42 protein-coding genes, 3 rRNA genes and 1 riboswitch (2 of these 46 cut by a window edge) are annotated in these 57,671 nt (G+C 46.6%); of the genes, 25 read left to right on the top strand and 20 right to left on the bottom strand.

Annotation, left to right across the window (positions count from 1 at the left end; translation table 11 throughout):
• Positions 1 to 890: the 5' portion of a hypothetical protein gene (locus RA178_RS04225; protein ID WP_306684677.1), read on the bottom strand. 538 nt of this gene lie to the left of the window's left edge; 890 of the gene's 1,428 nt are visible here — the first part of the coding sequence; the start codon lies at positions 888 to 890; its stop codon lies beyond the left edge, outside the window.
• Between the two features lie 124 nt (positions 891 to 1,014).
• Positions 1,015 to 1,479, bottom strand: coding sequence for a DUF6985 domain-containing protein (locus RA178_RS04220; RefSeq protein ID WP_259585183.1), 465 nt, complete (start codon positions 1,477 to 1,479; stop codon positions 1,015 to 1,017).
• Between the two features lie 436 nt (positions 1,480 to 1,915).
• On the opposite strand from RA178_RS04220, the gene RA178_RS04215 reads away from it, so the two are divergent.
• Positions 1,916 to 2,041, top strand: a complete 126-nt coding sequence (locus RA178_RS04215) for a hypothetical protein (protein ID WP_306684674.1) — start codon at positions 1,916 to 1,918, stop codon at positions 2,039 to 2,041.
• Between the two features lie 239 nt (positions 2,042 to 2,280).
• Here RA178_RS04215 and RA178_RS04210 read toward each other — a convergent pair whose 3' ends face one another.
• Entirely contained in the window at positions 2,281 to 2,484 is a 204-nt protein-coding gene (locus RA178_RS04210; protein ID WP_012088350.1) for a YheV family putative zinc ribbon protein, read from the bottom strand.
• 253 nt (positions 2,485 to 2,737) lie between these two features.
• Between RA178_RS04210 and RA178_RS04205 the strand changes: the two genes are divergently transcribed.
• Together RA178_RS04205 and RA178_RS04200 are read left to right on the top strand one after the other, a co-directional pair.
• Positions 2,738 to 4,651 (top strand): ABC transporter ATP-binding protein, encoded by a 1,914-nt coding sequence (locus RA178_RS04205; RefSeq protein ID WP_306684672.1) that lies wholly within the window; start codon positions 2,738 to 2,740, stop codon positions 4,649 to 4,651.
• 54 nt (positions 4,652 to 4,705) lie between these two features.
• Positions 4,706 to 5,167: a TIGR02444 family protein gene (locus RA178_RS04200; RefSeq protein ID WP_263168353.1), complete on the top strand. Its 462-nt coding sequence runs from the start codon at positions 4,706 to 4,708 to the stop codon at positions 5,165 to 5,167.
• Positions 5,168 to 5,246: 79 nt separating this feature from the next.
• Here the strand turns inward: RA178_RS04200 and RA178_RS04195 are convergent, their stop codons facing one another.
• The 3 genes from RA178_RS04195 to RA178_RS04185 form a co-directional block, all read right to left on the bottom strand.
• Positions 5,247 to 5,657 carry a GFA family protein gene (locus tag RA178_RS04195; protein ID WP_306684670.1) on the bottom strand — a complete coding sequence of 137 codons (411 nt, stop codon included), beginning with the start codon at positions 5,655 to 5,657 and terminating at the stop codon, positions 5,247 to 5,249.
• A 51-nt stretch (positions 5,658 to 5,708) separates the two neighbouring features.
• Complete coding sequence (locus RA178_RS04190) at positions 5,709 to 7,304, bottom strand: GMC family oxidoreductase (protein ID WP_263201775.1); 1,596 nt, start codon at positions 7,302 to 7,304, stop codon at positions 5,709 to 5,711.
• Positions 7,305 to 7,373: 69 nt separating this feature from the next.
• Complete coding sequence (locus RA178_RS04185; RefSeq protein WP_105251529.1) at positions 7,374 to 7,880, bottom strand: TAT leader-containing periplasmic protein; 507 nt, start codon at positions 7,878 to 7,880, stop codon at positions 7,374 to 7,376.
• A 188-nt stretch (positions 7,881 to 8,068) separates the two neighbouring features.
• On the opposite strand from RA178_RS04185, the gene RA178_RS04180 reads away from it, so the two are divergent.
• From RA178_RS04180 to RA178_RS04170, 3 genes are all read left to right on the top strand, one after another.
• On the top strand, positions 8,069 to 9,112 hold the full coding sequence (locus RA178_RS04180; RefSeq protein ID WP_306684667.1) for a hydrolase: 1,044 nt from the start codon (positions 8,069 to 8,071) through the stop codon (positions 9,110 to 9,112).
• Complete coding sequence (locus tag RA178_RS04175; RefSeq protein WP_173246707.1) at positions 9,096 to 9,341, top strand: YheU family protein; 246 nt, start codon at positions 9,096 to 9,098, stop codon at positions 9,339 to 9,341. The genes RA178_RS04180 and RA178_RS04175 overlap by 17 nt, the downstream gene beginning before the upstream one ends.
• A gap of 90 nt (positions 9,342 to 9,431) precedes the next feature.
• Complete coding sequence (locus RA178_RS04170) at positions 9,432 to 10,319, top strand: phosphoribulokinase (protein WP_011847692.1); 888 nt, start codon at positions 9,432 to 9,434, stop codon at positions 10,317 to 10,319.
• Between the two features lie 729 nt (positions 10,320 to 11,048).
• Here RA178_RS04170 and RA178_RS04165 read toward each other — a convergent pair.
• On the bottom strand, positions 11,049 to 11,558 hold the full coding sequence (locus RA178_RS04165; protein ID WP_219252224.1) for a GNAT family N-acetyltransferase: 510 nt from the start codon (positions 11,556 to 11,558) through the stop codon (positions 11,049 to 11,051).
• A 205-nt stretch (positions 11,559 to 11,763) separates the two neighbouring features.
• Positions 11,764 to 13,056 (bottom strand): aminopeptidase PepB, encoded by a 1,293-nt coding sequence (gene pepB / locus RA178_RS04160; RefSeq protein WP_306684663.1) that lies wholly within the window; start codon positions 13,054 to 13,056, stop codon positions 11,764 to 11,766.
• Between the two features lie 188 nt (positions 13,057 to 13,244).
• Here pepB and sfsA point away from each other — a divergent pair, with 188 nt between their 5' ends.
• From sfsA to RA178_RS04110, 10 genes are all read left to right on the top strand, one after another.
• Positions 13,245 to 13,949: a DNA/RNA nuclease SfsA gene (sfsA, locus tag RA178_RS04155; RefSeq protein ID WP_306684662.1), complete on the top strand. Its 705-nt coding sequence runs from the start codon at positions 13,245 to 13,247 to the stop codon at positions 13,947 to 13,949.
• Positions 13,950 to 14,112: 163 nt separating this feature from the next.
• The gene (gene dksA / locus RA178_RS04150) at positions 14,113 to 14,556 is read left to right on the top strand and encodes an RNA polymerase-binding protein DksA (RefSeq protein WP_006082967.1); all 444 of its coding nucleotides are present in this window, start codon (positions 14,113 to 14,115) and stop codon (positions 14,554 to 14,556) included.
• Between the two features lie 169 nt (positions 14,557 to 14,725).
• Positions 14,726 to 15,640 carry a tRNA glutamyl-Q(34) synthetase GluQRS gene (gluQRS, locus tag RA178_RS04145; protein WP_306684655.1) on the top strand — a complete coding sequence of 305 codons (915 nt, stop codon included), beginning with the start codon at positions 14,726 to 14,728 and terminating at the stop codon, positions 15,638 to 15,640.
• A 19-nt stretch (positions 15,641 to 15,659) separates the two neighbouring features.
• Positions 15,660 to 17,201: a polynucleotide adenylyltransferase PcnB gene (locus RA178_RS04140; protein ID WP_212600463.1), complete on the top strand. Its 1,542-nt coding sequence runs from the start codon at positions 15,660 to 15,662 to the stop codon at positions 17,199 to 17,201.
• A complete protein-coding gene (gene folK, locus RA178_RS04135) occupies positions 17,201 to 17,689 on the top strand; it encodes a 2-amino-4-hydroxy-6-hydroxymethyldihydropteridine diphosphokinase (RefSeq protein WP_306684653.1) in 489 nt (162 codons plus the stop codon). The genes RA178_RS04140 and folK overlap by 1 nt, the downstream gene beginning before the upstream one ends.
• Positions 17,690 to 17,745: 56 nt before the next feature.
• Positions 17,746 to 18,543 (top strand): 3-methyl-2-oxobutanoate hydroxymethyltransferase, encoded by a 798-nt coding sequence (gene panB / locus RA178_RS04130; protein ID WP_028761774.1) that lies wholly within the window; start codon positions 17,746 to 17,748, stop codon positions 18,541 to 18,543.
• Between the two features lie 24 nt (positions 18,544 to 18,567).
• Positions 18,568 to 19,413 (top strand): pantoate--beta-alanine ligase, encoded by an 846-nt coding sequence (panC, locus tag RA178_RS04125; protein WP_306684650.1) that lies wholly within the window; start codon positions 18,568 to 18,570, stop codon positions 19,411 to 19,413.
• 389 nt (positions 19,414 to 19,802) lie between these two features.
• Positions 19,803 to 20,330: a DUF4124 domain-containing protein gene (locus tag RA178_RS04120; RefSeq protein ID WP_131525367.1), complete on the top strand. Its 528-nt coding sequence runs from the start codon at positions 19,803 to 19,805 to the stop codon at positions 20,328 to 20,330.
• Between the two features lie 553 nt (positions 20,331 to 20,883).
• Positions 20,884 to 21,303 carry a curlin gene (locus tag RA178_RS04115; RefSeq protein ID WP_105251518.1) on the top strand — a complete coding sequence of 140 codons (420 nt, stop codon included), beginning with the start codon at positions 20,884 to 20,886 and terminating at the stop codon, positions 21,301 to 21,303.
• Between the two features lie 14 nt (positions 21,304 to 21,317).
• The gene (locus RA178_RS04110) at positions 21,318 to 22,823 is read left to right on the top strand and encodes a curlin (protein WP_173497276.1); all 1,506 of its coding nucleotides are present in this window, start codon (positions 21,318 to 21,320) and stop codon (positions 22,821 to 22,823) included.
• Positions 22,824 to 22,994: 171 nt separating this feature from the next.
• Here RA178_RS04110 and RA178_RS04105 read toward each other — a convergent pair whose 3' ends face one another.
• Together RA178_RS04105 and RA178_RS04100 are read right to left on the bottom strand one after the other, a co-directional pair.
• A complete protein-coding gene (locus RA178_RS04105; RefSeq protein ID WP_014611267.1) occupies positions 22,995 to 23,660 on the bottom strand; it encodes a helix-turn-helix transcriptional regulator in 666 nt (221 codons plus the stop codon).
• A 394-nt stretch (positions 23,661 to 24,054) separates the two neighbouring features.
• Positions 24,055 to 24,663: a DUF2238 domain-containing protein gene (locus RA178_RS04100; RefSeq protein ID WP_306684647.1), complete on the bottom strand. Its 609-nt coding sequence runs from the start codon at positions 24,661 to 24,663 to the stop codon at positions 24,055 to 24,057.
• A gap of 154 nt (positions 24,664 to 24,817) precedes the next feature.
• Between RA178_RS04100 and serA the strand changes: the two genes are divergently transcribed.
• Entirely contained in the window at positions 24,818 to 26,047 is a 1,230-nt protein-coding gene (gene serA / locus RA178_RS04095; protein WP_306684646.1) for a phosphoglycerate dehydrogenase, read from the top strand.
• Between the two features lie 154 nt (positions 26,048 to 26,201).
• Positions 26,202 to 27,164, top strand: coding sequence for a tRNA-modifying protein YgfZ (ygfZ, locus tag RA178_RS04090; protein ID WP_131525370.1), 963 nt, complete (start codon positions 26,202 to 26,204; stop codon positions 27,162 to 27,164).
• 88 nt (positions 27,165 to 27,252) lie between these two features.
• Here ygfZ and RA178_RS04085 read toward each other — a convergent pair whose 3' ends face one another.
• The 3 genes from RA178_RS04085 to RA178_RS04075 form a co-directional block, all read right to left on the bottom strand.
• Positions 27,253 to 28,269, bottom strand: coding sequence for a response regulator (locus RA178_RS04085; protein ID WP_028759378.1), 1,017 nt, complete (start codon positions 28,267 to 28,269; stop codon positions 27,253 to 27,255).
• Positions 28,270 to 28,317: 48 nt separating this feature from the next.
• Complete coding sequence (locus RA178_RS04080; RefSeq protein WP_306684644.1) at positions 28,318 to 33,651, bottom strand: PAS domain S-box protein; 5,334 nt, start codon at positions 33,649 to 33,651, stop codon at positions 28,318 to 28,320.
• Positions 33,652 to 33,795: 144 nt separating this feature from the next.
• Entirely contained in the window at positions 33,796 to 35,154 is a 1,359-nt protein-coding gene (locus RA178_RS04075) for an alanine/glycine:cation symporter family protein (protein WP_263170192.1), read from the bottom strand.
• 250 nt (positions 35,155 to 35,404) lie between these two features.
• Positions 35,405 to 35,534: riboswitch (glycine riboswitch) on the bottom strand.
• A gap of 447 nt (positions 35,535 to 35,981) precedes the next feature.
• On the opposite strand from RA178_RS04075, the gene RA178_RS04070 reads away from it, so the two are divergent.
• From RA178_RS04070 to napB, 6 genes are all read left to right on the top strand, one after another.
• A complete protein-coding gene (locus tag RA178_RS04070; protein WP_306684643.1) occupies positions 35,982 to 36,656 on the top strand; it encodes an ABC transporter ATP-binding protein in 675 nt (224 codons plus the stop codon).
• Entirely contained in the window at positions 36,646 to 39,255 is a 2,610-nt protein-coding gene (locus RA178_RS04065; RefSeq protein WP_306684641.1) for an ABC transporter permease, read from the top strand. The genes RA178_RS04070 and RA178_RS04065 overlap by 11 nt, the downstream gene beginning before the upstream one ends.
• Positions 39,252 to 40,454 (top strand): lipocalin-like domain-containing protein, encoded by a 1,203-nt coding sequence (locus RA178_RS04060; protein ID WP_306684640.1) that lies wholly within the window; start codon positions 39,252 to 39,254, stop codon positions 40,452 to 40,454. The genes RA178_RS04065 and RA178_RS04060 overlap by 4 nt, the downstream gene beginning before the upstream one ends.
• A gap of 303 nt (positions 40,455 to 40,757) precedes the next feature.
• On the top strand, positions 40,758 to 41,027 hold the full coding sequence (locus RA178_RS04055; RefSeq protein ID WP_168822470.1) for a chaperone NapD: 270 nt from the start codon (positions 40,758 to 40,760) through the stop codon (positions 41,025 to 41,027).
• A complete protein-coding gene (gene napA / locus RA178_RS04050) occupies positions 41,024 to 43,519 on the top strand; it encodes a nitrate reductase catalytic subunit NapA (RefSeq protein WP_113939719.1) in 2,496 nt (831 codons plus the stop codon). The genes RA178_RS04055 and napA overlap by 4 nt, the downstream gene beginning before the upstream one ends.
• A complete protein-coding gene (gene napB, locus RA178_RS04045) occupies positions 43,516 to 43,947 on the top strand; it encodes a nitrate reductase cytochrome c-type subunit NapB (protein WP_306684638.1) in 432 nt (143 codons plus the stop codon). Before napA ends, napB begins: the two co-directional genes overlap by 4 nt.
• Before the next feature lie 267 nt (positions 43,948 to 44,214).
• On the opposite strand, the gene RA178_RS04040 is transcribed toward napB, so the two are convergent.
• The gene (locus RA178_RS04040) at positions 44,215 to 44,367 is read right to left on the bottom strand and encodes a hypothetical protein (protein ID WP_081729124.1); all 153 of its coding nucleotides are present in this window, start codon (positions 44,365 to 44,367) and stop codon (positions 44,215 to 44,217) included.
• A gap of 93 nt (positions 44,368 to 44,460) precedes the next feature.
• On the opposite strand from RA178_RS04040, the gene RA178_RS04035 reads away from it, so the two are divergent.
• Positions 44,461 to 45,348 (top strand): LysR family transcriptional regulator, encoded by an 888-nt coding sequence (locus RA178_RS04035; protein ID WP_105251505.1) that lies wholly within the window; start codon positions 44,461 to 44,463, stop codon positions 45,346 to 45,348.
• Positions 45,349 to 45,535: 187 nt separating this feature from the next.
• On the opposite strand, the gene fusA is transcribed toward RA178_RS04035, so the two are convergent.
• From fusA to RA178_RS04005, 6 genes are all read right to left on the bottom strand, one after another.
• Positions 45,536 to 47,629 carry an elongation factor G gene (gene fusA, locus RA178_RS04030; protein ID WP_105251504.1) on the bottom strand — a complete coding sequence of 698 codons (2,094 nt, stop codon included), beginning with the start codon at positions 47,627 to 47,629 and terminating at the stop codon, positions 45,536 to 45,538.
• 440 nt (positions 47,630 to 48,069) lie between these two features.
• Complete coding sequence (locus tag RA178_RS04025) at positions 48,070 to 49,524, bottom strand: diguanylate cyclase (RefSeq protein WP_306684635.1); 1,455 nt, start codon at positions 49,522 to 49,524, stop codon at positions 48,070 to 48,072.
• 954 nt (positions 49,525 to 50,478) lie between these two features.
• Positions 50,479 to 50,594: ribosomal RNA gene (gene rrf / locus RA178_RS04020) — 5S ribosomal RNA — on the bottom strand.
• A 190-nt stretch (positions 50,595 to 50,784) separates the two neighbouring features.
• A 23S ribosomal RNA gene (locus RA178_RS04015) occupies positions 50,785 to 53,686 on the bottom strand.
• A 362-nt stretch (positions 53,687 to 54,048) separates the two neighbouring features.
• Positions 54,049 to 55,591: ribosomal RNA gene (locus RA178_RS04010) — 16S ribosomal RNA — on the bottom strand.
• Together the 16S, 23S and 5S rRNA genes form the textbook arrangement of a ribosomal RNA operon.
• Positions 55,592 to 56,518: 927 nt before the next feature.
• Positions 56,519 to 57,671: the final stretch of an ATP-binding protein gene (locus RA178_RS04005; RefSeq protein ID WP_105251502.1), read on the bottom strand. Its footprint extends 3,401 nt past the window's final position; the window shows 1,153 of its 4,554 coding nt (coding positions 3,402-4,554); its start codon lies beyond the right edge, outside the window; the stop codon is at positions 56,519 to 56,521.

Genomic DNA, 57,671 nt, shown 5'->3' with positions numbered 1-57,671 from the left:
CTAATCAATTCTTTTTCTTCTGCGACAGACTCTAAACCACAGTTAGTGTACTTAATTACCACATGATGGTTGCTAATAAACAGAAGCTGATTTTCTTGTGATATAACCTTTAAATCTGATACATCCCCTAACTCTACAAGAAGATCTTTAGCAAATTCCTCATCTTTAAATGAAATGGTTGTGCGTATGTCATTTATGATTTCAACATTTGAGGTAACTCCGATTATCGTCTCCGCAGTATCATTTTTAGCAGCAATCTCCTTAAGTAATCCAGATATATGTGTACTTTTAAACACTGAAAACTCGCCAGAAAAGCTGCGAAAAAATAGCCAGTCAGGATTCATACGGATATTGGCTACGTAAGATTCATCCTCACCAATAAAATCTCTTATTTTGTCTACCCAAACACTGAGTTCAGGAGAGTCAAAAGAGAAATCATCTGGGCAATAGCTAACAGCACCCAAGATATTTCCTTGATACATATGGAACATATAGAGAGCCATTAAGATATTGAAGAAACACTCAAAGTCTTGTTTACTGTTTTTTCTGATTCGTTCATTTAAAGGTTGAGCTGGAAACCAATACATCCCATATAATTCGTCTTCGATTTCACTGAAATCATTATGTTCACCTAGAAATCGAAATGAACTCAGTCCTCTAGATTTTGCAATAGCGGTAAAGACTGTTGGCACAATTGCATGTAGATCAGTAACTTCTTCTATTCGTTGCTGTCGATAGTAGAAAACTGGAAACAGTTTTTCATCATCAATATCCTCAAGGAATATTCTCCATTGAGGACAACAATCTAACCCTATGAAAATTTGATTTTTATTGCGCCTTGTAACGCTAAAGCCAACTTCTTCAATTCGCTCTAAAAATTCTTCTATCATAATTATCCAATATCAGCAGAACTATAAGATTCACCTAACGCCTCAAACACCGGCTTGGTGAAGTTGGCGACTTTTTTGGAACAAAAAAGGTGACAGCTTTACCAAGTCCGCGTGCTTTGATTTGTTAGGCATAGTTCCAAGTTTCCTTTTGACTAAAGTCAGACCACGGATCTTCGCCATTGAAAGCACCTACATAAAGCACTTTATTACCTCGAATAACCCATTCCATGCCATGCTCTGGCTCCCACTCACAATTTAGTTCCATATGAATTACGGGCTCACTCTCATTTTCCGGGTATGGCACCAACAAAACACTTGGATAAATTAAACCCAGGACATCTGATGGTTTATCAAAGGCTTTTGGTAATTCACCAATTGCTTCAAGGAAACTATTGCAATACCTGATAGAAGCCTCACATACACTATCAACGACATCATCCGATAGCTCATTCAAGTAATTTGCACACTTTTCGGCAAAATCGATATTGTCATCTTCAATTGATAACGCAATAAATTTATCGAAGCGACGAAAGAAGACCTCGCCCTCTATTCCAAACTCACCCGACTCGATATTTCTGATTATTTCCACGTACTATCCTTGGTGCCTAATATTTTATTAGTGCGCATGCGCGTTTACCTCATTAGACCAGTGAAACGCGCACAGTTAACTACCTGTATACAAAGAATTTATCAGCTTTTTATCAAATACACTATCCGGAAAAACGCGCATGCGCGTTTTTCAAACCTATTAACTAATTTTGGAAAAGTATATGCAAATGATTTTAAAGGGTTTTATTAATTTTAGGATGGATAAACGCGCAAACTTATGAGTTTAAAAACACTCAAAAGCATCTAAATTTAAATACGACTGTACACCCATACATTGTTAGTCGCTTTACGGTAGGGCCAAACACTAGGTAAATGGATGAGATTTTGTAGGGCAATTCATTCGTCAGTTTTCGCTTCACTAAATAAATGCTAGCAAGCTTTGGGGCAATAGCTTTTTAGCTAATCGAACAGCAGAAGTGTTAATTAAGATTGGCATTGTTGAAACTGTGACCGTTGGCGGCATGGATGCCGTCGTCGAGCCCTCAGGGACGAGTTTATGGCGAGTCACAGGGGAAACAATGACAATTTATGCTGCAAACTGACAACAAAGTTATCTTGCTTTGGGGCCATAGCTTTTTCGCAGAACGGGCAGCGAGAGGGTTGGTTAGGATTGGCATTATTACGGAAGTGACCGTAGGTGGCATGAATGCCACCGTTGAGCCCTCAGGGAAGCTTATTTTAAAAACAATAGGCGGCATGTCACTGGAGCAATATTGCCAATCGACACTGCACATGTTGTGAATCTTTTACGAAACTAACTTTGATGAATTAAATCTTCAACCTAATCCGGTTTAAACACGCCGATCACTGCGCCGGTGGCTTTTTCAGTGACCTTTTCATCGGTTTGCTGTTCACGGTAGTCACACTCTGTGCATTCAACGGTTTCGATGCCGTTTTCCTTGTAGAGTAAAATGCTGTCTTTGGCGCTGCATTTTGGGCACTTAGCACCGGCTACGAAACGCTTTTTGATTTTAGTGTTTGTCATAATAGATAAAGGACCAGATAGCAGGGCCAAGGGACTCGGCCGAAGAAATTGCCGCTATTTTGCCACACTGATGATTGAATGCCAGTGTTACCTGAAAGTATGAGGCCTTAAGCCAATGTGATGCGATTCGCTCAAGATCGTCCTGAAAAGTCGAATAATTGTCCGAGTTATCGGGTCAGGCTGTGGTTTGAAACTGGGTTGTACGCTATTATCTGTGCCCTGACGAATTCACGTTCTAACCAAGTTGTAGTCAATGATCAGCATCAACCAAGCGCAATTAATCCGTGGTAGCAAAACCCTGCTAGATGAGACCTCTCTCACGATTTATCCCGGCCATAAGGTCGGTTTAGTCGGTGCTAACGGCACAGGCAAATCCTCACTGCTCGCATTAATTTTAGGTCACTTAAGCCTAGATAAAGGTGAATTTAGTCTGCCTTCTGGCTGGCAAATTGCCACTGTGGCCCAAGAAACCCCTGCGCTCGACGTCTCGGCACTGGAATATGTGATCGATGGCGATAGCGAATATCGCCAATTAGAAGCCCTATTACACAAGGCCCAAGAAGAGAACGACGGCAATGCCATCGCGCTGTTACACGGCAAAATCGACGCTATCGGCGGTTATGCGATTCATTCGCGCGCGGGTTCATTGTTAGCGGGTCTGGGCTTTAGTGAAGCCGAGCAAAGCAATCCAGTAAAAAGCTTTTCGGGTGGTTGGCGTATGCGCCTCAACTTAGCCCAAGCGCTGCTGTGCCGCTCTGACTTATTGCTCCTCGACGAACCAACCAACCACTTGGACTTAGATACCATGTACTGGCTCGAAGGTTGGATTAAGTCCTATCAAGGCACGCTGATTTTAATCAGCCATGATAGGGACTTTATCGATGAAATCGTTGATGAAATCGTCCACGTTGAAAATCAAAAACTCAATTTCTACAAAGGCAATTACAGTGCCTTTGAGCGCATTCGTGCCGAACGTATGTCGCAACAACAGGTTGCCTTCGAACGCCAACAAAAAGAACGTGCGCACATGCAGTCCTTCGTTGACCGTTTCCGTTATAAGGCGAGTAAAGCCAAACAAGCGCAGAGCCGCTTAAAGGCGCTAGAGCGCATGACTGAGTTGTTGCCGTCTCAAGCCGATAGCCCCTTTTATATGGAGTTTCGTGCTCCAGAAGCCCTACCCAATCCGCTGATTAAGATGGAGCAAGTCGCTATCGGTTATAGCGATAAGCCAATCCTGAGCAAGGTGCATTTAAACTTAGTACCGGGTGCGCGTATTGGTTTGCTTGGCCGTAACGGCGCGGGTAAATCGACATTAATCAAGCTGTTATCGGGTCAATTATCGCCAATGACAGGTTTGTATGAACCTAACCCTGGCGTCAATATCGGTTACTTTGCCCAGCATCAAATCGAATTTTTGCGCCTCGACGATACGCCGATGCAGCATTTAGTGCGTCTTGCACCCAATGCCAGAGAGCAAGAGTTGCGCAACTTCTTAGGCGGTTTTGGTTTTAACGGCGATATGGCGCTCTCACCTGTACGCCCCTTTTCTGGCGGCGAGAAAGCCCGTTTAGTGTTAGCACTATTAGTTTGGCAACGCCCAAACCTATTGCTGCTCGATGAACCCACCAACCATTTAGACTTAGAGATGCGCCACGCCCTAACAATGGCACTGCAAACCTTTGAAGGTGCTATGGTTGTCGTCTCGCACGATAGGCATTTACTGCGTTTAACCTGTAGCGATTACTATCTGGTCGATCAAGGTGAAGTGCGCGCCTTCGACGGTGACTTAGACGATTATCACCAATGGTTGCTCGATGCGGCGAAAGCCAACTCGAATCAAAACAGCACCAGCGACGAGATCAAACCTGCCGCCGATAAAAAACAGCAAAAACGCCTCGAGGCCGAAATCCGCCAAAAGGTATCGCCGCTCAAGCGCAAACAAACTAAGTTAGAAACCGAGCAACAAAAGCTGAGCGAACGCCTCGCCGAGCTAGAACACTTGCTGGCCGATAGCGAATTGTATGATCAAGATAACAAAGCCAAGCTAACCTCGGTATTAACCGAGCGAACGAGCTTGACGCAAACCTTAGAAGACAGTGAAATGCAATGGCTCGAGTTGCAAGAAGAGATAGATGCAATGGAGCAAGAGGTCATGGAGCAACAATAACTCCAGCGTTCTTTTACATAAAAGTCAGTAGCAGCGGCAATACAAGGAAATAGTATGGCGGTTTTAACCCAGTTCGACAGTCAACTCTGGCAATGGTGTGATATGAGCTATGCGCAAAACAAAGCGCTCTGTCTCGAATTGCAAAATAGCTGTCAGGTGAACGTCAATCTACTGCTACTGGCACAATATTTAGATATCACTATGGATGTGTCTGGGCCGCAGCAATACAGCACGGACCAATGGCAAACACTGATGACTGCTGTGGGTGAATGGGATGAAAGGTTTCTCATGCCCTACCGCAAATTACGCAAACTGGCTAAGTCCAGCCTGAATGAGCAAGAGTATCAGCAGATGCTCGCCGTTGAGCTGATGATGGAACGTAAAGCGCAGCGAACCATCTTGAATAAACTCAATGAACTCAGCCCAAGCGGCCAAGCGACAAATCTAGTGAGCTACTTAAGCCTGTTTGGACTCAGTGACATTGACGCCAACGAAATCGGCCTCATTGCGCCCTGATCTAAGTTAATCAAGTTAAAACAAGCTCAACCATGTTAGCTCAAACTCAATCAAATTAACGCTATGATCATCTGAGCCGCTAACGGCTGCGGCCTTGCGGATAGCGTTCACAGTCATCCTTGATCACCAACCAGTTCAGCTGACTCTCAGTATAAATATGGTACTTAGGCTGAACTTGGTTAGCATCGTCCAGACTCGCTATGCTCAAGGTCAAATAATCGGGATATTGAGTATGTCGGTAAGTTAACGATGTACCGCATTGGTCACAAAATCCACGGCGAATAAACTCGGACGATGCAAACTCAGTCACCTGACCTTTAAGCCAAATCACTTGGCTGAGTTTAAAATCCATCCAAGCCCCAAATGCAGATCCCGTGCTTTTTTGGCATGAACGGCAGTGGCAATAATCCGCATCAAAGGGTTCACCTTCAATCTGATAACGAATCGCGCCGCATAAGCAACCACCTTCCCGTAATATGTTTTCAGACATTCACACCCCATCAAGCTTTATCAAGCTAAGCTGCATTTTGATAAGATAACATCAGGCTTTACCGTCAGTGAGCTTCTGTGCGAGTGCGGTAGCATTACGTGCCGTGATGCCATAAATTGACAGCTGCGGGTTAGCGCCAAGGCTGGTCGGGAAGATAGAGCCATCCATTACAGATAAATTCTCTAAATAGTGCGACTGACCATAACTGTTGACCATAGAAAGCTTTTCATCTTCGCCGAAGGGACAACCACCCATTACGTGCGCCGATGCGACGATAGTGCGCAGTGGCGCGAGTGACATCTGCGCAATGCTCTCTTTGGCGTCTTTCCACGAGGACAAGTAAGGCATACCATCGCTGATCGGCAACACTTTTAAGGCGCCCGCCGAGAATTGTAACTCCGCCATACTGGCAAAAGCGCGTCTCGCGGCCCGCCAAAAGGCATCGGTCAGCGGATAATCTAAAGCAAAACCCTTATCCGTTAAGTGTACTTCACCGCCTTGACTGTCGGGATGATAGCCATCGCGGATCAAAGCGATAGTCACTTGCAACTGATTGAATTGTGACATTAACTCAGCATGACTTGTACCATATCCTAAGGTTTTAGAGGCAATTAAAATCGGATGCACCGGCGGCACTTCGAGTTTATAACCCAGCTCACCATCGGCGCCATTGTTCCACACAAATTCATCGGAATAGATAGATTGCGGCGCACCGCTATGGCCATTGATCGAATCGGCAAATACGCCGCCGGATAACAAAGTAGGATGTAAAAAGGTGCGTTTACCCAAAAGTTGGTGGGGATCGGGCACTTGCGAACGCATCAAAATCGTCGGTGTATGGATAGCACCCGCACTCAAAATATAATGTTTAGCCTTAAATAACAGCTCAACGTCAGTGGGTCGTAAATTCACATCCAGCGCCTGCGCCTTTAACGCAAACACTTGACCATTATGGTGCTCAATCTTAGTCACTTTAGCGCGACTGATCAGCTGCGCGCCTTTCTCAAGTGCCGCGGGAATCGTAGTGACTAACATAGATTGCTTCGCATTGACCGGACAACCCATTCCGCAATAGCCGGTATTCCAGCAACCCGCCACATTGCGTTTAATCACAGTGTATTCCCAGCCAAGATTGATACAACCTTGCTTCAGGGCGGCATTATTGCGATTAGGCTCATAATTCCATTCATGAATGTTGAGCCGTTGTTCCATTTGCTCAAACCAAGGATCTAAACTCTCGCGATTAAGCCCAGCAACCGACTTATGTTGCGCCCAAAAAGCTAACGCCTCGGTCGGAGTGCGAATAGAAGTGGTCCAGTTAACTGTGGTTGAGCCACCGACTGCGCGGCCTTGAAAAATCCCGATCGCCTTATCGGCGGTTTTCATCGCCGCAGCTTGTTGATACAAGTTGGGGTAAGCGACCCGCTCTTCCATATTAAAATCGCTGGAGGATTTTAGCGGTCCCGCCTCAATCATGATCACGCTCAACCCAGCTTGGGTGAGGATTTCAGCCGCCACACCGCCGCCAGCACCTGTGCCGACAATAATCACATCAGCTTCAAACTGCTGGTTTTCTTGCAATTGGCTCGCATCAGTGTGCAACCAACCAGAGTTTAAACCATTCACTATAGGATCTATGATTGCCAACTTGAGTGCTCCACTGTCGCGGGTAAGATGCTTATTATTCGGCGTTTGATTAGGTTAAAAATGGACTCGCTATTTGAACAGTTCAGGCTTGGCATAATGCAGGCGGCTCCAGTGCTCAGGACAAGCGTAGTAACTTGCCATCACTAATTCCCGCAATCCAAGATAAGCCGTTTGTAACAAAGCAAAATAACTGTGGCGCCAGGTTTCTAACATATCAGTTAACTCGGCGGGAGAGCGCATCAATAGCGGCGTCATGCTCGAGGTGAGTACCAGTAAACCAAGACGATTTTCGAGCATATCGAGCAGTTCAAATAACTCGGTTTGCTGCTCATCGGGTAACACAGCAATCGACTGTTTGATGGCATCTAAAGTGCGGTTTTGCGCCGCCAACTTATGGATGGCCACATCAGGCAAGGCGCCGTCGAGCATCACAGGCAAAAGCACGCTAAACAACAAACGATAATCTTTGCCTTCGCTATCCTCGGGCAAACTAAACTCAGGAGAATAGAGATTAACCCCTAAGGCTAACGCCGCCGTACCGGCAAACGCACCCATTATAAAGGTTCGTCGCTTCATCTCTATCTCCTAATTATCAACCTAAATGTCGGCCTAAATATCAGCATAAAAAACAATTGTGCTACAATGGCCGCGAGTTTATACCCAAGCGACCTCAAAATACGAATTTCAGCATTTTGAGTTGGTTTGGGTATAAATTAAACACACGTTTTAATTTTCAGCAATAGCCGATACCAAGATAAACATCTATGCCAAATTCCTTTATGCCACCTTGGTGGGCCAAGAGTCCCCATATACAAACGATTTTACCCGTATTCACTAAAGTGGCCAAACCAGCATTACAGCGGCAGAGCTTAGAGTTACCCGATGGCGATTTTATCGATTTAGATTGGCAGGATGTTCCACAGTCTGGCAAACCGATCATGGTGATCATCCACGGTTTAGAAGGGAGTGCTCAGTCCCATTATGCGAGGCGGATACTGCAAGCCTGTAAAGAACAGCAACTCGCAGCCGTCGTGCACCATCACAGAAGTTGTTCGGGTGAGGCCAATCGCCTCGCGCGCAGTTATCACAGTGGTGACACGGACGATTTACAGTTTAGTCTATCGACACTGAAAAGCGCGTATCCGCAATCGCCCTTATTAGCCGTAGGTTACAGTTTAGGCGGCAATGTACTGACTAAGTATCAGGGCGAATATCAGGATGACAGTTTATTAGCTCGCGCAGTGGTTGTCTCGGCGCCGCTGCAATTGTCCGCCTGCGCAAAACGTTTAGAAAATGGTTTTTCGAAGGTATATCAAAGCTATTTAATCAAACAGTTGCAGCAAAAAATCAGCCATAAGCTGAACGATCCCGACTTAGCCATCTCTATGCCGCTGAGCCAGTTGCAGGTCGACCGTTTAAATACCTTCTATGATTTTGACGATAAAGTCACAGCGCCATTGCACGGCTTTGACGGCGTCGACGATTACTATACGCGTGCCAGTGGCTTACCCTTTGTCAGCCGCATTACTAAACCGACGCTTATCATCCATGCCAAGGACGATCCCTTTATGACCGATGAAGTGATCCCCCAGACAAACCAATTATCGGGTTATGTAGAATACGAACTGCATCCCTATGGCGGTCATGTTGGCTTTATCGAGGGCGGTACACCTTGGAAACCGCGCTTTTATCTTGAGCGACGGATTTTACACTTTTTACTCGGCGATCAAAGTGTTGGCAAACTTAGCGTAGACCCCATCAACAGCGACAATATTCCCCAAGGAAGCACCGATGCTCATTCCCTATGAAACCCTGTTACAACTCCCCAAGGAAACGCTCGCCAATGTGATCCGCGAATATCTCTTCGGTCAAGTGGAGGATGGCAGCTTTGCCAGTCTCGATGAACAGGAGCTTGCTCAGGCGATAGTCCAATGTCAACAAGCACTTAAGCAAGGTAAGCTGAAATTAGAGTACAGTGAAGACGATGAATCCTTCGCCATACGTTCAGCGGAACAAATAGCACAGCAGCAAGATTGACCAGTCCTACCTCTGTACCGTATAAATAGTACTCGCATTTTTATCGCTTCCCCATAAGCGGCTCTTTTGGTTCCTAGCTAGGTAGAAAAAATGTCAGCAAAACATCCCATTATTGCAGTTACAGGCTCATCAGGCGCGGGAACCACCACCACGACGACTGCCTTTAGCCATATTTTTCGCCAACTCGGGATCAACGCCGCCTTTGTCGAAGGCGACAGTTTTCATCATTTTACCCGCGCCGAAATGGAAGTCATGATCCGCAAATCCCAAGCTGAAAACCGCAATCTTAGCTATTTTGGCCCAGAGGCTAATAACTTTGCTCGTTTAGAGCAATGTTTTCGCGATTACAGCACCACAGGCCAAGGTGAGACCCGCAGCTATTTACACACCTTCGATGAGGCAGTGCCTTTTAACCAGATGCCTGGCACTTTTACCCAATGGCGACCACTACCTGAAAATACCGATATGCTCTACTACGAAGGCTTACATGGCGGTGTGGTTACTGGTGATGCCAATGTCGCCCAGCATGTGGACTTGCTGATCGGCATGGTGCCCATAGTCAACTTAGAATGGATCCAAAAAATTATCCGCGATACTTCGGAACGTGGCCACAGCCGTGAAAAAGTCATGGGATCAATTGTGCGCAGTATGGACGACTATATTAAGCACATGACGCCACAGTTCTCCCGTACTCACATTAACTTTCAGCGAGTACCGACGGTCGATACCTCTAACCCATTTAGTGCCAAAGATATTCCGAGCTTAGACGAGAGCTTTGTGGTGATCCGCTTCCGCGGTATCAATAATGTCGACTTCCCCTATTACCTCAATATGATCCAAGGTTCATTTATGTCACGGGTCAACACACTCGTCGTCCCCGGCGGCAAAATGTCGCTGGCGATGGAGCTGATCCTCACGCCTTTGATTAAAGATTTGATGGAAAAACGTCAACAACTTAATACCCCAGAAGCGAACTGAAACCTTGAGGATTTGTGGGCAAGTTTGACTAAAGGCTAAGGAAATAAAGTCTTTTTTGGCAATGGATTAAGTTTTATTTAAGCCACTAGCGCTAATCTTGTCGGCATCGGGATTTCAGGCGAAAGAACGATAGTTGGCATACTCTTGGGAGTTAATTCCCCCATCTTGATCTGTTGATTTCCTTGAGTATGTCAGCAACCTTTTAACGTAACTTTAAGTCTTCAGAGTTAATTCCACATCCATACTTGATCTGTTGATTTCCTTGAGTATGTCAGCAACCTTTTAACGTAACTTTAAGTCTTCAGAGTTAATTCCACATCCATACTTGATCTGTTGATTTCCTTGAGTATGTCAGCAACCTTTTATGAAGAATGAATTCCACATCTATGCTTGATCTGTTGATTCCCTCGAATATGTCAGCAACCTTAGCTTAAACTCTAAATCTCAGAGTTAATTCCACATTCATACTTGCTCTGTCGATTTCCTTGAGTATGTCAACAACCTCTCAGAAAATAGGTTCTAGGCTTTAGATTCTAGGAAAACAGAACGTTCGTAAACTCACAGAACGCTGCGCTCACCGTAAGAGCAAAGTCCGTTGCATAAATCGTAAGTCAAAAAGTGACGTTCTGTAGCAGTTTGCTGCGTGCCGTTATCCGTAGCCGCAACGCGGCGTTCTAGCAGCTGCAAAGCAACGCCCTAGATTCTAGCAGCAGCGTTTTTTGCTGCGCCCTAGCAGGCCAAAGACCGCCCTAGATTTTTATACATCACCATGCACTCTAAGGCTATTCCTCTGGGCGAACAGTAGATAGATTCCTCCTCTAAACCCTCACCACCAAAACCACAGTGGCGATAGAAATCCACCGCATTTAAAGTTGATTCTAATCTGAGCTGGGCAATCCCCTGATTAAAAGCCATAGTTTCAATAAATTGCAGCAGCACTTTACCAACTCCTAACCCCATAGCATCGGGGGAAACAAACAAGGCTTCTAACTGGGCATAGGGTTCATCCAACATGGCAGTGCCGACCACAGTCTTAAGCTGCGACTCGTTAGAGGACAACTCTGCCACATAAAAATGTGCATCGACGATACGACTAAATTGCTCGGTCAGTTCGCCCTCGGTCCAAATCACCAGATCGCCCGCATCATAAAATCCGGCGCAACCTTTATTGATGGCCGCATTGCGGATATCCCAGCAGGCCTGAGCATCCGCTTTCGTCGCTTTTCGTATCGTTATCATCATGTTTCCCGATTAAAAATGCTCAGCCATAACATGCCATGAAGCCGCTAAAACGCCAAGTAAACGAGTGTTCTAATCTTTCAACCAATAAAAAACCGCCCGTAGGCGGTTTAATCAAAGCTACAGAACCTTAATGGATCTTAGCTAACATATCTGACTTAGTCTTAGCGCTAGGCTTAGCCTTTAACCAATTCACTAGCTAGGCTTAGCCTTTAATCAATTCACTAATAGTCAATACGCCATGGGTCGTTGCACCCGCGCCCCACATGGCAGAAGCTGAATCTTCAAAAGCGCCTGCTAAATCCACGTGTAACCATTTAGCTTCGGGTGACACGAAACGCCATAAGAAACCAGCTGCATTAGAAGCACCACCTGCACCGCCGCCTTTCATTGCGCGGCTGTTGGCTGTGTCAGCATAGGCAGATGGACACATTTCTTTGTGCCAAGGATCCAGCGGCAGCGGCCATACGCGCTCGGCAACGCTAGTGGCTTTTTGCTGGGCCAGTTGCAACACATCCGCCTGTGGCGAGAAAATCGCGTTGTAGTTAGAACCCACCGCCATCACAGCGGCGCCTGTAAGGGTCGCTGCATCGATAATAAAAGGTGCGCCTGTAGCAGAAGCGGCTTGTAGGCCATCGGCCAACACTAAACGCCCTTCCGCATCTGTGTTCACCACTTCAACTGTTACACCATTTTTGTAGGTCAGAATATCACCTAACTTATAGGCGCGGCCGCTGATCAAGTTTTCAGCACAACATAAGAAGAGTTTAACGCGTTTGTTGAGGCCAGATTTGATCGCTAAACCAAGTGCTGCAGTCACAGTCGCCGCGCCGCCCATATCGCATTTCATGCCTAACATGCCTTCAGAAGCCTTGATGCTGTAACCGCCAGAATCAAAGGTAATCCCTTTACCCACAAGCGCCACAGACACGGGTGCATCGGCGGCTAATGGGTTGAAGTCTAACTCTAACATTGCCGGTGGACGCTCACTGCCGCGACCGACGGCATGGATACCAATCCACTGTTCTTCAAGCAGCGCTTCGCCTTCGATAATCCGATAACTTACCTTGTCGCCACCAACGTCAGCCAACCATTTTGCTGCTTGTTGGGCAAGCTTCACTGGCGACAGGTTTTCAGGCGTATCGTTGATCAGTTGACGGGCAAAGGTTGCCACATCGAGTCGACGTTGCAATTCTGCTTGCACAGCTTCATCACCACACCAATGGATTTGATAACCAGGTTTTGCCGTCGCGAAACCTTGGGCAAACACCCATTGGCTATTGAGATCCCAAAACTGCCCAGCTAATTCCACACTGCTAATACCTTGACTGCGCAGTTTACGGGCCGCCATTTGAATTTGACGCAGCTCATCGCCACCCGCTAAATGAATTTGCGCACCATCGGCAATATAAGTCACATCAGCCTTGCCCCAGTGCGCGGCGGGTGCTTCTTTAGTTAATTGCACTTTCATCAATTCAGTTACTTTTAGTTCACTCATTAGGGATCCTTATTTTTCGATTCGTTTTAGAACAATCAATCAGCAATCAGAACAAACTTTATGGCGGCAGTTTACTGCTAGCAGGCGATGACGCAAAGCGATTGGCTGAAGTTACTCAGGTAAAATCTGTAAACATTTGCGAAATTTGCTAGGCTTTGCGACCTAGAACAGCCGAGATAGGTCTACCTATGGAATTTACTCCGCCACTACAACAGGGCATTTTACTGCGCCGCTATAAACGTTTTCTGGCCGATGTGCAGTTAAGCGACGGCAGTGAGATCACTCTGCATTGCCCCAATACGGGTTCTATGCGTAATTGCCTGTATCCCGGTGAAACAGTGTGGTTTTCTACCTCTGATAACCCTAAACGTAAATATGCCCATACGTGGGAACTGATGACCACGCCAGATGCAGGCTTAATCGGTATCCACTCGGGTCAGGCGAACACCTTAGCCGAAGAAGCCATCAATAAAGGTATCATCAAGGAGCTCACGGGTTATGACAGCCTCAGCCGTGAAGTTAAATACGGTGATGAAAATAGTCGCATCGATATCCTGCTACAGGGTGCTCAAAAACCCGCCTGTTATATAGAAGTCAAAAGTTGTACTTTGCTCGAAGATGGCCAAGGTTATTTTCCCGATGCTGTGAGCCTACGCGGTCAAAAACATTTACGTGAATTGATGCACATGGTGAGCCAAGGCCATAGAGCCGTATTGCTATTTGTGGTGCAGCACAGTGAAATATTCAGTGTTGCCCCCGCAGCACATATCGACCCTGAATATGCTAAGTTACTGAAAATGGCTGTATTATCCGGCGTTGAAGTGCTAGCCTATCGCTGTAAAATCTCCCCTACAGAGATTCACCTAGCCCAAGCCTGCGATGTACGAGTATGATGTTAAGGCTGAGTTAAATTTGATTTCATTTGAATTAGCGAACATAGTCAAAAAATTCAATCAAAGCAGAATGAAAAGTTTGCCTCGATGTGAAGATTCTGCTATAGATAGCGGCCGTTCTTAAGGACGCCCTACAAACGCAAATGATTACAGGAGATGCGTTATGCCTGAAGGCACCAAAAAACTTGGCGTACTCGCTATCGCAGGTGTAAATCCTTACCAGGAAAAGCCGGGTGAGGAGTATATGAACGCTAAGCAACTGGGTCACTTCAAGACAATTCTTGAAGCTTGGCGCAATCAGTTGCGTGAAGAGGTCGACCGTACTCTTAGCCACATGCAGGACGAAGCCGCAAACTTTCCCGATCCTGTTGACCGTGCAGCACAAGAAGAAGAGTTCAGCCTCGAACTTCGTGCTCGCGATAGAGAACGTAAGCTGATCAAAAAAATCGAAAAAACACTGCAAAAAATTGAAGAAGACGATTTCGGCTTCTGTGATTCTTGCGGTATCGAAATCGGCATCCGCCGTCTCGAAGCGCGTCCAACAGCCGATCAATGCATCGACTGTAAAACGCTTGCAGAGATCAAAGAGAAACAAATGGCTGGTTAATCATGCATACTGGGCGGGGATTTCCCCGCCTATTTGTTTCTAGCAACTCGTAAACTCGACGAGCTTAAGCCAAGCTCACTCCAATTTACCCCGATTCGCTTTTCTCTTAGCATCCCTCTAAAATACATCCACTTTTACCGTCGCGACTTTAAAACGCCATCTAGTTGTTATGTCAAAGCCATTACATTCCGATTTATCCAGCCAGCCCTATGTCGGCCGCTTTGCGCCTTCGCCTTCGGGTGCCTTGCACTTTGGCTCGCTTATCGCCGCCCTTGGCAGCTATCTGCGCGCCCGCTCGCTAAAGGGTAAATGGCTAATTCGCATCGAAGATATAGACCCACCGCGGGAAGTCAAAGGCGCCGCCGATGATATCTTACGCACCTTAGAAGCCTATGGATTTGAGTGGGATGATATGCCTCTGTATCAAAGCCAGCGCACAGCGGCTTATCAAGCGCAAATTGACTTGCTGCTCGCCCAAGATAAAGCCTATTTCTGCCAATGTAGTCGCAAGCAAATTCAAGCCATGGGCGGCGTCTACGATGGCCGCTGCCACCGATTGCCACAAACCCAGTCTGCAAATCTTGTTAGGTCGGGTGCGGTGCGAATCGTCAACACGGCGCAAGTGCAAGAATTTGATGACAATCTAATGGGCCATATTTGCGTAGATAGCCATTTTGCCGCAGAGGATTTCATTATCAAACGCAGTGATGGTCTGTACGCCTATCAACTAGCCGTGGTACTCGACGATGCTTATCAAGGGGTCACCGAAGTGGTTCGAGGCTGCGACTTAATCGAGGCCAGTTGTCGCCAACTGAGTTTGTATCAAAGCTTTGGTTTAGCCGCACCGCAATGGCTGCACTTGCCGCTCGCCTGCATAAGTAAAGGCTTTAAGCTCTCAAAACAGAATCATGCACAGGCAATTGATACGCTTAATCCACAGTCGAGCCTTAATGCGGCACTGGCATTTTTAGGCCAAACACCCGTCGAAACCCGCGGCTCTGTGGCACAAATGCTCGCTCAAGCCGTGGATCAGTTTCAATTATCCACTATACCGCAACAATCTGAGATACTGATCGAGCCCTGATATACTCATTAGGCCGCATTTGGTATATGATAGCCGCCAGATTTTTAATCAAATAACAGATCATATTTCGAGGTGTCCCATTTTTCGCCGTATCAGCCAATTCTGCAAACAGCTATTTGAAGACGCGCCTAAAACGACCGCTCCGACTCCAGCTCAGATTGAACCAACAACGCCAGAACAAAATTCCGGTGCTTTGAGTTTAGAGTTAGTACCAAGAGATGCCCATACCATCTCGCGCAAACAAATCAGCGAGAATGCCCTTAAGGTATTATACAGACTGAATAAATCTGGCTTTAAAGCCTATTTAGTCGGCGGCGGTGTACGCGATTTACTCTTAGGGATTGAACCGAAAGATTTCGACATAGTGACCAATGCAACACCGGAAGAAATCAAAAAATTATTCCGTAATTGCCGTGTTGTCGGTCGCCGTTTCCGCTTAGCGCACATTGTTTTCGGCCGCGATGTGATTGAAGTCGCCACCTTCCGCGGTCACCACGGCGAGAGTAATGAGAAAGTCTCTAAAGCCAATGCCGAAGGGCGTTTGCTGCGCGATAACGTCTATGGCGAAATCGATGAAGATGCCGAGCGCCGCGACTTTACTGTCAATGCCCTCTATTACGATATCAGCGATTACTCGATTCGCAGCTATGGCGGCGGTATGGCCGATCTAAAAGCGGGCACCCTAAGATTAATCGGCGATCCTGAAACCCGTTACCGTGAAGATCCTGTGCGTATGTTAAGGGCGGTGCGTTTCGCCACTAAACTCAACATGGGTATCGAAACAGTAACAGCTGCGCCGATTAAACAATTAGCGCCACTGCTCAAAGATATTCCGGCAGCACGCATGTACGAAGAAGTGTTAAAACTCTTCTTTGCAGGCAAAGCCTTAGCCAACTTCGAACTGATGCAAGAATACAAGCTATTCGCGCCGCTGTTTCCGCAAGTGGCCGCTCTGCTAAAAGATGATCCTAAAGGCACGACCATGAAAATGGTGCAAGCCATCATGAAGAGCACAGATCAAAGAGTTAACGAAGATAAGCCGGTGACACCTTCATTCTTCTATGCTGCGCTTCTCTGGTATCCACTGCGTCAACGCGCCGAAGATATTGCCGTTGAAAGTGGCCTGACGTTATATGATGCCTTCTTTGCCGCCATGGGCGATGTGATGGAGCAACAATGCCAAACCATTAGCATTCCGCGCCGTTTTAGCACGCCGGCAAAAGACATTTGGCAGTTACAGTTACGCTTTGATCGTAGCCAAGGCACCCGCGCCTTTAAACTAATGGAACACCCTAAGTTTAGAGCCGCATACGATTTACTCTTACTCAGGGGCGAAGTCGAAGCGGGTAATGTCGCTAAAAGTGCCGCTTGGTGGCAACAATTTGTCGAAGCCGATGAAACAGAACGTTTAGCCATAGCGCGTAGCGGCAGTAAATCGCCAAACCGCAACCGTAATGCCACCCAACGTCGTCGCCGTCCTCGTGCACCGAATGCCGATGGTTCAGCGCCGACGAGCGCACCTAAAGCGAGTGGCACACCTAAAGTTAAAACGGCTGAATAATGCCCCGCGTCTACGTCGCATTAGGCGCAAATCTTGAAGATCCCAAGGCGCAATTGGACAATGCCGTGACGGCATTGTCCGCCTTAGCCTTAGCGAATAGTCTCGTCGTTTCTCCCTATTACCATTCGATGCCCATGGGCGATGTCGTGCAACCCGATTATGTGAATGCGGTAGCGAGTTTCGATACTGATCTTGCGCCATTAGCCTTACTCGATGCACTGCAGCATATTGAAAACACCCAAGGACGAGTCCGCCTAGAGCGTTGGGGACCTAGAACCTTAGATCTCGATATACTCTTGTATGGTAATGAGAACATTGACACTCCTAGACTCAAAGTGCCCCACTACGGCATGAAAACGCGCAGCTTTGTGCTCGTGCCTTTAGCCGCAATTGCACCGGATCTGATTCTGCCCTGCAACACTGCCATCGACAGTCTTATCAATACAAAAATGTTGGCCGAGTTACAACAACTGGGCATTGATCATTGAAGTCCGTCCTCAGTTAGCTTATAACACCACTTCTATTTGGTTTGAAGATCATCCATATGTCTAAAATTACTAGCTCAACCCTGTTGAAATACAAACAGGAAGGTAGAAAATTCACGGCACTGACAGCCTATGATGCCAGTTTTGCCAGCGCGTTCGATAGCGAAGGTGTCGATGTGCTGCTGGTCGGCGATTCTTTGGGAATGGTTCTCCAAGGCCATGACGATACCCTGCCCGTCACTACAGCGGAAATCGCTTACCATACTCGCTGTGTCCGTCGCGGTATCGAACGTGCCCTGCTGATCGCCGACATGCCCTTTATGAGTTACGCCACGCCAGAACAAGCTATGGTCAACGCCACTGAGTTAATGCAAGCTGGCGCGAACATGGTCAAGGTCGAAGGCGGCCACTGGTTACTCGAAACCGTCACTAAGCTTACCGAACGCGGTATTCCTGTGTGTGCCCACTTAGGCTTGACGCCTCAGTCGGTTCATGTGTTTGGTGGTTTTAAAGTGCAAGGCCGCGATGCCGAAAATGCCCAGCGCATCCTCGACGAAGCTAAGGCTTTAGAAGCCGCGGGTGCTCAACTATTAGTCGTAGAATGTATCCCTGCGCCTCTCGCTGCGGCGATCACTCAAGCCTTAACGATTCCTGTCATTGGAATTGGCGCAGGCGCATCGACCGACGGTCAAATCTTGGTGATGCATGATGTGTTAGGTATTTCAAGTGGTTACATTCCACGTTTCTCGAAAAACTACCTAAAACAAACGGGTGAAATTCGTTCTGCGGTACGTGCTTATATCGACGAAGTTGCCCAAGGAACTTTTCCTGGCGAAGAACACACTTTTAACAAATAACAGATTTATGCAAGGTAAGGCTCAATGATCACTAGCGCCCATATTGATGATATTCGCACTCAAGTGCGTGCATGGCGTGCCAAGGGCGAAACTGTCGCCTTCGTGCCGACCATGGGCAATCTCCATCGGGGACACATCACCTTAGTGAAAGAAGCGGCTAAACGTTGTGATCATGTGGTGGTATCGATTTTCGTCAATCCAATGCAATTTGGCCAGAATGAAGATCTCGATGCCTACCCACGCACACTTGCCGCCGACAGTGAAGCCCTCACCGCCGCTGGCGCTGAGTTGCTGTTTACCCCAACACCAGCCGTGATGTATCCCAAGGGCTTAGCGCAACAAACCTATGTTGAAGTGCCAGGTATTTCAGGGCTGCTCTGCGGCGCTAGCCGTCCGGGGCATTTTCGAGGCGTTGCGACTATCGTCTGTAAACTATTCAACATAGTACAGCCCGATGTGGCACTCTTTGGCAATAAAGACTATCAACAGCTATTAGTCATTGAAACTATGGTTGAAGACTTGTCATTACCGATTGAGATTATCGGTGTTGATACCATACGTGAGGACTCAGGTTTAGCCATGAGTTCGCGCAATGGTTATCTCACCGCCGCAGAAAAAGCCGCTGCACCAGCATTAAAACAGGCGATAGATGCTATGGCTGCAGGGATCAAACAAGGTCAGAGTGTTGATGCTGTCACCGAGCAAGCGAAAATCAGTTTAGTGGCTGCGGGCTTTACGCCGGATTATCTGGAAATTCGTCATGCCCACACGCTTGAGAAAGCGCAGAGCCAAGACCAAACCTTAGTCATTTTGGCCGCCGCCTATATAGGTAAAGCGCGACTTATCGACAACTTAAGGTTCGATCGCTAATCTCTTAAGCGTTATCAATAAATAAAAAGGAGCACTCGCTCCTTTTTATTTACCCAATGCTCGACCAGAAGCTATTTTCTTCTTTAGAATCAATCCAAGCGCCAAAAATTTGAAGCGTCAAAAAACTGGTTTTATCCCTAAATTTACGCCATAGTATGATGCATATGTTAATTTAAGGTAAATGATTAGCGGCAGACATTGACGAGTGAATTTGACCTTATAATGATGTATGGCTAATCCTTTAATTTATTGGGCTTAACAGCCCGTCGACCTAACAATAAACGGTTAAAAAGGCATAATAATATAAACATCATAATCACTATTTATCATGCTTAATCAAACAATTAAATCATAATAGCTATGCAAGTGTACAAAGGATTTGTGGCCTCATGGCAAGACTGATACTCACCCTAATTTGTGTTATTTTGCCCACTGCAATACAGGCAAATACCATTTATAAATGCCGTAAAGATGACAAAATTGTCTTTAGCCAAACCGCTTGTCCGCAGGAATTTAGCCAACATAAAATCGAATACCAGTTAGGGATAACGACTGAAGTAGACTCTGATAAAAGGGACATTCCTGTCGATCCCTTACACACTCTACTGAATAGTCGAACCATTTCTAAAGAAAAATTATTGCAGTTACTCGACGGCGAGATATATCGTCTTAAGCAGGAAAATAGCTATTTTGAAATTCTGCGCGCCAGTGAATTGCAGAAATTAGAACGTAAGCGTTATTGGCAAAATAAAGAGAAAACCGATCCTGAATACATTAACGAAATGGACGATATCAATACTCGCTTCAATGCGTTAACTGTGAGTAATAACAGTGCGATGCAGCAACTAGAAGACCGTAAAAGCCAAATCAGTACCGAAGCATTCCATGAAGAGTTAAAAGAACCAGAAAAGCACTGATCTCGCATAAAACAGTAGTATTAATCTTCTCTCTACCCCATTAAGGAATTTAATCATAATAATGATTACTCTTCCGCTCACAGTAATGTCCCTTTGTTTAACCTAGAATTCATTACTGCAAGGACAAGAAGCCTGTTGTTGCACACAGGGTAAATGACATAGGTTGCTACAGTTAATTAAACTCCACAGCAGTTTCTCACTGGCACAAACGCGTGCTTTTTTATCAAGAAAATGCAAACGCGATAGTCGATGTATTTCCCTTCACTTGTTATTGCATTGTTTAAAAATCAAATACTCGCTTCACAACAAATACGACTTAACTACTAGGACAACTAGACTAGACCCCTTAAATAAAAACACGTCAATAAACATATAAAATCTATTTAATCAATACGATATAAATACAGCTATCATTTACCTTCCGTTAATCCTTTCTAGAATAAATACCCGTTTGGCCAATTGCGACATATTAACGGGACTCGTATCTTCAGGTCTGAATTTGGGATGCAAGTTGCTTTAAGCAGCCCAAGATATTTGATGCAAGGAGTCACCCGTGCCAAATACCTCTATACGCTTTTTGGTGCCGCTGATCTTGCTCTGTAGTTGTATGACTTCAGCACAAGAGCTGAATGTCAACGAGTTACCCGTAACCCTTCAGGCATTACTGGAACGTTCCGGTCGCGATAACCTTATCGAGCTGGTTCAACAAGGCACTGCCAACCAAGGATTACTGTTCCAGTCTGGCAGCGATAACAAGGCCGATGTAACACAAGTGGGCAATGATAACGATGCGCTAATCACACAGATTGGTTCAAACAATGAAGTCCAACTACTGCAAGTCGGCAGTCAAAATACGGCTTCAGTGACACAAATTGGCAATGACAATCTCGTGCAACTGAACCAACTAGGAAGCGGCAACTTTTCGATTCAACAGATTGCGGACGGTGCTGCAATCTCAATAACTCAATATTAAACAGGGAGCGTCACATGAAATCACAAGCTAAAAAATCACTTATTGCTTTGGCCATTGCAACAGGTTTAAGCGGTCAAGCTTTTGCTGCCAGTACAGTGAGCGAAATTAGCGTAGTACAGTCAGGCCAAGCCCAAGACACTTTAGTCTCACAAACGGGTGGCCTTAACGCTGCTGCGGTTGTGCAAACAGGTACAGATCAAACCGCAACTGTCATCCAAGACGGTGTGTGGCATGAAGCGGCTATTAATTCAACGGGTGATGATAACAAGGTCCAAATAACGCAACAAGTTGACTGGCATGTGGCAAGTGCAAATGTTGTAGGTGACAACAACAATGTAAATGTGTCGCAAGATGGTTTCTTTAACCAAAGCAGTAGCGATGTTACTGGCAACGATAACACGGTATTCGTTAACCAATTAGGCGAAGTCAACGAAAGCCAAGTTGAAATCTCTGGCGCTGAAAACAGCGTGTTTGTTGAGCAAGAAGGCGACGCAAACTTTGCAGTTTTTCGCGTTGAAGGCAGCAACAACGACGGTAAAATCACACAAATCGGTGACAACAACCAAGCAGGTTTAATCGCTCTCGACTTAACCGCTAACGTGGGTAACAACAACGACGTTTCTGTTAATCAAGCGGGTAACAATAACTTTGGCGCAGCGAAAGGTATTGCAGGTAATGACAACACAGTAGACATGGTCCAAAAAGGTGATAACCATGTTGGCTTCGTTTACGCACTGGCCGGCAGCGACAACGATATTTCAATGGATCAAAAAGGTAACGGCAACACGGCTTATCTTGCGATGACTACGGGTGATGACAACAGTGTCGATATTACCCAAAATGGCAGCGGCAACACTATCGGTGATACTTTAGTGGCAGATATCCAAGGTGATGATAACGATATTACTATCACTCAAAAAGGCGATGTCAACGGTGCGGAGTTCCAAGTATGGGGCGATAGCAACGATGTTGACTTGAAACAAAAAGGCGATGCGAACTTCGCGACCTTTGGTGCATACGGCACAGATAACGACTTCGATTTATCTTCTAAAGGCGATAACAATGAAATCATTGCCTTCGCTGATGGTGAAGATAACAGTATTGAAGTTAGCCAAGAAGGCGATGAGAACTTTGCTTATGTAGATGCCGTGGGTAGCGATAACGAAGTTGATGTTGAGCAAGATGGCGCTGAGAACGAAACATTGATTTCTGTTGCTGGCAACAACAATGCCGATGTCAGCGCACTTCAAAGTGGCGATCTTAACGTTATTGACCTGATTATTGAAGGTGATGAAAACACCGCGCAAATTACTCAATCAGGTAACGGTAACTGGGTAGGCGGCGATAGCGACACTTCATTTGCTTCAAATTCATTTGGCGTTAGCGGTGACAATAACAGCCTGTCAATCACTCAAACGGGTAATGACAACTTAGTGTTAGGTTCTCAAGCGGGCACTAACAACAGCATCAACGTGAACCAATCAGGCAATATGAACGTTGCCACTGTAGTGCAATACTAGTCAATACTGTTAAACCACCACAGCTAAACTCTTTGGTGGTTTATAAAAAGGGTGTTAAACAAAAAGCGGGAATGTTTAAATAAACATTCCCGCTTTTCTATGTTGATATGCTAGTAATCATTAACATTAACCACTCACAGCGAAAAGCTAACGACCAATATCTTTAACTGACTAACTGCACAGCTCAAAGTGAGTTTGATAGGTTTGCGCCCAACGTAAAAGCTCAACCCGATTACGAGACTGGGTCTTGCGGAAAATAGAAGAAATATGTGCCTTCACTGTATGTTCGCTGATACATAACCTATGAGCGATTTCTTTATTTCTCGCACCACTCGATACGAATTGAATGATAGTGCGTTCACGGGATGTCAGCATCTGCAGCATAGCTACAGTATCAGAGGGCATTTCATTATTACCTTCTAACTTTTGTACAACACGGCGGAACATTTTGCTTAGTAAAGTTCTATCGTACCAAAGTTCCTCTGCCACCATTTTACGTAAACCCGTTAACATCAGATCCATACGTTGATCGGCAAATAAAATACCTCGAATGCCGAGTAACATTGCAGATTCTTGGTCTAAGGAGTCACGCTCAACTTGATACAGCGCCACAGGAAAATGTGACACTAATCGCGAAGCTAACAGAGGTATCCCTTTGTTATCTAATGCTGAACCTTTTTGGGTGATCAGATAAAAACTACGGCGACTCTTGTCTAAATCCAGTTCAGCCGCATGCTTTACTATACGCGTTTTCAAACCTATGGATTCAGCGAGTAACGCTAAATGACATGGCGCGGCCATTTGGTGTAAAAAAACCAATTCATTAATTGTGCTCAATGACTCTCCTCCCTGAAAAGTATTCTCGATTACAAAATGGTATGTTTGACTCGTCTTTTTAGTTAGATTTCTCAACATTCCATTAACCTAGTTAATTCTGACTAGTTAACGATTGAAAAACATCACCCAAATGTACTATTCCCTGTTTAATGCTAGTAGGTTCGACTAACTCACCACAATAAAATGGAATAACAGTCAAAAATACCGTTTTACTTGGCCAACGCCCAGCACCTAATACTTTCTAACTATGACGTTATCAATCCAAAGTTGCAACACAAAGAAAACACAATAACAACACTAAAGTATGACAACTCAATGTCATCACACTCACACCATATATTTCAGGGAAGAAAGTCTTACAACTCAAACAGAGAGCATCACCCACTTTTAGCCGCTAAATCCTCTGCTTGAGTCTCGCGATTTGTTTATCTTGAAAACGAGACAGTAAAGCTAAAGCGACAATTGCGCCAATTAGGGCAAGAAACATGTCGGATTGGGTATCCCATACATAGCCTTGAGTCCCTAAAAAGGCTTCAGCCCCTTCGCCGGTTGTCACGGCAACCCACCATTCGATCAGTTCATAAAACGCCGAAAATGCGAGCACAAAACAAGTAGCAAGAAACGCGCACCAAGCCCCAGGTTTGACAGCTTGATTACGCAACATAATTTCACGGGCGAGCATGGCTGGGATAAAACCTTGCGCAAAATGACCCACTTTATCGTAATTATTACGTTCTGAACCCATCCAATCGGCAATCGTGTCGAATAACGGCACTTCAGCGTAAGTATAATGAGCGCCTACAAACAACACACAGCAGTGTATTAAGACGAGAAAATATACTAAAGGTGTCAGTGGAAAACGTTTACGAGTAAAGAATAAAATCGGTACAGCAATCAATGCAGGCAAGGCTTCGAGCCACCATGTGAAAGGATCTGCGGGTTTTATCGCCGACCACACCAAAACTGAGAGGTAAATACCGCACCATGCGATTTTGTTATTCAATGTTTCTTCCTCTTATGCGATATTGTTCTAAATTTAGAATATTAACTTTAGCCATCTAGCCCTCCACACTGAGCAAAAAAAGTGCTACTTTGGTGGGTGAAGGTTGTGAGCATATCATAAGAAACATTTCTATTAATTAGAGGGTACCCATATCATGGCGAAACATTCGCTGGACAAGGATAAGATCAAGATCCTGCTGTTGGAAGGCGTCCACCAATCTGCGGTCGATGTATTTGAACGTGCGGGATACACCAATATCGAATACCACAAAGCTTCCTTAAGCGATGAAGCCTTACTTGAGTCCATTAAAGATGCGCATTTTGTGGGACTTCGTTCGCGTACCCAATTAACTGCAGAGGTGCTGAAACGTGCCGAGAAGTTAATCGCGATAGGATGTTTCTGTATTGGAACCAACCAAGTTGACCTTGCCACCGCCGAATCCCTTGGTATCCCAGTATTTAACGCTCCCTTCTCAAACACTCGCAGTGTTGCAGAACTCGTGATTGGCGAAATCATTATGTTGATGCGGGGTATCCCTGAACGCAACGCTATCGCTCACCGTGGCGGCTGGATGAAAACCGCAGCGGGCAGCTATGAAGTGCGTGGTAAAACCTTAGGTGTGATTGGTTACGGCCATATTGGTACTCAACTTGGCATTCTGGCGGAAACCTTAGGTATGCGCGTCGTGTTCTTCGATATCGAAGACAAACTGCCACTAGGTAACGCACAACAAGTCCATTCGTTGGAACTCCTATTAGCACAAGCTGATGTAGTAAGCTTACATGTCCCTGAAACTCCACAAACAAAAGACATGATAGGCGCTGCCGAGTTTGCAGCAATGAAAAAGGGCAGCATCTTTATCAACGCATCACGCGGTACTGTAGTCGATATTGAAGCTTTAACCGTTGCGTTAAAAGAACGTCACCTCGCAGGTGCCGCAATCGATGTATTCCCCGTTGAACCACAATCGAATGACGATGAATTTATCAGTCCTCTACGCGGTTTAGACAATGTTCTCCTCACGCCGCACGTCGGCGGTAGCACGGCCGAAGCCCAAGAAAACATTGGTATCGAAGTCGCGGGTAAGCTCGCTAAATACTCAGACAACGGCTCAACCGTTTCTGCGGTTAACTTCCCTGAAGTGTCATTACCAACACATAAAGGCACCTCGCGCTTGCTGCATATTCACCAAAACCGTCCGGGCGTGTTGATCAAGATCAACCAAGCCTTCTCGGAAAAAGGCATCAACATCGCCGCCCAATATTTGCAGACCACCACAGAAATTGGTTATGTCGTGATGGAAGTAGACACAACTCAAGCGGAAGAAGCCTTAGTTGAACTCAAAGCCATTGAAGGTACATTGCGTACTCGCGTGCTGTTTTAAACTTTAAACTCCACTCGCTTTAAGCCTATCGACTAAAGCACACATAATAAGGCGCACAGATCATTCACAGATATGTGCGCCTTATGCTTTTGAGCCAACTGGAATTCCGTTACAATCTAGCCTCTCACATCGTCTTCATTTTCAGGATCTCGCTATGACTATTTCAGTTTCTACGCCCCATTGGGATCTGGACGCTACCTTGCCTCCACTTATGCTTGCCAACTTATCTCATTTGGGCCTCATCAAAGTCGTTGGAGAACAAGGCCGCAGTTTTATCCATGGCCAAGTGACCACAGATATCAGCTCATTGGCCACGGATCAATGGCGCTGGGGCGCCCATTGCGATCCTAAAGGTAAAATGCTGGCAAGTTTCAGAACCTTTGCCATTCAAGATGCGCTCTTTATGTTGATGCCAAAGGATGCCATCGAAGTCGATTTACCCCAGTTACAAAAATATGCCGTGTTTAGTAAAGCCACCCTAAGCAATGCATCCGCTGAATGGACTCTGCTCGGGGTTGCCGGTGAACAGGCAAGCCAATTCGTGAACAAACATTTTGGTGACATTCAGCAAGAGCTCACACTCATTGAAAATGGTGCGATTTTAAAAGACGCTGAACGTTTTATTTTAGTATTAACACCAGATGCCGCAGCAGCTTTAGTTGCGCAATCGGAACTGAGTGTATTTGACGCCAGCGCATGGCAAGCGTTAGAGATTGCAGCAGGTTACCCCAACCTTGCCACCAGCCATGCCAGCCAGTACGTACCGCAGATGTGTAATCTACAAGCGGTTAACGGTATCAGCTTCAATAAGGGCTGTTACATGGGGCAAGAAACCATAGCGCGAATGAAATATCGCGGTGGTAATAAACGCGCCCTGTATATTTTGCGCGGTCACACCAATCTTCAAATCAACCTAGCATCAGGCCTTGAAATCGCGATGGAAGACAGTTTTCGCCGTGGCGGTCAAATCATTGAGTTTGTGCAGCGTGGCAATCAAGTCTTGTTAACCGCCGTACTTCCTAATGACACGGCTAATGATACTCAGCTACGTTTTGCCGACGATGAACAATCACATTTAACGATCCAAGCTCTGCCCTACTCATTAGATGAAGCGTAATGCTTTGATTTAATATGATGAGTATAAAATATTGAAGCAGAATAAAGGCGCCAATGGCGCCTTTATCTTAGTCAATGCACTTCGAGCATCAATTTTCTAAATAAGTATCTCGAATGGCAATTGCTTCTGGCAGGATTTGCTTGAACTCCTCCACCAGCTTAGGATCGAAATGTTTTCCCGCTTGATTTTCAAATAGCTCCATAGTTGCTTCAATCGTCCAAGCCTGCTTGTAAGGCCGTTGCGAAGTCAGCGCATCGAACACATCCGCAATCGCGGTGATACGCCCTTCAAGGGGGATTTCTTCGCCAACCAAGCCATTGGGGTAACCTGAACCATCCCACTTCTCATGGTGAGTTAAGGCGATACGACGGGCCATTTGCAATAACGGATCGCTATGTTCACCAATAATCTCTGCACCTATGGCAGCGTGCTGCTGCATAATTTCCCATTCCTGCGCATCAAGTTTCCCAGGCTTTTTCAGCACAGCATCGGGCGTACCGATTTTACCAATATCGTGCATAGGCGCCGCATTAAAAATCAAGTCACAAAAGGTCGTCGGTAAGCCGAGCTTTATCGCTAATATGCGGGCGTAATGGCTCATACGCACAACATGTAGACCCGTCTCGTTGTCCTTGTATTCAGCGGCACGGCCAAGACGACGGATAATCTCGAAACGGGTTTCTTCTAATTCGTGGGTACGAACTTTAACTTGTTGTTCAAGTAGACGTTTTTGATCATAGAGCGCAAGATGCGTTTTAACCCGCGCTTTAACGACAGGCGCACTGACAGGCTTAGTAATGTAATCCACCGCGCCCAATGCAAAACCTTGGGCTTCATCAGCAATTTCAGATAAGGCGGTCACGAAGATCACCGGAATATGGCTGGTCAGCGGCTCTTGCTTTAGCAGCTTGCAGACTTCATAGCCATTCATACCTGGCATCATGACATCGAGCAGAATCAAGTCAGGCCGCGATTTTGTCACTAACGCTAATGCCCTTGGCCCATCGATCGCCACTTTGACTTTGTAATCATCACCTAGAATACCAATCAAAATATCAATATTCTCAGGTGTGTCATCGACGACTAATATTGTTGCTTTTTCCATTAACAACTCCACTCAATGTCACGCATTATAAATTCGCGCTACCGCTTTCTATCCTAACTGTGTAATCACATCGTCAATTAAGTCGATTGCCTCATCAAACTGGTACTGATTAATCATAGACAAGGCAGGGCTTAACGCTTGCCACATTGCACTGCTCACCTTCGGCTTTAACGCATCAATTTTTGCCACAGCGCTGGCATCGGCTTCATCTAGATTCTGACGTAAGACCCGTAATGCGGCTCTCAAGTCCTCATCTGATAGCAAGTCCACCGCTTGGGGCTCGGCTTGATTCACTATCACAGGCTTAGCCTGTTCAATCGCATCGCAAATAGAGGCCACTAGCGGTTGAATTTGAACTAATTCATCTTCATAGGGCGCTTTCTCGGTTAAATGCAACTCAAGCAAACGCGCTAATTCCACCAATTTTGCCGAACTTAAATTGCCCGCTAAGCCTTTAAGGGTGTGGGCGATACGCACGGCATCTTCGACTTGATTCGCCGCTATGGCTTTGCGAACCTGCTCCACGACATTACGTTGACTGCTCACGAAACGATCAAAGATTCGTTGATAAAGACGCGTCGAATGCTGTACCAGTTGCAAACCTCTATCGATATCCAACTCAGGGTGTTCTGGCCACTTGAGCAATACCGTTTGATCAGCGCCATTGCTGACTTCACCCTGTGCGCTGGACGAAGTTAACCGAGTTGAGGCTTCCGCCCTTATCGCAGCAGAAATTCCAGAAGAAGATCCGAGGTATTTCAATAGGGTTTGATAGAGCACATTCACTTCTATGGGCTTGGCAATATGGTCATTCATCCCAGCCCGAAGACACATATCTCTATCACCAGCCATCGCATTCGCAGTCATAGCGACGACAGGTAAATTTGCCAACTCAGGCCTTTTCCTTATCGCTTTAGTGGCTTGATAACCATCCATCACCGGCATTTGACAGTCCATTAACACTAGATCGAAATGCTGTTGGGATAGCTTATCTAAGGCAATTTGGCCATTGGTCGCTATGGATAAAATAATCCCCACTTGCTCTAAAAACTCGCTGGCGACTTCAAGGTTCATCTCGTTATCTTCCACTAATAAGATACGCTTCCCTTGAAGTGGTAATAATAACTGCGGAGCCAGCTCTTCAGTGCGGCGTCTTACTGGCAATATGCCTTCACGGCCAATCGCATTCATTATGCCATCGAGCATGCGTGAGGCGCTGATGGGTTTACTTATGTACCCCGCCAGTGCTAATTGCTCAATTTGAGTGATAAATTCATGATTCGCATGGGCGGATACCATCAAGATCTTAGGCTGAGACTTAGCCTGTAGTTGGATCTGACGGGCGGTTTCTAACCCGTCCATATTGGGCATTTTCCAATCGATTAATGCCACTTCATAGGTCTGCAGTAAGCAGCGGCTTATTGCTTCTTCACCTGAACGAACCGTATCGACTCTAAAGCCCATACTTTCGAGCGTTGTACGCATTATGTCCCTAGCGGTCGCGTTATCATCTACCACCAGCACAGACATGCCCTCAAGCTCTTGCTCAAGCACTAATTTTTGGCCCTCGGAAATTTGTAACTTCACAGTGAAATAGAAGGTGCTGCCATGACCAAATTGACTTTCGACACCAATATTGCCCCCCATGAGTTCAACGAGTTGCTTACAAATAGCCAAGCCTAAGCCTGTACCACCGTATTTACGGGTGGTTGAAGTATCCGCTTGGGTAAAGGATTTAAATAATTTTGCTTGCTGCTGCTCAGTTAAGCCTATGCCGCTGTCACGCACGCTAAAACGCAGCACGACATCATCATCTTGCTGTTCAACAAGATTTAACGACAGTAATACTTCACCCCGCTCGGTGAACTTAATGGCGTTATTCATCAGATTAATCAACACTTGCCCTAATCGCAGCGAATCACCATATAAGTAACGTGGCACGTTAGGGGCGACCGCAAATAACAATTCCAGCTGCTTATGTGCGGCTTTTTCAGAAAACATATCGCTAAGATCTTCCAGCATAGTGTCGAGCTGAAATGGCACAGATTCGATGTCGAGCTTACCCGCTTCAATCTTAGAGAAATCCAGAATATCATTGATAATTGATAGTAGAGACTGCGATGCCCGCTCAATCTTCTCTACATAATTTTTCTGTTTTTGATCAAGCTGAGTCTGCAAGCACAGCTGCGACATGCCGATAATGGCATTCATTGGGGTGCGTATTTCGTGGGACATATTCGCCAAGAAGTCACCCTTGGCTTTACTGGCAGCATCGGCTTGCTCTTTGGCAAGTAACAGTTCATCGGAAAGCAATTTAAGCTCTGTCATATCGACCATGCTGATCACAGCCGATTCAAATTGTCCTTGGGCATCTAACAGTGCCGACACATTGACCGTCATCCATAAAGGCGCACCAGAAGGACGAATAAAGCTTCTCTCGCCACGATAATGGTCAATTTTGCCACCGACCAATTCCTTAAATTGCTCCTTGGCAATAAGCTTATCTTGCGCGCTAAGGACCTCAAAAATTGCGGTATTGCGTAAACTCTCCCGAGACCGCGCCATATCAGCACAGAATTGGTCATTACAATCTAAGATAACGCCTTTAACATCCACATTGACGATACCAATGGTCGCACCATCGAACAGAGCCTTAAAGTGCGCTTCACTTAGGGCTAACTCTTGTTCTATGCTTTTGCGTTGGGTAATGTCCATTACATACCCATTCCAAGTAATGGCGCCATCTTCTTCTACATGGCCGCTCGCACCCGCCTCCATCCAACGTATGCTGCCATTGGGATGGCGATAACGAAACTCGCGGATCCATTGAAACCTATCTTCACTCTTACCTGAAAGTGCCCGCACGACGTCCGGCCTTTCGTCATCAAAAATCCGCTCAGCTATGGTGTCAAAATTACTAATAAGATCATCACGATGTAGCCCCAGCATTTTCATTGCCGCACCAGAGAGAAAGGTAAATCTACGATCAGTAGGCGAGTGCCATAACAATTGGTATACGGTACAAGGAATAGACTCTGTAATATTGGTCAATTGCAGGCGCGAAGCCTCCAACTGCCCTATAGCAAGCTTACTCTCTGTGATGTCATCAATACTGCCGTCGAACCAAAGTGGAACGCCCTCTTCGGTATAACTTGCCTTACCTTTCTCATGCACCCAGCGCACACTGCCATCGCGATGGCGGATACGATATTCCACTTCAAAGGTTTCTTGCTGCGCGAGTGCTTTATCCATTTCCTGCAGGCAGAAGTCCCGATCTTCCTCGATGATCAAAGAGATATAAGTACGATTCTGATTATTGATAAATTGGCTTGCGGCATATCCCGTAATTTCACCAATATTGTCACTGATATATTCCATTACCCAAATATCGCCAATACGTAAACGATATACGGCGCTAGGGATATTGGAGACCAATCCACGAAAACGCTCCTCACTCTCCCGAATTTTAAGTTCAACCGCAATTTTATCCGTCATATCGCGAATCGAAGCTGCAACTTGCTTTTGTCCATCCGCATCCGCAGGGAGCATACTCAGCGCAATTTCAGCAATAAATTCATTACCATCGGCTTTTAACGCCCGAACATGACGCGCATTTGCCATGCCTCTATCGCGGCCTTCGCGAAGGAATTGTTGTCGCTCAAGAACATGTCGGGTTCCCAATTCTTGTGGCAGTAACTGCTCAACTTGCAAACCCAACATAGCCCCTGTATCAAATCCAAAAAGCTGCTGGCAACGACTGTTAGTAAAAACGATTAACCCCTGTTGGTCGACAATCAACATGGCCTCAGGCGCAGCCTCAAGCACGGCATTTGACCAAGCCGCCGCCGAAAACTGCTCAGTAACATCGGTAAATAACATTTCCACCGACATTAACTCACCTGTATCTGATAATAATGGCTGCATAAAGACATCGAGCCTTCTTAAATACCCTTTTTCATCCAGCATTTCCACTTGATGCGAAGGCACATTCTGGCCCTTTAAGGCTAAATCGGTATATTCCCAGTTCTTCTCATTGAGGGGATTAGCCGAGAAGAGCCTTTGATATTTACGCTTGAGCAAATCAGGGGAGATCCCCAGCACCTTAGTTACCCCCTCACTAACCTGGGCGAGTTGGCCATTAGGTTCGAGGGAACAATAGAAAGATTTATCACTCATACCATCAATTAGGCGCGCAAAGCGATTACCGCGGGAATCAAGAATGGCTTGTTCACGTTCTGCAAGTAATTCCGCCATTTGATTGAAGGTATTACTCAGCGTCACAATCTCACTTACGGCACCTTTAGGTACAATAAGCTGCTGAGTTTTACCCTGTCCAAAGGACAAGATACCCGACTCGAGTAGCTCTAACGGCCGAGTTAACCGTTTCGCCGCCAGATAACAAGTCAGCAATAATAAGAGGGTTAATAAGCTTAAATTGAGGATGATAGATGCCAGATCATCAAGCAGAGAGTTGAATAAATCTTGTTCTGGCGCTAATACAATCACACGCCACTTTAAATGCGGTACAGTCGCAATACTCGCAAGATAAACAACATCTTGGTTATCGACAAACCTTGCTTGACCATCAAGCCTTTTATCCTGTAGCGTCCAAAAATCGGCATTTTTATCTTTATTCTTATCGAGCCACTGGGCTGAAGTCGTTGCCAGTACTTTTTCTTTATCTATATGATAAATCAGCCGCCCTTGATCGTCTAAAACCACCAGACGATTTGGTGCAATCCCCAATTGTTTTGGCAATCCATCTAAGGCTAAATCAACCGTCGCAACCCCAAAATAATTACCTACCGCACCAAAAGGAGCCGAATAGGTCACCATCAGAATATTCCCCGCCCCCTCATCAAAGTATGCCTTTGACCAATAACCGTTCGCTTGATTGATAGCCTTGCTCCACCAATCCCAAGTGCCATCGGTATAGTCGTAGCCTTCAGCGCCAATATCGAGATAATGGAGATCGTCGCTGCCACTGGTGTCGCGGTAAACATAGGGAGAAAAGAGCTTGCGATTAGGAAAGGTGTTCGGTTTAAATGCGACTGCGGAGCCAAAAAAATCAGGATTACGTTTGACTCGATTCATCAAGACACTTTTAACACTCTCAGTGTCATTCATGTCTTCTTTACTTGACAAAAAACCAATAAAATCAGCAAGACCTTGGGTGTTGGCCTCCGCATGCTCGAGCAGAAACTGCAGACGAGAAGCCGAATGACTCGCCTCTTGTGTCAGGCTATGGTAAAGCCGATTCTCTGAGGAGATATAACTAAACCAAGCGTTTACACCATAGACACTCGCCATAATTAAAATGAGAGGCAAGGCTATGTGGGATAAAATCCTACTGCGAAAAGTACGAAGTTTACTTTTTTCCATGGTGTCGCCCTAAAGCCCCCGATTTTATAAGCACTGCATTTAAAAATAGCACTTATAAAGTAAACGAAGAATTTAGTGGCGACAATGTCAAAGTTAAAATAATGTGAAGTAATTTATTGTTTTAACAATACTAATAAGCCGTCTCTAAGAAGCCGTCTCTAAGGTTTGATTAGGTAAGATACGAGCAAAATAACTTTGGGTTTCGGCGATAATGATATGCCTCAAGCCCACAATGGCGATCAAGTTAGGGATCGCCATCAAACCATTAACCGTATCGGCCAACAACCAAATCACATCCAGTTTGATAAAAGCACCACCGGCAATCAGCACCAAAAACACCACTTGATACATGCGTAGCCCGCGCTCACCGACTAAGTAATACCAACAGCGTTCACCATAATAATGCCAGCCCAAAATCGTGGTAAACGCAAAACACACTAGCGCAATCGTCACCAAATACTGACCCACAAGCGCTGAACCTCCCAGAGCAAAAGCAGCACTCGTCATCGCGGCACCCGCCGTCTCACCACTCCATACCCCAGTGATGATCAGCACTAACCCCGTCATAGTGCAAATGATGATGGTATCGAAGAAAGTACCCGTCATGCTGACGAGACCTTGCTCAACGGGTTCATTGGTCTTAGCGGCAGCGGCGGCAATGGGTGCACTACCAAGGCCAGATTCGTTCGAGAACACACCTCGGGCAATACCGATTTGAATAGCCTGTGCGACTGTTGCCCCTAAAAATCCTCCCGCTGCCGAGAGTGGCGTAAAGGCAGATTCAATCACTAAAGCTAAGGCGGGTAAAATCTGCTCAGAAAATCCGACTAAGATCCACACGCAGGCCAGCACATAACCAATCGACATCGCAGGCACAAGTTTTTGCGCCACATTTGAAATGCGCTTTACGCCACCCAAAGTGACTGCAGCAACTAACACAGTCAACACGGTCGCGGTCAACCAAGTCGGCACCTCAAAGGCAATAGTCAGTGCATCGCTGATGGCGTTAACCTGTGCAAAAGTACCGATACCGAAAAAGGCCACACCAACCCCAAAGAGAGCAAACAATTTCGCCATCCAAGGTAGACCAAGGCCGTGCTCGATATAATACATAGGGCCACCCGCAATCTGCCCACGAGCATCGGTGGTACGGTACTTTACCGCCAACATACATTCAGCATATTTAGTCGCCATGCCGAAAAATGCCGCCAACCACATCCAAAATAACGCCCCTGGCCCGCCCATTTTTATTGCCGTCGCCACGCCGACAATATTACCGGTACCGATAGTGGCGGACAGCGCCGTACAAAGCGCGGCAAAGGAAGATAAATCCCCATGACCTTTGGCGGGTTTAAACAACAATCCCATCGCCATCGGCAGACGAAATACTTGGATAAGCTTGAGACGCACAGTGAGGTAAACCCCTGTACCCACCAGCAAACAAAGGGTAATTGGGCCCCAGACGATGCCATTAATACTGGCAAGTAAAGCTTGAAAACTCATGATATTCCTCGAATATTAAACAACAAAATTAATAAACGGAGGAGGAAAAGAAATGGCTGTGACGCGCCGCAGTCGGACGCTATAGCGAACTATTTTGACCTAATCTCGGCCGAGAATCGCCTAAGCTGAACGCTAAAAGCGTAGCAAGCGAGAGCTCTACACGAGTGCTTTCAATAAGAGCAAAAGTGCTCCATCTCAAGCAAAAGAGTAAAAATAGCCCACGACGACAAACGACAGGGACTGTGCAGTCATCCTCTCCTCTGTCCTTTTGCCTGAGCGTTTCGCGTCGCAGGTTATACAATAACACCACGACACTTTCGCCTTCGGCGCCACCTGATTGCACAATGAGTGCAACTGGTAGTCTCTCCAGAGGCTCGTCCAGTAACAGTCCACGCCTATCGGCACCTGAAAGAGTGCTTTGTTTTTATAAGAAGACTCGCTTCTGTAAAACCAAAGTTGCCTCGTCGGTGTGGGGTCAATTCCCCACTCTCCTGCTACCTTCATCCGAACGGATTGCTAGATTGAGATTTACTCCCAAGCTAACAGGACGCACAGAATGCAACAAATGCAGCGTCAGCTCAAGCCGTTTGCTCACAGTTCGCGGAGGATTTAATCCAGTTGACTATTTTTACACCAAATGACGATTTATGTTTTGTTACTCCGTGGATGATCCTATTACAAGAAAAATCAGTATCTATCTGAATAGAAAATGCTTTATCTTGAACATAGAATGGCAATGCTAAATTGCGGCCACTAAGTAAGTTGCCGCCGCAATTTGAAACACTGCTTACCACACCCGCCGCCAATGGATATAAAGGAGTTGCTCAATGGCCGACGTCGCTAAGCTTAACCAAGTCACCAAAGGCTTTCGCGATGGTGAGCAATATCATCAAGTACTGCAAGCGGTTAATCTACAGATCCACAGAGGTGAAACCGTGGCGCTTACAGGTCACAGCGGCAGCGGCAAAAGCACCTTACTCAACCTGATCGCCGGCTTTGAAACGCCAGACTCGGGTGAAATCTTGCTAGAACAAGCGTCCACCTCAACTTGGCAAGACAAAGATTGGAGCCGTTTCAGACGTAATTCCTTAGGTGTCGTGTTTCAGCAATTTAACTTACTCACGCCACTCAACGTGAAAGACAATATCGCCTTCTCCTTAAGTTTAACCGCGCAGCCATGGTCGCCTTGGTGTGACTATCTGGTTGAAAAACTTGGGCTGATGCCACTACTTCATCGGCAAGTTGAAGCACTTTCAGGCGGTCAACAACAGCGTGTCGCCATCGCCCGCGCCTTAGCCCATAAACCGACCTTGCTACTGGCCGACGAACCTACGGGTAACTTAGATGATGTGTCAGGCAAACAAGTGATGGCACTACTGTGTGAACTGGCACGGGAAAGCCAAACTAGTATCTTGATGGTCACCCACAGCGAAGAATGCGCCGCCTTCATGCAAAAACGTTGGCATTTATCCCAAGGTGCAGTCGCTATCTATGAACAATAAACTGCTCACTAAGGCGACGCCCTCGGGGCTTAGGCTGACGTGGCTCAGCCTAAAGGTTTTTATCGCCCATTATCGCCATGCGCCCATACAAGCAGGTGCCATTCTGCTCGGTATCGCCTTAGCTGTGACTCTGCTCATTGGAGTCAAGGCAACCAACGACAATGCCGTGCGCAGCTATAGCGAGGCGACTGAGCTTTTGAGCCAACGCGCCGATGTGCTACTCACGCCGCCCCTTGGACAAAACACTTTAGATGAATCTGTCTATTTCGCCTTGAGACGAGCCGGATTAAGTCAGAGTCTCGCCGTCGTAAGTGGCAAAATCTCCAGTAAAAACGGTCAGTTCTGGCAACTGGAAGGCAGCGATTTGATCGCTGCATTAACACTACAAAAATCGAGAAGTAACGCCTCGACCGACACACAATCAGCCACCTCGCCACAGATGAATGGCTTACCGCTTGCCGATCTCCTCAGCGGCGCAGCCACAGTAATAATGAGCCGCAGCCTAACTGCCAAAGTGGCACCCGACGGTAAACTTGTTTTAGAAAATAGCACCTTAGATGTCATTGCAATTGATGACAGTTTTGGTCTCGGCAGCGCCATCTTGGCCGATATGTCCCTTGCCCAGCGATTACTAAACATGCAAGGCAGATTGAGCTATATCGCCATGTTCAGTGAGCGAGAAAACCTACCTAAACTAAAATCCCAACTCGACGCTTTAGGGATTACGCCCCAGAAGGCCAGCTTTAGCCAACAGGATCAAGGCCAAGCACTGATAGCATTGACCCGCAGTTTTCACCTTAATCTTAATGCTATGAGCATGTTAGCCTTCGTTGTCGGCCTCTTTATCGCCTATAACGGTGTGCGCTACAGCCTAATGAAACGGCAAAAACTGTTAGTGCAATTATTGCAACAGGGAATCGAGCGCCGCGCCTTGATGACGGCACTGATGTTCGAATTAATTTTGTTAGTAGTCATAGGTTCAAGTCTGGGCTTTATCAGTGGTTTGCAACTCAGCCACTGGCTGCAACCTATGGTCGCCATGACCTTAGAGCAAATGTATGGCGCCCACTTGCTCCCCGGTATTTGGCAATGGACTTGGCTTTTTGAGGCAATTGCCCTCACCTTAATTGCCGCGCTCGCCGCTTGCTTGCCCTTGTATTTAGATCTTACGCGCCAAGCACTTGCACAAGGGGCGAATCGTTATCAGCAAATGCAGGCACACCGCAAAACCCATAGCATTCAATTTGCCTTAGCCTGTGGCTTATTGACCTTAGCGGCGTTGCTGTTTCCCTTCAGCCAAAGCTATAACATCAGCTTAGTGTTACTCGGTATCGTCGCTATCGCTATTCCCTTATTGTTGCCGCAATTATTGCATTGGGGCGTCAGTGCGTTAATGCCCTTGGCACGTCCTGGATTATGGCAATATCTGCTCGCCGAAACCCGTGAGCTTATCGCACCGCTGTCCCTTGCTATGATGGCGATCTTACTGGCGCTCAGTGCCAATGTGTCAATGAACACCCTCGTGGGAAGCTTCGAGCAAACCCTGCGAACTTGGCTAGAAACTCGCTTGCATGCCGATCTCTATATCCGCCCACCGAGCCAGCGTATCGACACGATTCAAACCCAATTGATGCACGATCCTAGAGTCAGCGGTCTTTATCAGCAGTGGCAGATTGAAGCCCAGCTTTCACTGCCAGTTTCGGCGGATAATCCGAGCGAGCAGACGATTCCGGTGAGCCTACTCAGCCGCGATGAATTTTCGACTCGGCACACCAGTGCGCTTAAAGAAAGCCTGCCCACATTGTGGCAATCCTACTTTAATGCACCCGTTATATTGGTGAGCGAACCTCTTGCCATCAAATACCAATTACACCTTGGTGATACTGTGTCATTGGATGTGCTCGAGAAAACAGGTAGCAGCAAAGCCATTATTGGCGGCATTTATTATGACCACGGCAATACCCGAAATGAGGTGATTATCAGCCAGCCACTCTGGCAAAAGGCACAATTACCTGTACTGCCAATCAGTTTGGCGGCGAATTTTTACGGTAAAGAGCAAGGCAGTAGGATAAGTGAAGCGCAGCTTGATCAACTACAAGTCCAACTGGCGACTGAGTTAGGTTTATCCCAAGCGCAAATCTACAGCCAAACTAAGATTAAAACCCAAGCTATCGCTATGTTTAAACGCACTTTTTCCATTACCTTAGTGCTGAATAGTTTAACCTTGATTGTCGCCGCGATTGGCCTCTTTAGTGCCTGCTTAATGTTGACTCAGGCAAGGCAAGCGCCACTGGCACGGCTGTATTCCCTCGGCGTCAGTCGTAATGCACTGCGCGGCATGGTGTTTATGCAAATGCTGATTGTGGTGCTGATCACTTGCCTGCTCGCTATGCCAACGGGCGCGCTGTTAGGTTACCTGCTTATTAATAAGATCACCTTGCAAGCCTTTGGCTGGACGATAAAAATGATTTGGGATTGGCAAGCTTACGGCCATGCAATACTGATTGCCTTAACCACCTGCACCTTAGCCGTGCTCTTGCCGCTGTATTGGCAAACTCGCAAACCACTGGTCGCCAGTCTGCAGCAGGAGACCCTATGATGAAAACACTCAGTATTGTATGGGCAGTGGTTGGGTTAATGCTGATCGGCGGCTGCGATAAAACGCCATCGACGCAAAGCACTCAATCCAAATCGATGGCTAATGTGGTGGGGAAAACCTCTACTAATCAAGATGATTTGGCCTTTACCCCTGTCGTTCCCGGCTATAGATTTGAATTTCCGCGAGATCACTTGGCGCACAATAACTTTCGCCAGGAATGGTGGTATCTGACCGCCAATTTAACTACAGAAACAGGTGAGCAACTCGGCGCCCAGTGGACGCAGTTTAGAGTCGCCCTTAAACCCCCTGCTCCACAAAAAACAACTCTGCAAACAACAGTTCCGCAAGTAACAGATGCAATGCCCAAAAGTGAATCCACTTGGGCGACTCAGCAGCTTTACTTAGCCCATAGCGCATTAACCTCGAGTAATGCTCACCTCGCCCACGAAAAATGGTCACGCCGTCATAGCGAGTTTGCCGAAGTAAAATTAGATCCCTATCAAATCCGCCTCGACAACTGGCATTGGCAGAGCGAAACCAATGCACTCTTTCCCGCCACATTAACGGTGGAGAATACTGATTTTAGTTACCAACTTAAGCTTAACAGCCAAGCGCCACTGCAATACCAAGGCGCGAACGGTTATAGCCTTAAAAGTCGCGATGGCCAAGTGGCCTCTTACTATTACAGTCAACCCTTTATTGAAATCTCAGGTGAAATCAACCGTAATGGCAAAGTGGAGCAAGTCACAGGTCAAGGCTGGCTCGACAGGGAATGGAGCTCGCAATTTCTCACTAAAACGCAACAGGGTTGGGATTGGTTCGCGCTCAGGTTAAACGATGGCTCGACGCTGATGTTGTTTCAGCTACGGGATCAGTCTCCAGCAGAGTCCGCAAAAAATGCGCCTATCTCGGCATTTTATAGCGCCAGAAGAATGTTTACCGATGGCACAGGGCACAATATCAATTCCACCGACAATCCCAATGACATTCAGATGACGCCACTTAAATGGCAACACACTGTCAATGGCGACTATCCCGTTAGCTGGCAGGTAAAAATCCCCAGCGAGAATATCGATCTCACCATCACCCCGCTCAATCCTAATAGCGCCATGCCATTATCGACGCCCTACTGGGAAGGCCCAGTGCAACTCTCTGGCAGCCATATTGGTACAGGTTATATGGAACTTACGGGCTATTGAGTTCCGCTTAGACGGTATAGATGCATCTTAAAAGCCCATCTCATTTGGGCTATTATTTAACAGTACTGTCATTACCTCATTCGCGTTCTATCATCCCGACTAAGCAATAAACTCACCGCTTAAATTTCAAACTGAGAGTTAGATCACTCGCAAAACTTTGATCCGGATCTACTATCGCTTGCAATACCTCTTGTGAGGTATACCCACATTTTTTTTCAGGTCTAGACTCGCCAGTATCAGCACTCGGTTACCCTCCTTTTTAATCTTAGGCAACCGAGTTTACGCCACTACAGGTCATCCCATATGAGTCAGGAATACCACGTCACCAGCCTTGTGGTGCATGCCACGCCTAAAGCCTTACAGCAGGTTGAAGCCAATATCCTCGCATTAGTGGGTACCGATATTCATGCAATTACACCCGAAGGAAAATTGGTCGTTACCCTAGAAGGGAGTAGCCAAAGAGCGATTCTTGACAATATTGAAGCCATCAATGCCCTGTCCGGCGTGTTATCTGCCAGCTTGATTTACCACCAAGTAGAACCCTTAGTACAAGAGAGTGAGGAAATATTATGAGCATAAGCCGCCGCGAGTTTCTCAAGGCCAACGCAGCGGTTGCCGCTGCAACGGCCGTTGGCGTCACACTTCCCATTAAGATGGTCGAAGCCGCTGAACAAGCTGACAGTATCAAGTGGGATAAAGCTCCCTGCCGTTTCTGCGGTGTGGGGTGTAGCGTATTAGTGGGCACCCAAGCGGGCAAAGTGGTCGCCACTAAGGGCGATCCTGAAAGTCCAGTCAACCGTGGCCTTAACTGTATTAAAGGTTATTTCCTATCAAAAATCATGTACGGCAAGGACAGATTAACCACGCCATTGCTGCGGATGAAAGACGGCAAATACCATAAAGAAGGTGAGTTCACCCCAGTCAGCTGGGATGTGGCTTTCGATACTATGGCCGCGAAATGGAAACACAGTCTCGCCACCAAAGGTCCGACGTCAGTGGGTATGTTTGGCTCCGGTCAATGGACTATTTGGGAAGGTTATGCCGCCTCTAAACTTCATAAAGCAGGTTTCCTTACCAACAACATAGATCCCAATGCGCGCCACTGCATGGCCTCAGCCGTAGGCGGCTTTATGCGCACCTTCGGTATCGATGAGCCCATGGGTTGTTATGACGATTTAGAAGCCGCCGATCAGTTTGTGCTCTGGGGCGCAAACATGGCTGAGATGCACCCAATTCTGTGGGCAAGAATATCCGATAGACGTTTAAGCAGTCCAACGTGCCGAGTGCATGTGCTGTCGACCTTTGAGAATCGCAGCTTCGATTTGGCCGATAACCCTATGGTGTTCCGCCCACAGTCGGACTTAGTGATCCTCAACTATATCGCCAATTACATTATTGAAAATAAAGCCGTTAATACCGACTTTGTTACCAAACACACTAAGTTTGCCCTTGGGGTAGATGATATCGGCTATGGCCTGCGTCCAGAACATCCATTAGAGAAAAAAGCCAAAAATCCAGGCAATGGTAAATCCACGCCCATTAGCTTTGACGAGTATGCCAAGTTTGTCAGCACTTATACGCTGGAATATGCCGCCAAGATGAGTGGCGTCGAGCCAGAGAAGCTGGAGATTTTAGCCAAAGCCTATGCCGACCCTAACGTTAAAGTCATGAGTCTGTGGACCATGGGCATTAACCAACACGTTCGCGGCGTGTGGGCGAACAACATGCTTTACAACATCCATTTGCTCACGGGAAAAATTGCCACACCGGGTAACAGTCCTTTCTCATTAACAGGTCAACCTTCGGCTTGCGGTACTGCACGTGAAGTCGGTACTTTCGCCCATCGTTTACCCGCCGATATGGAAGTCACTAACGACAAACACCGCGCCATTACCGAAAAGCTATGGCAAGTGCCTGAAGGGACCATTCCCGCCAAACCTGGCTACCATGCCGTACTCCAGAGCCGTATGCTCAAAGATGGCAAGCTCAACTGTTACTGGACCATGTGTACCAATAATATGCAGGCAGGCCCCAACATCAACGATGAAATCTATCCAGGTTTCCGTAATCCAGAAAACTTTATCGTAGTTTCAGATCCCTACCCAACCATCACAGCTATGGCGGCAGATTTAATTTTGCCAACGGCAATGTGGGTTGAAAAAGAAGGAGCTTACGGCAACGCCGAGCGCCGTACTCATATGTGGCATCAACAAGTAAAAGCTCCAGAAGGAGCAACCTCAGATCTGTGGCAACTAGTCGAATTTTCGAAACGATTCAAAGTCTCCGAAGTTTGGCCAGCCGAACTGATAGCCAAACAACCGGAATACGCGGATAAAACCTTATATGAAGTGCTATTTGCCAATGGCGTGATCGACAAGTTCCCAACTTCCGATTGCAAAGCCGAATTAAACGATGAGAGCGAACACTTCGGTTTCTACCTGCAAAAAGGTATTTTCGAAGAATATGCAGCTTTCGGTCGTGGCCATGGCCATGATTTAGCCGACTTTGACCGTTACCACGAAACCCGCGGCCTACGCTGGCCAGTCGTTAATGGCAAAGAAACGCTGCGTCGTTTCGTTGAGGGGAGCGATCCTTATGTCAAAGCGGGTGAAGGCTTTAAATTCTATGGCAAGCCAGATGGCAAAGCGGTGATTTTCGCCCTGCCCTATGAGCCCGCCGCCGAAGAGCCGAATGAAGAATACGATTTGTGGATGTCGACTGGCCGCGTGCTGGAGCATTGGCACACGGGCTCGATGACAGCCCGCGTACCCGAACTTTACCGTGCCTACCCCGACGCGCAGATTTTCATGCATCCAGAAGATGCGAAAGCTCGCGGCGTACAACGTGGTGACGAAGTCATAGTGGCCTCACCGCGCGGAGAAGTGAAAACCCGAGTTGAAACCAAAGGCCGTAACAAACCGCCACGCGGCGTAGTATTTATGCCTTTCTTCGATGCGCGCCAGTTAGTCAACAAACTGATATTGGATGCGACCGATCCCCTGTCAAAAGAAACTGACTTTAAAAAATGCCCAGTGAAAGTCTTCAAGGCGGAGAATAACCAATGAGAAAAATACTCACCTTAACTGCGTTACTCGTCGCCATTACCGGCTGTTCAGGTCAGCAAACCGACACCAATGTAGCACCAGTTAATATTCAATCCCTCGCAGGAAACATGGCGATCACCGACATTCGCCCAGCCGATGCCATGGCGATTTATCCTAATCGCGGCACCGCCATTGAGCGCAGTTTTAGCGAGCAACCACCGCTCATCCCACATAAGGACGATTACAAGATCACCTTAGATAAAAATGGCTGTTTAAGCTGCCATAGTTGGGACAAGGCAAAACGCATGAAAGCCACACCAGTAGCTAAGTCCCACGTGATTGATGATAAAGGCACAGTTAACGGACATAACTATGCCTGTACTCAATGCCATGTCGCTCAGGCCGAAAACAAGCAACCACTCGTCGAGAATCAGTTCTCCGGCAAGTAAATCTCCATCCCCTGCAAAGCCAAGCCACCCGAATTGATTAGGGTGGCTTTTTGCTATTTAAGCGTCCTATCCTAATGAGTTAGCTTAGAGCCAGTAATGAGTATTCAAGTAAATATAAGACTAAACGTCTATCGCTGGTTCAGCGTCCGTTGCTGAACAGTGCTTTCACCAAGGAAGGGATTGAGCAGAAGTTAAAAAGGCAAAGTGAGAATCGAGGGAAATAAAAATAAGAGCAGAATCTAAAACACAGAAAAGTAAAAACCCAGCCTAGGCTGGGTTTACTTGTTGTTTTGCTTTATGCAAATCACCCGCTGGAGCCGTTTTAGTTACTTGCGCCGCTTTAGCGTTTTGCACATCTTTTGCCACAGGCATAGCCGCCTGCCACAAAGCACCTACCCACAGACTTGAACTTGATTTCATCGGTATTCCCCTGTTTTGTTAACAAGGTCAAAGTAATACTTAGGCTATCATTAGTAAAATGAATAAATTCCATAATATGGATTCCATTTGAGCATGAACATCCCAATCAAGACCTTACAGTGTTTTCTGACCTTAGTGGAAACTGAAAACTTTACCCGCGCCGCGCAGAAATGTTTTATCACCCAGCCGACACTAAGCAAAATAATCCAGAGACTTGAAGAAAGCCTTGGTGAAACCTTGCTGATCCGGAATAACCAAAAGGTTGAGTTAACTCAAGCTGGTCAGCTCTTTGAGCACAGTGCACGGGAAATCCTCGGCCAATGGCATAGACTGCAGGAGGACATGAGTAACCTTAGCGGTCTCAAATCGGGGCGGTTGCGACTGGGTGTATGTCCTATGATGAGCAGTCTTATTATTGGTTTGCTCACTAGCTATCGTAAGCGTTATCCGGGAGTTGAACTACACATGTATGAGTACGGTGGATTCGGCTGCGAACAAGCATTGCTCAATAACAGTCTCGATATCGCCTTTACCGCGCTACCCACGACCCATGAGACAGAACTCGTCAACCAACCCCTGACTAAGTACCCTTTACTCGCATGCCTGCCCGAGGGACATCCCCTAGCCGAGAAAGACCACTTAAAATGGCAGGACTTCCAGCCCTATCCTTTTATCCTCTATAACGAAGACTTCTCCCTCGCTAAACTGATTAATCGCCTCAGTCGCAAAGCAGGTGTTCAACTCAATATAGCCTTTCGCAGCGGCCAGTGGGATTTCCTTGCCGCCATGGTCGAAGCCGATATGGGCGTCGCTATTTTACCTGAGCCTATCTGCAATCGATTAAGCACCAGTAAACTGGTCTTTAAACCTATGCAGCCCGCAATGACATGGGATCTGGCGCTTATTTGGCGCCAAAGTTTACCTTTAACACCGGCGGCCAAGGCCTTGCTCGAATTGAGTAAACAAAAAACTGAACGCTGAGAAAATAAAGCGAGAACTGACATTTTTTAAACAACGGGATACTGACTTTAAACAAAGAGATACGAAACTTCGTCAGCCGTAGCGGGTAATTACAGTTGGATCTCGCGCATAAAAAAACCGCTGCGAGCCTAGAGGCCGACAGCGGTTTTTATTAGCTAACTAAATATTAGCCAAAATAAGTTAAGAATTACTTCTTAGCTTCAGCAGCCTTACGTTCTTTAACTTGAGCAACAACTTTCTCAGCTACGCTAGCTGGACATTGGCTGTAGTGTGAGAACTCCATAGAGAACTGACCACGACCAGAAGTCATTGTACGTAAAGTACCGATATAACCGAACATTTCTGATAACGGTACGTCAGCTTTAACGCGAACACCTGTTACACCAGCAACTTGGTCTTTGATCATGCCGCGACGACGGTTTAAGTCACCGATCACATCACCCACGTTGTCATCTGGGCTGAACACGTCAACTTTCATGATTGGCTCAAGAAGTTGTGGTTTAGCTTTAGCGATAGACTGACGGAAAGCGCCTTTAGCAGCGATTTCGAACGCGATTGCTGATGAGTCAACTGCGTGGAATGCACCGTCAGTTAATTCGAACTCAACGTCTAACACTGGGAAGCCAGCGATAGTACCTGTGTTCATCATGCTCGCGAAACCTTTCTCAACTGCTGGCCAGAATTCCTTCGGAACGCTACCACCAACAACTGAAGATTTGAACACGAAACCAGTGTTTGGCTCACCTGGGCGGATGATATATTCGATCTTACCGAATTGACCAGAACCACCTGATTGTTTCTTGTGAGTGTATTGATCTTCAACCATTTGAGTAATGGTTTCACGGTAAGCAACTTGTGGCTCACCTACGATCAATTCAACACCATAAGTACGCTTCAGAATGTCTACTTTGATATCTAAGTGAAGTTCGCCCATACCTTTAAGGATGGTTTCACCTGAATCTTCGTCAGTTTCTACGCGGAATGATGGATCTTCAGCGATCATCTTACCGATAGCGATACCCATTTTCTCAGAACCGCCTTTATCTTTTGGCGCTACTGCGATAGAGATAACTGGCTCAGGGAACACCATAGCTTCTAAGGTAACTGGGTGTTTCACGTCACATAAAGTGTGACCAGTTTGAACGTTCTTCATACCCACGATAGCGATAATGTCGCCAGCTTGAGCTGATTCAATTTCAATACGGTCATCAGCGTACATTTCACACATACGGCCGATACGTTCAGTTTTGCCAGTCGCGCTGTTCAGGATGGTATCACCCTTCTTCAGACGGCCTGAGTAGATACGTACGAAAGTCAGGGCACCGAAACGGTCATCCATGATTTTGAACGCTAACGCTTTTAATGGCTCATCAGCAGAAACGATAGCGAATTCGCCAGTTTCGTTGCCTTCTTCGTCAGTCAATGGTTGTGGATCAACTTCGTCTGGTGCTGGTAAATAATCAACAACAGCATCAAGAACCAGTTGCATACCTTTGTTCTTAAACGCAGAACCACAGTATGTTGGGAAGAATGCCAGTTTGCGAGTACCAGTACGAATACAACGCTTGATGTCTTCGATAGATGGCTCTTCGCCTTCCATGTACGCTTCCATCACTGCATCGTCTTGTTCTACTGCAGTTTCGATCAGCATTTCACGGTATTCTTCAACCATGTCAACCATATCAGCAGGAACGTCTAATACTTCGAAGTTTTCTGGAATACCAGAATCATCCCACACGTATGCTTTACGAGTTAATAGGTCAACAACACCAGTGAATTCGTCTTCAACACCGATTGGCAGAACCATAACCAGTGGAGTTGCAGCTAATACGTCTTTAGTTTGCTTAACAACGCGTAAGAAGTCAGCACCCATACGGTCTAACTTGTTTACGAAGATAATACGCGCAACTTCAGATTCGTTCGCATAGCGCCAGTTAGTTTCTGATTGAGGCTCAACACCGCCTGAACCACAGAATACACCGATACCGCCATCAAGCACTTTCAGAGAACGATAAACTTCAACGGTGAAGTCAACGTGTCCTGGGGTGTCGATAACGTTGAAACGGTGATCTTTCCAGAAGCAACTTACAGCAGCGGACTGAATAGTAATACCGCGCTCAGCTTCCTGTACCATGAAGTCAGTGGTAGATTCACCATCGTGAACTTCACCGATTTTATGGATTTTACCGGTTAGCTTAAGGATACGCTCGGTGGTCGTGGTTTTACCCGCGTCAACGTGAGCGAAGATACCAATGTTTCTGTATTTGGATAATTCGGTCATGATTCAACTTTAATGAGTAGTTTAAGAAGTAGACGGAGTATGCGACAAACACCGACACACCGCACATCAGATTATTTTAGGCGCATATTGTAAATTGGAACCCTGCTCGGCGCAAATGGCTAGAGTACTTTTTCACGATAAAGTCGCGTAATAATTTAGATAAATAGCCATAAACACGAACTAAAACAGATAAGTAAAACACTTTAGCTTATTTTTCACTCAATCAATAAAAACCGTTAAATAAACCTCATTTTAATGGGATAAGGCGATTTTTAAGGGATTTCTATCATATCGTCAGTACAAACATCAAACATTAACCTGCAAGCATGGATGCTAGAACAATCATGTTATACCTATCTCCAAAATAGAGATGACATCCGCGACTCACTTCAATCGCAGTCTTTTAGCCAAATAACCACAAATCAGTCTTGAGTAAACCCTTACGTGTCGATGCACATTTGATTACGCCCTTGTGCTTTAGCACGATAAAGGGCTCGATCTGCCCGCTCAAAACACAATTGTATAGGTTCGTTTTCTGCGAGCTTAGCGATACCAAAACTACAAGTTAAGTGAACATTGTCAGTAAATTGATAATTGTTAATCCTCTGCGCAATCCGCACACACAAGCTTTCAACTAATGGCAATGATGACTGTTGGCAGAGGATCACAAATTCTTCGCCACCCCAACGTGCGACCACATCAGAATCACGCACACAGTGCTGTAATACCTGTGACACTTGCTCAAGAATGCGATCGCCGACGTTATGCCCTAGCGTATCATTAATCTCTTTAAAGTAGTCGATATCAATCATTACAAGGCACATGCCTGCCCCAACAGATATATCATGCTGCTCGTTATTAATAAAAAAGCGATTAAAGTAATGTCGGTTATACAATTTAGTTAAGGGGTCGTGGGTAGATAAAAATTCGAGTTCGGCATTTGACGCTTCAAGCTGTTCGCGTAAAGTTTCCAACTGCTTATTCTTATCGGTTAATCTTCGATTATATTGACTCATAAAGTAAGTTCTCGCCCCCAACATTAGGAGCAACAGACACGTCGCGCAGATAATTTGATACACAAGCGAATAGTTAGTCTCATCTATCACAGTCACATTATTCCACTTCTGATAAATCGTGATCCGCTCTTGCTCACTCACAGTGTTTAAGGCTTTATTTATCACAGGTAGCAAGGACTCTTGACCATAAGCGACCCCCATCCGTAACTCATCTTCCGGCCCGCCCCAACCCGCAATTTTTAAATGATCAAATCCCATTTGTTGAATGTAAGCGTTAACCGAAAACATTGATCCAACAAACAGATCTGCACGTTTATCCAGAACCGACTGCAATCCCGCAGGTTCACTGGCAACAGTAAGCATCTCTATCTGAGGATAATAATGCTGAATATACTCGGCTAAACGATAACCTTTGGGCACGGCTAAAATACGCGTATTGATATTCTCCAATCCTTGCAGAAAAGGCTGTTCTTTAAGTGAAACGAGCACATTGGGTGAGCGGAAATAGACATCACTGAAGTGCAGATAAGTCTCGCGTATTAGCGTTTTATTCAACATAGGGGTTAAATCGCACTGACCACTTTGCAAAAAAGATAGAGTTTCGGTCCAAGAAGATGTCGGCACTAGCTGAAACTTAAGGGAAGAATGTGACTCAACATGACGAATATAGTCCGATGAAATCCCCAGATGCTTACCTTCTCGTATTCCTTCATAGGGCAACCAATCAGGATCAACGCAATAACGGACTATCACAGCAGACTTGGCGCTAACATCTTGATCCGCAAGTTTAGTACTAGACACCATGAAACGATCAGCATTCACCAGTAATGGCATACACAGCAATAGCGACAATAACCTCAATAAGCCACGCAATTCCATTGAAATTTCAACCTAAAAGCTGATGCTAGATGGGGAATGTAAAAAGTGTATACGTGAAAACCACACAATACCAATTCCCATCATTGCTTATACGAAACGCTCGTTTGCCCATTGTGTCTTAACGCCTTCGTACATCAGCAAAACTTATCTCCATAAGGTAATCAGTTGATGGGAAAGAACGTTGCTAAGTTCACTCAGTCCTAAGTTCACTCAGTCTGAATTTGGTATCACATTTAAAAAAGCCAATATTTATTGCTTCATCATCAGGGCTATCCTAAATAACCAACCTTACTCGCCATCCAAAGCCATCATAGTGCCTTTTGCAAACTGCGATTATATGGAGCGGCACCTCACATTAACTTCTACAGCTACGTTCTTTGGCCGCTATACCGTGATCATGATGGACTGTGCGGGGGCATCAAGCAAAGATGGCAGAAGATTTTATAATCTGAGATAAAGCTGCCGCCTTATTCTCCGGAACTGAATCTGATAGAACAGTTGTAGCGGATATTAATAGAATTGATATAAAGCCAAATGGTGCAATTATTGGTGTCGTGGAAGGTAAAAAGGGATTATCGAGAGAAAAATAGGAGGAAAACAGACTAATTGAATAGACACTAGGCTGGATTTAACAAATTGCGAATGCAAAAAAGCCAGCTTATTCAGCTGGCTTTTTTGCATCTCAATGAGATAATTAGGCGCTTGGCGATGACCTACTCTCACATGGGGGTGAAATCATGGCGCTATAAATACGGAGTATTTAGCCATGATTGAACGCGAAGAAGCTTGTCTTCGTAGCCGGGGAGTCCGCTTAGCGGCGGGCGACCGCCATGGATGGTGGAAGTGTCAATATTGGAGGAATATTTATTGACCGACATCGAGATAAGTTTTTGCGAAGCGTATAAACACCAAAGCCCTAGCGGTTTAGGCTAGGGCTTTGGTGTTTATTTGGATGCTTGGCGATGACCTACTCTCACATGGGGAGACCCCACACTACCATCGGCGCGTTTGCGTTTCACTTCTGAGTTCGGGATGGGATCAGGTGGTTCCACAAGGCTATTGTCACCAAGCAAATTCTGTTTATTACCGTGTCCATCTCTGGACCACGTTAATAATAATTCGGAAAGCTGATTTGCTTTGTTTGAGTTCACACTTCATTAAGTGTCGATATTCTGTCTAAGGCTTTTCGTACGACCTCCATGGAAGGAGGAAGTGCTAGAAAATGTCTGGAACATTTTCAGTAAAACCCATCTGGGTTGTATGGTTAAGCCTCTCGAGTCATTAGTACATGTTAGCTCAACGCCTCACAACGCTTACACACCATGCCTATCAACGTCCTAGTCTCGAACGGCTCTTTAGAGGAATTAAATTCCTAGGGATGACTCATCTTAGGGCTCGCTTCCCGCTTAGATGCTTTCAGCGGTTATCGATTCCGAACGTAGCTACCGGGCAATGCCATTGGCATGACAACCCGAACACCAGCGGTTCGTCCACTCCGGTCCTCTCGTACTAGGAGCAGCTCCCTTCAATCATCCAACGCCCACGGCAGATAGGGACCGAACTGTCTCACGACGTTCTGAACCCAGCTCGCGTACCACTTTAAATGGCGAACAGCCATACCCTTGGGACCGACTTCAGCCCCAGGATGTGATGAGCCGACATCGAGGTGCCAAACACCGCCGTCGATATGAACTCTTGGGCGGTATCAGCCTGTTATCCCCGGAGTACCTTTTATCCGTTGAGCGATGGCCCTTCCATTCAGAACCACCGGATCACTATGACCTACTTTCGTACCTGCTCGACGTGTATGTCTCGCAGTTAAGCTGGCTTATGCCATTGCACTAACCGTACGATGTCCGACCGTACTTAGCCAACCTTCGTGCTCCTCCGTTACTCTTTGGGAGGAGACCGCCCCAGTCAAACTACCCACCAGGCACTGTCCCTAATCCCGATAAGGGACCTAGGTTAGAACATCAAAACTACAAGGGTGGTATTTCAAGGACGACTCCATCATGACTAGCGTCACAACTTCATAGTCTCCCACCTATCCTACACATGTAGGTTCAATGTTCAGTGCCAAGCTATAGTAAAGGTTCACGGGGTCTTTCCGTCTAGCCGCGGGTATACGGCATCTTCACCGCAATTTCAACTTCACTGAGTCTCGGCTGGAGACAGCGTGGCCATCATTACGCCATTCGTGCAGGTCGGAACTTACCCGACAAGGAATTTCGCTACCTTAGGACCGTTATAGTTACGGCCGCCGTTTACCGGGGCTTCGATCATGAGCTTCTCTTGCGATAACCCAATCAATTAACCTTCCGGCACCGGGCAGGCGTCACACCGTATACTTCCTCTTGCGAGTTTGCACAGTGCTGTGTTTTTGATAAACAGTTGCAGCCACCTGGTATCTGCGACTCCCGTCAGCTTAGAGAGCAAGTCTCATCACCAACAGGAGCGTACCTTCTCCCGAAGTTACGGTACCATTTTGCCTAGTTCCTTCAGCCGAGTTCTCTCAAGCGCCTTGGTATTCTCTACCCGACCACCTGTGTCGGTTTGGGGTACGATTCCCGCTAACCTGAAGCTTAGAAGATTTTCCTGGAAGCATGGCATCAACTACTTCAGTCCCTTAGGACCTCGTCATCAGCTCTCAGTGTGTACATTAAAGTACGTGTCCCCGGATTTGCCTAAGAACACCACCTACCACCTTAAACGCGGACTACCAACGCCGCGCTAGCCTAGCCTTCTCCGTCTCTCCATCGCAGTTAGCGGAAGTACAGAAATATTAATCTGTTTCCCATCGATTACGCCTTTCGGCCTCACCTTAGGGGTCGACTCACCCTGCCCCGATTAACGTTGGACAGGAACCCTTGGTCTTTCGGCGAGGGGGTTTTTCACCCCCTTTATCGTTACTCATGTCAGCATTCGCACTTCTGATACCTCCAGCGTGGGTTACCCCTTCACCTTCAACGGCTTACAGAACGCTCCTCTACCGCGCACAGTAAACTGTGCACCCGTAGCTTCGGTGACTAGCTTAGCCCCGTTACATCTTCCGCGCAGGCCGACTCGACTAGTGAGCTATTACGCTTTCTTTAAATGATGGCTGCTTCTAAGCCAACATCCTAGCTGTCTAAGCCTTCCCACATCGTTTCCCACTTAGCTAGTACTTTGGGACCTTAGCTGACGGTCTGGGTTGTTTCCCTTTTGACGACGGACGTTAGCACCCGCCGTCTGTCTCCCGAGTAGTACTCATTGGTATTCGGAGTTTGCAAAGGGTTGGTAAGTCGGGATGACCCCCTAGCCTTAACAGTGCTCTACCCCCAATGGTATTCGCTCGAGGCGCTACCTAAATAGCTTTCGAGGAGAACCAGATATCTCCCGGTTTGATTGGCCTTTCACCCCCAGCCACAAGTCATCCGCTAATTTTTCAACATTAGTCGGTTCGGTCCTCCAGTTGATGTTACTCAACCTTCAACCTGCCCATGGCTAGATCACCGGGTTTCGGGTCTACACCTTGCAACTAAACGCGCAGTTAACACTCGGTTTCCCTACGGCTCCGCTATTCGCTTAACCTCGCTACAAAATGTAAGTCGCTGACCCATTATACAAAAGGTACGCAGTCACGGTCTCAAGAACCGCTCCCACTGCTTGTACGTATACGGTTTCAGGTTCTATTTCACTCCCCTCACAGGGGTTCTTTTCGCCTTTCCCTCACGGTACTGGTTCACTATCGGTCAGTCAGGAGTATTTAGCCTTGGAGGATGGTCCCCCCATATTCAAACAGGATGTCACGTGTCCCGCCTTACTCGTTTTCATCAATGGTTAGTTTTCATGTACGGGGCTATCACCCTGTGCCGCTGCGCTTTCAACGCATTCCACTAACACCCCACTGACTTAAGGGCTAATCCCCGTTCGCTCGCCGCTACTAGGGGAATCTCGGTTGATTTCTTTTCCTAAGGGTACTTAGATGTTTCAGTTCCCCTCGTTCGCCTCGCAACACTATGTATTCATGTTGCGATAACAGCTTATGCTGCTGGGTTCCCCCATTCGGACATCGTTAGCTCAAATGCTTGTTACTAGCTCGCCAACGCTTTTCGCAAGTTACTACGTCCTTCATCGCCTCTGACTGCCAAGGCATCCACCGTATACGCTTAGTCGCTTAACCATACAACCCAAATGAGTTTCACTCATCTGCGTCGCATTGCGACCAGCTTGGTTTTACTTGTCTCACTTCTGACCAAAGAAGTGGACGCGCCTTAGACGTAAACTATTCAGCAAAGAATAATTTACTATTGAATATTCAAGACACTTAATAAAGTGTTTGAGAACTCATGTTCAATGCTTTCGCATTAAACGTTTTGTAATTAATCACATGACAGACTCATGCAATTAAATACTATCAGCTTTCCAAATTGTTAAAGAACAATGCGTACCGGCTAGCGGCGCATTTAGCTCTGACTTCTCCTAAGAGAAGATAAACAAGCAATCTGTGTGAACACTCAACAAACATTAAGTTAGTCGTATAGGTAAGGAGGTGATCCAGCCCCAGGTTCCCCTAGGGCTACCTTGTTACGACTTCACCCCAGTCATGAACCACAAAGTGGTGAGCGCCGCCCCGAAGGTTAAGCTACCCACTTCTTTTGCAGCCCACTCCCATGGTGTGACGGGCGGTGTGTACAAGGCCCGGGAACGTATTCACCGTGGCATTCTGATCCACGATTACTAGCGATTCCGACTTCATGGAGTCGAGTTGCAGACTCCAATCCGGACTACGACGAGCTTTGTGAGATTAGCTCCACCTCGCGGCTTTGCAACCCTCTGTACTCGCCATTGTAGCACGTGTGTAGCCCTACTCGTAAGGGCCATGATGACTTGACGTCGTCCCCACCTTCCTCCGGTTTATCACCGGCAGTCTCCCTAGAGTTCCCACCATTACGTGCTGGCAAATAAGGATAGGGGTTGCGCTCGTTGCGGGACTTAACCCAACATTTCACAACACGAGCTGACGACAGCCATGCAGCACCTGTCTCACGGTTCCCGAAGGCACTAAGCTATCTCTAGCGAATTCCGTGGATGTCAAGAGTAGGTAAGGTTCTTCGCGTTGCATCGAATTAAACCACATGCTCCACCGCTTGTGCGGGCCCCCGTCAATTCATTTGAGTTTTAACCTTGCGGCCGTACTCCCCAGGCGGTCTACTTAATGCGTTAGCTTGAGAGCCCAGTGTTCAAGACACCAAACTCCGAGTAGACATCGTTTACGGCGTGGACTACCAGGGTATCTAATCCTGTTTGCTCCCCACGCTTTCGTGCATGAGCGTCAGTCTTTGTCCAGGGGGCCGCCTTCGCCACCGGTATTCCTCCAGATCTCTACGCATTTCACCGCTACACCTGGAATTCTACCCCCCTCTACAAGACTCTAGTTCGCCAGTTCGAAATGCTATTCCTAGGTTGAGCCCAGGGCTTTCACATCTCGCTTAACAAACCGCCTGCGCACGCTTTACGCCCAGTAATTCCGATTAACGCTCGGACCCTCCGTATTACCGCGGCTGCTGGCACGGAGTTAGCCGGTCCTTCTTCTGTAGGTAACGTCACAGATATAGCGTATTAAACTACACCCTTTCCTCCCTACTGAAAGTGCTTTACAACCCGAAGGCCTTCTTCACACACGCGGCATGGCTGCATCAGGGTTTCCCCCATTGTGCAATATTCCCCACTGCTGCCTCCCGTAGGAGTCTGGGCCGTGTCTCAGTCCCAGTGTGGCTGATCATCCTCTCAGAACAGCTAGGGATCGTCGCCTTGGTGAGCCATTACCTCACCAACTAGCTAATCCCACCTAGGTTCATCCAATCGCGGAAGGCCCGAAGGTCCCCTCCTTTCCCCCGTAGGGCGTATGCGGTATTAGCAGTCGTTTCCAACTGTTATCCCCCTCGACTGGGCAGATCCCTAGGCATTACTCACCCGTCCGCCGCTCGCCACCTCAGGAGTAAACTCCCTTGTGCTGCCGCTCGACTTGCATGTGTTAGGCCTGCCGCCAGCGTTCAATCTGAGCCATGATCAAACTCTTCAATTAAAGTTTTGTTGCTTCCGTCTTGCGACTTCAGCGGCTCAATGAATTCTGATTTTTTGTTTCCACTTAAAAGCAGAAACAAACTGTACATATTACTATGAACACTCATTGTTACATTGATTTAAATTTTGACTGCCAACCCGAAGGCTAAGCAGTTTCGATTAACTCAACACCTGTGAGTGCCCACACAGATTTCTTGTTTTATCTTGTTAAAGAGCAACTCAATATTCGTAAGAGAACTTGAGTACCACACTGAGCGTCGAACGCTTCCAGTTGGCTAGGGCTGCGTATTCTACGCATTTCCCGTTTCGCGTCAAGGAGTTTTGCAAACTTTCTCAACACTCATCAATCAGTAAACTCATCGATGAACCGTCACATCAGGCTGCTTAACGCTGTCTGCCGTGTCAGTGGATGCGCATTATAGGCAGCAGGAGATTTTGTGCAACCCCTATTTTAAGGAAATTTGCAGTTAATTCTAATTATCTAATCTAGTCACATCATACCCACCACTTACCCCCAAAGTTATCCACACACAGCTCATTTTAGACTCAGTTTCAACTTAAAATGAGGTTTGATGAGCCTCTATATACTACGAATAAAGCATGGAGATTCCGTTGATTCTCGAGGCCAGAGGTGGATTCTTGATGCAGCTTGTTCTAATAAATGGGCAAACGATAGATTAAAGAGACTCTTTGCCGACTTAATCAGAGATACAGGTCGTATTGCACAGAGCTGAGATTGGCCACTTGTTAGCGATATGCTTATCTATTAAAGCTAAGTTGATTTATCAAAGACGTCATGCACATTAAGAGTGGCATGTTTGCTTACCTATATTTAGTGACAGGAAATTTAGTGGCAATAATTTAGAAGCAAAAAATACCCGCCAATGGCGGGTATTGTCTCATTCAGCTATGGCGCTAAACGCTGAGCTTATTCTTCAACAGGCGAGACCACGAACAGTAAGTCGCCTTGAGACACTTGCTGACCATTGCTGTTCAGGATGCGCTCTATACGATACTTCTTATCTTCAGGGTACAGAATCGCACTCTGGCGGTTAAAGCCAGCTAAGGTCACTTGCGAGAACATCTTCATCGCTTCTGTTAGTGCTAGTGTTTGATCAACGGTGACTATGTCACCTTCTTTCACGAAGTCCGCTTCACCCGGTGCAGAAGAGGTATAGAAGATACCTGCGCCTTGGGCTAACACTTTCAGTTCGTTACTTTCGCCAACACGCAGTGATTCAGTGTCTACTTCCACAGTTTCAGCGGCAGCTTCCATTTCTGCGATCAACGCAGGAATATCGAGCTCGGCCATTAAGCGTGGCAGATAGTTAGTATCGTAAACACCTTCGTTGAAAGTACCATCTTTCAAGATCAGCTTGAGCAACGGAATGTTAGTCGCGATGCCTTTCAGCACTACACTGTCTAAGTATTCGTACAGTTTGGCAATCACATCCTCACGGTTTTCACCGCGCATGATGATTTGCGCAATCAAGCTATCGTAGTATGGCGATACTTCTTTACCTGGCGCAGCAATCGAAATGATTTCCACATCGGGATGATCTGGGAACACACACTCAGTGATCTTGCCCGGATTAGGAATCAGCTGCAGTATGCCATGGCTATCGAGCGCCGCTTTCTCAGCCGTCACACGTACTTCCATCGCATAACCAATTTCTTTAGGCTCTAACGCTGCAATTGAACGGCCAGCGGCAATATCAAACTGCGCACTAACGATATCAATACCTGAAGTCGCTTCCGTAACAGGATGCTCAACCTGCAGACGCGTGTTCATTTCCATGAAGTAGACTTCGTTTGCATCTAAGTTATAGATGAACTCAACGGTACCTGCGCCCATGTAATCGGTCGCGTCGCCTAAGGCACGGGTATAAGCCAGCACTTGTCGCTTCAGCTCATCCGGCAACATAGTTGAGCCAGATTCTTCGACCACTTTTTGGTTATTACGTTGAACCGAACAGTCACGCAAACCTAATACTTTCGCGTTGCCGAACTTATCACGCAGTAACTGCACTTCGATGTGACGCAGTGATGTCACATATTTCTCTAAGTACAAGTCACCGTTA

The sequence above is a fragment of the Shewanella oncorhynchi genome (genome assembly GCF_030848765.1).
Classification (GTDB): domain Bacteria; phylum Pseudomonadota; class Gammaproteobacteria; order Enterobacterales; family Shewanellaceae; genus Shewanella; species Shewanella oncorhynchi.
The sequence above is the reverse complement of the archived record's forward strand: the minus strand, read 5'-3'. Positions and strand labels throughout refer to the sequence as shown.

Excerpts from the sequence above, each read along its gene's own strand:
- RA178_RS04210 (WP_012088350.1), bottom strand. The coding sequence starts at position 2,484 with ATGACAAACACTAAAATCAAAAAGCGTTTCGTAGCCGGTGCTAAGTGC.
- RA178_RS04205 (WP_306684672.1), top strand. The coding sequence starts at position 2,738 with ATGATCAGCATCAACCAAGCGCAATTAATCCGTGGTAGCAAAACCCTG.
- RA178_RS04200 (WP_263168353.1), top strand. The coding sequence starts at position 4,706 with ATGGCGGTTTTAACCCAGTTCGACAGTCAACTCTGGCAATGGTGTGAT.
- RA178_RS04195 (WP_306684670.1), bottom strand. The coding sequence starts at position 5,657 with ATGTCTGAAAACATATTACGGGAAGGTGGTTGCTTATGCGGCGCGATT.
- RA178_RS04185 (WP_105251529.1), bottom strand. The coding sequence starts at position 7,880 with ATGAAGCGACGAACCTTTATAATGGGTGCGTTTGCCGGTACGGCGGCG.
- RA178_RS04180 (WP_306684667.1), top strand. The coding sequence starts at position 8,069 with ATGCCAAATTCCTTTATGCCACCTTGGTGGGCCAAGAGTCCCCATATA.
- RA178_RS04175 (WP_173246707.1), top strand. The coding sequence starts at position 9,096 with ATGCTCATTCCCTATGAAACCCTGTTACAACTCCCCAAGGAAACGCTC.
- RA178_RS04170 (WP_011847692.1), top strand. The coding sequence starts at position 9,432 with ATGTCAGCAAAACATCCCATTATTGCAGTTACAGGCTCATCAGGCGCG.
- RA178_RS04165 (WP_219252224.1), bottom strand. The coding sequence starts at position 11,558 with ATGATAACGATACGAAAAGCGACGAAAGCGGATGCTCAGGCCTGCTGG.
- pepB (WP_306684663.1), bottom strand. The coding sequence starts at position 13,056 with ATGAGTGAACTAAAAGTAACTGAATTGATGAAAGTGCAATTAACTAAA.
- sfsA (WP_306684662.1), top strand. The coding sequence starts at position 13,245 with ATGGAATTTACTCCGCCACTACAACAGGGCATTTTACTGCGCCGCTAT.
- dksA (WP_006082967.1), top strand. The coding sequence starts at position 14,113 with ATGCCTGAAGGCACCAAAAAACTTGGCGTACTCGCTATCGCAGGTGTA.
- gluQRS (WP_306684655.1), top strand. The coding sequence starts at position 14,726 with ATGTCAAAGCCATTACATTCCGATTTATCCAGCCAGCCCTATGTCGGC.
- folK (WP_306684653.1), top strand. The coding sequence starts at position 17,201 with ATGCCCCGCGTCTACGTCGCATTAGGCGCAAATCTTGAAGATCCCAAG.
- panB (WP_028761774.1), top strand. The coding sequence starts at position 17,746 with ATGTCTAAAATTACTAGCTCAACCCTGTTGAAATACAAACAGGAAGGT.
- panC (WP_306684650.1), top strand. The coding sequence starts at position 18,568 with ATGATCACTAGCGCCCATATTGATGATATTCGCACTCAAGTGCGTGCA.
- RA178_RS04120 (WP_131525367.1), top strand. The coding sequence starts at position 19,803 with ATGGCAAGACTGATACTCACCCTAATTTGTGTTATTTTGCCCACTGCA.
- RA178_RS04110 (WP_173497276.1), top strand. The coding sequence starts at position 21,318 with ATGAAATCACAAGCTAAAAAATCACTTATTGCTTTGGCCATTGCAACA.
- serA (WP_306684646.1), top strand. The coding sequence starts at position 24,818 with ATGGCGAAACATTCGCTGGACAAGGATAAGATCAAGATCCTGCTGTTG.
- ygfZ (WP_131525370.1), top strand. The coding sequence starts at position 26,202 with ATGACTATTTCAGTTTCTACGCCCCATTGGGATCTGGACGCTACCTTG.
- RA178_RS04085 (WP_028759378.1), bottom strand. The coding sequence starts at position 28,269 with ATGGAAAAAGCAACAATATTAGTCGTCGATGACACACCTGAGAATATT.
- RA178_RS04080 (WP_306684644.1), bottom strand. The coding sequence starts at position 33,651 with ATGGAAAAAAGTAAACTTCGTACTTTTCGCAGTAGGATTTTATCCCAC.
- RA178_RS04075 (WP_263170192.1), bottom strand. The coding sequence starts at position 35,154 with ATGAGTTTTCAAGCTTTACTTGCCAGTATTAATGGCATCGTCTGGGGC.
- RA178_RS04070 (WP_306684643.1), top strand. The coding sequence starts at position 35,982 with ATGGCCGACGTCGCTAAGCTTAACCAAGTCACCAAAGGCTTTCGCGAT.
- RA178_RS04065 (WP_306684641.1), top strand. The coding sequence starts at position 36,646 with ATGAACAATAAACTGCTCACTAAGGCGACGCCCTCGGGGCTTAGGCTG.
- RA178_RS04060 (WP_306684640.1), top strand. The coding sequence starts at position 39,252 with ATGATGAAAACACTCAGTATTGTATGGGCAGTGGTTGGGTTAATGCTG.
- RA178_RS04055 (WP_168822470.1), top strand. The coding sequence starts at position 40,758 with ATGAGTCAGGAATACCACGTCACCAGCCTTGTGGTGCATGCCACGCCT.
- napA (WP_113939719.1), top strand. The coding sequence starts at position 41,024 with ATGAGCATAAGCCGCCGCGAGTTTCTCAAGGCCAACGCAGCGGTTGCC.
- napB (WP_306684638.1), top strand. The coding sequence starts at position 43,516 with ATGAGAAAAATACTCACCTTAACTGCGTTACTCGTCGCCATTACCGGC.
- RA178_RS04040 (WP_081729124.1), bottom strand. The coding sequence starts at position 44,367 with ATGAAATCAAGTTCAAGTCTGTGGGTAGGTGCTTTGTGGCAGGCGGCT.
- RA178_RS04035 (WP_105251505.1), top strand. The coding sequence starts at position 44,461 with ATGAACATCCCAATCAAGACCTTACAGTGTTTTCTGACCTTAGTGGAA.
- fusA (WP_105251504.1), bottom strand. The coding sequence starts at position 47,629 with ATGACCGAATTATCCAAATACAGAAACATTGGTATCTTCGCTCACGTT.
- RA178_RS04025 (WP_306684635.1), bottom strand. The coding sequence starts at position 49,524 with ATGGAATTGCGTGGCTTATTGAGGTTATTGTCGCTATTGCTGTGTATG.